Origin of the sequence: Gluconobacter aidae (assembly GCF_009547075.1) — a bacterium.
Lineage (GTDB): Bacteria > Pseudomonadota > Alphaproteobacteria > Acetobacterales > Acetobacteraceae > Gluconobacter > Gluconobacter aidae.
The window spans coordinates 1-42,676 of the sequence record NZ_WIPH01000022.1 but is presented as its reverse complement, the minus strand read 5'-3'; the positions used below and the strand labels follow the sequence as shown (position 1 = coordinate 42,676).

General features: G+C 61.3%; 49 protein-coding genes. 14 read left to right on the top strand and 35 right to left on the bottom strand.

The genetic code is table 11. The annotated features are described in order from the left end of the window. The first annotated feature begins 8 nt into the window (after positions 1 to 8). Together GFJ39_RS14530 and GFJ39_RS09965 are read left to right on the top strand one after the other, a co-directional pair. Complete coding sequence (locus GFJ39_RS14530) at positions 9 to 89, top strand: Fic family protein (protein WP_407645885.1); 81 nt, start codon at positions 9 to 11, stop codon at positions 87 to 89. Continuing rightward, on the top strand, positions 83 to 538 hold the full coding sequence (locus GFJ39_RS09965) for a hypothetical protein (RefSeq protein ID WP_194285342.1): 456 nt from the start codon (positions 83 to 85) through the stop codon (positions 536 to 538). The genes GFJ39_RS14530 and GFJ39_RS09965 overlap by 7 nt, the downstream gene beginning before the upstream one ends. A gap of 158 nt (positions 539 to 696) precedes the next feature. Here GFJ39_RS09965 and GFJ39_RS09960 read toward each other — a convergent pair whose 3' ends face one another. The 3 genes from GFJ39_RS09960 to GFJ39_RS09950 all read right to left on the bottom strand — a co-directional run bounded on the left by GFJ39_RS09960 (position 697) and on the right by GFJ39_RS09950 (position 1,928). Then, the gene (locus GFJ39_RS09960; RefSeq protein ID WP_325062911.1) at positions 697 to 1,059 is read right to left on the bottom strand and encodes a RidA family protein; all 363 of its coding nucleotides are present in this window, start codon (positions 1,057 to 1,059) and stop codon (positions 697 to 699) included. Positions 1,060 to 1,082: 23 nt separating this feature from the next. Continuing rightward, on the bottom strand, positions 1,083 to 1,334 hold the full coding sequence (locus GFJ39_RS09955; RefSeq protein ID WP_153431185.1) for a DUF1150 family protein: 252 nt from the start codon (positions 1,332 to 1,334) through the stop codon (positions 1,083 to 1,085). Positions 1,335 to 1,415: 81 nt separating this feature from the next. Next, positions 1,416 to 1,928, bottom strand: a complete 513-nt coding sequence (locus tag GFJ39_RS09950) for an Hsp20 family protein (RefSeq protein ID WP_041112093.1) — start codon at positions 1,926 to 1,928, stop codon at positions 1,416 to 1,418. Between the two features lie 191 nt (positions 1,929 to 2,119). Between GFJ39_RS09950 and def the strand changes: the two genes are divergently transcribed. From def to truA, 3 genes are read left to right on the top strand one after another with little or no spacing between them, the layout of a single operon-like run. Beyond that, complete coding sequence (def, locus tag GFJ39_RS09945) at positions 2,120 to 2,674, top strand: peptide deformylase (RefSeq protein WP_153431184.1); 555 nt, start codon at positions 2,120 to 2,122, stop codon at positions 2,672 to 2,674. Between the two features lie 7 nt (positions 2,675 to 2,681). Beyond that, positions 2,682 to 3,596, top strand: coding sequence for a methionyl-tRNA formyltransferase (gene fmt / locus GFJ39_RS09940; RefSeq protein WP_153431183.1), 915 nt, complete (start codon positions 2,682 to 2,684; stop codon positions 3,594 to 3,596). Then, the gene (gene truA, locus GFJ39_RS09935; RefSeq protein ID WP_194285341.1) at positions 3,589 to 4,416 is read left to right on the top strand and encodes a tRNA pseudouridine(38-40) synthase TruA; all 828 of its coding nucleotides are present in this window, start codon (positions 3,589 to 3,591) and stop codon (positions 4,414 to 4,416) included. Before fmt ends, truA begins: the two co-directional genes overlap by 8 nt. On the opposite strand, the gene GFJ39_RS09930 is transcribed toward truA, so the two are convergent. Genes GFJ39_RS09930 through dapD form a run of 3 tightly spaced genes read right to left on the bottom strand, consistent with a single transcriptional unit; the run spans position 4,413 to position 7,013 of the window. Beyond that, positions 4,413 to 4,994, bottom strand: a complete 582-nt coding sequence (locus tag GFJ39_RS09930) for a hypothetical protein (protein WP_153431182.1) — start codon at positions 4,992 to 4,994, stop codon at positions 4,413 to 4,415. The genes truA and GFJ39_RS09930 overlap by 4 nt on opposite strands. A 38-nt stretch (positions 4,995 to 5,032) precedes the next feature. Continuing rightward, positions 5,033 to 6,178, bottom strand: a complete 1,146-nt coding sequence (gene dapE / locus GFJ39_RS09925; RefSeq protein ID WP_325062910.1) for a succinyl-diaminopimelate desuccinylase — start codon at positions 6,176 to 6,178, stop codon at positions 5,033 to 5,035. Positions 6,179 to 6,182: 4 nt separating this feature from the next. Continuing rightward, positions 6,183 to 7,013 carry a 2,3,4,5-tetrahydropyridine-2,6-dicarboxylate N-succinyltransferase gene (gene dapD / locus GFJ39_RS09920; RefSeq protein ID WP_153431181.1) on the bottom strand — a complete coding sequence of 277 codons (831 nt, stop codon included), beginning with the start codon at positions 7,011 to 7,013 and terminating at the stop codon, positions 6,183 to 6,185. 280 nt (positions 7,014 to 7,293) lie between these two features. On the opposite strand from dapD, the gene GFJ39_RS09915 reads away from it, so the two are divergent. Next, positions 7,294 to 8,607, top strand: a complete 1,314-nt coding sequence (locus GFJ39_RS09915; protein ID WP_228391890.1) for a sensor domain-containing diguanylate cyclase — start codon at positions 7,294 to 7,296, stop codon at positions 8,605 to 8,607. A gap of 27 nt (positions 8,608 to 8,634) precedes the next feature. Here GFJ39_RS09915 and argB read toward each other — a convergent pair whose 3' ends face one another. From argB to rpmH, 6 genes are all read right to left on the bottom strand, one after another. Next, positions 8,635 to 9,582: an acetylglutamate kinase gene (gene argB, locus GFJ39_RS09910; protein ID WP_153431179.1), complete on the bottom strand. Its 948-nt coding sequence runs from the start codon at positions 9,580 to 9,582 to the stop codon at positions 8,635 to 8,637. Further along, a complete protein-coding gene (gene yihA / locus GFJ39_RS09905; protein ID WP_153431192.1) occupies positions 9,579 to 10,259 on the bottom strand; it encodes a ribosome biogenesis GTP-binding protein YihA/YsxC in 681 nt (226 codons plus the stop codon). The genes argB and yihA overlap by 4 nt, the downstream gene beginning before the upstream one ends. Positions 10,260 to 10,276: 17 nt before the next feature. Further along, complete coding sequence (gene yidC / locus GFJ39_RS09900) at positions 10,277 to 12,004, bottom strand: membrane protein insertase YidC (RefSeq protein WP_153431191.1); 1,728 nt, start codon at positions 12,002 to 12,004, stop codon at positions 10,277 to 10,279. A gap of 90 nt (positions 12,005 to 12,094) precedes the next feature. Continuing rightward, a complete protein-coding gene (gene yidD / locus GFJ39_RS09895; RefSeq protein ID WP_153431178.1) occupies positions 12,095 to 12,346 on the bottom strand; it encodes a membrane protein insertion efficiency factor YidD in 252 nt (83 codons plus the stop codon). Further along, the gene (gene rnpA / locus GFJ39_RS09890) at positions 12,343 to 12,717 is read right to left on the bottom strand and encodes a ribonuclease P protein component (protein WP_153431177.1); all 375 of its coding nucleotides are present in this window, start codon (positions 12,715 to 12,717) and stop codon (positions 12,343 to 12,345) included. Before rnpA ends, yidD begins: the two co-directional genes overlap by 4 nt. 49 nt (positions 12,718 to 12,766) lie before the next feature. Beyond that, positions 12,767 to 12,901, bottom strand: a complete 135-nt coding sequence (gene rpmH, locus GFJ39_RS09885) for a 50S ribosomal protein L34 (protein WP_062110587.1) — start codon at positions 12,899 to 12,901, stop codon at positions 12,767 to 12,769. Between the two features lie 146 nt (positions 12,902 to 13,047). Here rpmH and GFJ39_RS09880 point away from each other — a divergent pair, with 146 nt between their 5' ends. Next, entirely contained in the window at positions 13,048 to 13,284 is a 237-nt protein-coding gene (locus tag GFJ39_RS09880) for a hypothetical protein (RefSeq protein WP_228391889.1), read from the top strand. On the opposite strand, the gene gloA is transcribed toward GFJ39_RS09880, so the two are convergent. The 19 genes from gloA to rpoZ form a co-directional block, all read right to left on the bottom strand. After that, the gene (gene gloA / locus GFJ39_RS09875) at positions 13,268 to 13,657 is read right to left on the bottom strand and encodes a lactoylglutathione lyase (RefSeq protein ID WP_153431175.1); all 390 of its coding nucleotides are present in this window, start codon (positions 13,655 to 13,657) and stop codon (positions 13,268 to 13,270) included. The genes GFJ39_RS09880 and gloA overlap by 17 nt on opposite strands. Next, entirely contained in the window at positions 13,657 to 14,499 is an 843-nt protein-coding gene (locus tag GFJ39_RS09870) for an LpxI family protein (RefSeq protein WP_325062909.1), read from the bottom strand. The genes gloA and GFJ39_RS09870 overlap by 1 nt, the downstream gene beginning before the upstream one ends. A 2-nt stretch (positions 14,500 to 14,501) precedes the next feature. Continuing rightward, on the bottom strand, positions 14,502 to 15,359 hold the full coding sequence (lpxA, locus tag GFJ39_RS09865; RefSeq protein ID WP_153431190.1) for an acyl-ACP--UDP-N-acetylglucosamine O-acyltransferase: 858 nt from the start codon (positions 15,357 to 15,359) through the stop codon (positions 14,502 to 14,504). A gap of 5 nt (positions 15,360 to 15,364) precedes the next feature. Continuing rightward, complete coding sequence (gene fabZ / locus GFJ39_RS09860) at positions 15,365 to 15,874, bottom strand: 3-hydroxyacyl-ACP dehydratase FabZ (RefSeq protein ID WP_011253341.1); 510 nt, start codon at positions 15,872 to 15,874, stop codon at positions 15,365 to 15,367. 112 nt (positions 15,875 to 15,986) lie between these two features. Next, the gene (lpxD, locus tag GFJ39_RS09855) at positions 15,987 to 17,036 is read right to left on the bottom strand and encodes a UDP-3-O-(3-hydroxymyristoyl)glucosamine N-acyltransferase (protein WP_153431189.1); all 1,050 of its coding nucleotides are present in this window, start codon (positions 17,034 to 17,036) and stop codon (positions 15,987 to 15,989) included. A gap of 20 nt (positions 17,037 to 17,056) precedes the next feature. Next, the gene (locus GFJ39_RS09850) at positions 17,057 to 17,971 is read right to left on the bottom strand and encodes an OmpH family outer membrane protein (RefSeq protein ID WP_153431173.1); all 915 of its coding nucleotides are present in this window, start codon (positions 17,969 to 17,971) and stop codon (positions 17,057 to 17,059) included. Positions 17,972 to 18,023: 52 nt separating this feature from the next. Then, on the bottom strand, positions 18,024 to 20,492 hold the full coding sequence (gene bamA, locus GFJ39_RS09845; RefSeq protein WP_153431172.1) for an outer membrane protein assembly factor BamA: 2,469 nt from the start codon (positions 20,490 to 20,492) through the stop codon (positions 18,024 to 18,026). A 132-nt stretch (positions 20,493 to 20,624) separates the two neighbouring features. Beyond that, the gene (rseP, locus tag GFJ39_RS09840; protein WP_153431171.1) at positions 20,625 to 21,725 is read right to left on the bottom strand and encodes an RIP metalloprotease RseP; all 1,101 of its coding nucleotides are present in this window, start codon (positions 21,723 to 21,725) and stop codon (positions 20,625 to 20,627) included. Then, positions 21,718 to 22,944, bottom strand: coding sequence for a 1-deoxy-D-xylulose-5-phosphate reductoisomerase (gene dxr, locus GFJ39_RS09835; protein WP_153431170.1), 1,227 nt, complete (start codon positions 22,942 to 22,944; stop codon positions 21,718 to 21,720). The genes rseP and dxr overlap by 8 nt, the downstream gene beginning before the upstream one ends. After that, positions 22,937 to 23,785 (bottom strand): phosphatidate cytidylyltransferase, encoded by an 849-nt coding sequence (locus GFJ39_RS09830; protein WP_153431169.1) that lies wholly within the window; start codon positions 23,783 to 23,785, stop codon positions 22,937 to 22,939. The genes dxr and GFJ39_RS09830 overlap by 8 nt, the downstream gene beginning before the upstream one ends. Continuing rightward, entirely contained in the window at positions 23,782 to 24,462 is a 681-nt protein-coding gene (gene uppS, locus GFJ39_RS09825) for a polyprenyl diphosphate synthase (RefSeq protein ID WP_233736040.1), read from the bottom strand. The genes GFJ39_RS09830 and uppS overlap by 4 nt, the downstream gene beginning before the upstream one ends. Positions 24,463 to 24,557: 95 nt before the next feature. Next, positions 24,558 to 25,124, bottom strand: coding sequence for a ribosome recycling factor (frr, locus tag GFJ39_RS09820; protein ID WP_153431167.1), 567 nt, complete (start codon positions 25,122 to 25,124; stop codon positions 24,558 to 24,560). A gap of 68 nt (positions 25,125 to 25,192) precedes the next feature. Beyond that, complete coding sequence (gene pyrH, locus GFJ39_RS09815) at positions 25,193 to 25,933, bottom strand: UMP kinase (RefSeq protein ID WP_407645883.1); 741 nt, start codon at positions 25,931 to 25,933, stop codon at positions 25,193 to 25,195. Between the two features lie 111 nt (positions 25,934 to 26,044). Next, on the bottom strand, positions 26,045 to 26,932 hold the full coding sequence (era, locus tag GFJ39_RS09810; RefSeq protein WP_153431166.1) for a GTPase Era: 888 nt from the start codon (positions 26,930 to 26,932) through the stop codon (positions 26,045 to 26,047). A 25-nt stretch (positions 26,933 to 26,957) separates the two neighbouring features. After that, on the bottom strand, positions 26,958 to 27,692 hold the full coding sequence (gene rnc, locus GFJ39_RS09805) for a ribonuclease III (protein ID WP_153431165.1): 735 nt from the start codon (positions 27,690 to 27,692) through the stop codon (positions 26,958 to 26,960). Further along, complete coding sequence (gene lepB, locus GFJ39_RS09800) at positions 27,689 to 28,504, bottom strand: signal peptidase I (RefSeq protein WP_153431164.1); 816 nt, start codon at positions 28,502 to 28,504, stop codon at positions 27,689 to 27,691. The genes rnc and lepB overlap by 4 nt, the downstream gene beginning before the upstream one ends. A 9-nt stretch (positions 28,505 to 28,513) precedes the next feature. Then, positions 28,514 to 28,987 carry a holo-ACP synthase gene (gene acpS, locus GFJ39_RS09795; protein ID WP_153431163.1) on the bottom strand — a complete coding sequence of 158 codons (474 nt, stop codon included), beginning with the start codon at positions 28,985 to 28,987 and terminating at the stop codon, positions 28,514 to 28,516. A 4-nt stretch (positions 28,988 to 28,991) separates the two neighbouring features. After that, on the bottom strand, positions 28,992 to 31,289 hold the full coding sequence (locus GFJ39_RS09790; RefSeq protein WP_153431162.1) for a RelA/SpoT family protein: 2,298 nt from the start codon (positions 31,287 to 31,289) through the stop codon (positions 28,992 to 28,994). A gap of 36 nt (positions 31,290 to 31,325) precedes the next feature. Next, on the bottom strand, positions 31,326 to 31,721 hold the full coding sequence (gene rpoZ, locus GFJ39_RS09785) for a DNA-directed RNA polymerase subunit omega (RefSeq protein WP_153431161.1): 396 nt from the start codon (positions 31,719 to 31,721) through the stop codon (positions 31,326 to 31,328). Positions 31,722 to 31,936: 215 nt separating this feature from the next. Between rpoZ and GFJ39_RS09780 the strand changes: the two genes are divergently transcribed. Further along, positions 31,937 to 32,545 (top strand): LabA-like NYN domain-containing protein, encoded by a 609-nt coding sequence (locus GFJ39_RS09780; protein ID WP_153431160.1) that lies wholly within the window; start codon positions 31,937 to 31,939, stop codon positions 32,543 to 32,545. 95 nt (positions 32,546 to 32,640) lie between these two features. Next, positions 32,641 to 33,105 (top strand): uracil-DNA glycosylase family protein, encoded by a 465-nt coding sequence (locus tag GFJ39_RS09775; RefSeq protein WP_228391888.1) that lies wholly within the window; start codon positions 32,641 to 32,643, stop codon positions 33,103 to 33,105. A 20-nt stretch (positions 33,106 to 33,125) separates the two neighbouring features. Here the strand turns inward: GFJ39_RS09775 and msrQ are convergent, their stop codons facing one another. Continuing rightward, positions 33,126 to 33,752, bottom strand: a complete 627-nt coding sequence (gene msrQ / locus GFJ39_RS09770; protein WP_153431158.1) for a protein-methionine-sulfoxide reductase heme-binding subunit MsrQ — start codon at positions 33,750 to 33,752, stop codon at positions 33,126 to 33,128. Further along, complete coding sequence (gene msrP, locus GFJ39_RS09765) at positions 33,752 to 34,690, bottom strand: protein-methionine-sulfoxide reductase catalytic subunit MsrP (RefSeq protein WP_153431157.1); 939 nt, start codon at positions 34,688 to 34,690, stop codon at positions 33,752 to 33,754. The genes msrQ and msrP overlap by 1 nt, the downstream gene beginning before the upstream one ends. Positions 34,691 to 34,770: 80 nt before the next feature. Between msrP and GFJ39_RS09760 the strand changes: the two genes are divergently transcribed. Together GFJ39_RS09760 and GFJ39_RS09755 are read left to right on the top strand one after the other, a co-directional pair. Then, positions 34,771 to 35,643, top strand: coding sequence for an NAD(P)-dependent oxidoreductase (locus GFJ39_RS09760; protein WP_011253321.1), 873 nt, complete (start codon positions 34,771 to 34,773; stop codon positions 35,641 to 35,643). 68 nt (positions 35,644 to 35,711) lie between these two features. After that, the gene (locus tag GFJ39_RS09755; protein WP_011253320.1) at positions 35,712 to 36,320 is read left to right on the top strand and encodes a superoxide dismutase; all 609 of its coding nucleotides are present in this window, start codon (positions 35,712 to 35,714) and stop codon (positions 36,318 to 36,320) included. Positions 36,321 to 36,409: 89 nt separating this feature from the next. On the opposite strand, the gene yajC is transcribed toward GFJ39_RS09755, so the two are convergent. After that, on the bottom strand, positions 36,410 to 36,754 hold the full coding sequence (gene yajC / locus GFJ39_RS09750; RefSeq protein WP_153431156.1) for a preprotein translocase subunit YajC: 345 nt from the start codon (positions 36,752 to 36,754) through the stop codon (positions 36,410 to 36,412). A 119-nt stretch (positions 36,755 to 36,873) separates the two neighbouring features. Here yajC and GFJ39_RS09745 point away from each other — a divergent pair, with 119 nt between their 5' ends. Continuing rightward, entirely contained in the window at positions 36,874 to 37,743 is an 870-nt protein-coding gene (locus GFJ39_RS09745) for an ATP-binding protein (protein ID WP_153431155.1), read from the top strand. A 63-nt stretch (positions 37,744 to 37,806) separates the two neighbouring features. Here the strand turns inward: GFJ39_RS09745 and GFJ39_RS09740 are convergent, their stop codons facing one another. After that, a complete protein-coding gene (locus GFJ39_RS09740) occupies positions 37,807 to 40,245 on the bottom strand; it encodes a TonB-dependent receptor (protein WP_325062905.1) in 2,439 nt (812 codons plus the stop codon). A gap of 254 nt (positions 40,246 to 40,499) precedes the next feature. Between GFJ39_RS09740 and GFJ39_RS09735 the strand changes: the two genes are divergently transcribed. Both GFJ39_RS09735 and GFJ39_RS09730 read left to right on the top strand, forming a co-directional pair. Beyond that, complete coding sequence (locus GFJ39_RS09735) at positions 40,500 to 41,672, top strand: aromatic ring-hydroxylating oxygenase subunit alpha (RefSeq protein ID WP_153431154.1); 1,173 nt, start codon at positions 40,500 to 40,502, stop codon at positions 41,670 to 41,672. A 1-nt stretch (position 41,673) separates the two neighbouring features. Then, on the top strand, positions 41,674 to 42,676 hold a 1,003-nt coding region (locus tag GFJ39_RS09730), incomplete at its 3' end, for a bifunctional GNAT family N-acetyltransferase/(deoxy)nucleoside triphosphate pyrophosphohydrolase (RefSeq protein ID WP_153431153.1).

The window sequence follows — 42,676 nt, the reverse complement described above, 5'->3', positions numbered from 1 at the left end:
CTTCGTTAATTTTTGGTTTGGTAAATGACCACCCATTCCATGATGCCAATAAAAGAACGGCTTTTCTAAGATCAGTTTTTTTATGTTAGAAAATGGATACGTCCCTTCAGTAGATATACAGGTAGTCGAAGACTTTACCGTAGAAATTGCCGAATTTCACTCAAAGAATAATCGGCACATGCGGATAGATGAAATATCGCCAAAATTCAAATCAATGTTTCGAAAAAAGGATGCAAGAATATACTATGTTATAACATTTAATGAACTCCAAGTAATTCTATCTAACCATGGGTGTTCCTTAAGAAATCCTCATAGAAATTATATCGACGTTTACAATGGAGAAAATAAAGTATCCCAGATAGGTTTCCCTGGCTGGAAAAATGAAGTAACACGCAATGCCATATCAACAGTCAGAAAAACAACGGGTCTAACTGCTGATAATGGATATGATGCTCAAGTCTTTTTCAAAGATGCTGATCCATTAAATAGACTAATTGGCGAGTATGAAGAACCGTTACGGAGACTTGCCGATAGATAATATCCAAAATCAATAAATGCCTGTTAAAGATTTTTTTTGGAAACCCAACTAAATAATAGCCTCTTATTTATGCAGCGAATAAGAATCTAATCATACTCTACTTTTTATGGAAAGGCCGTTTTCCCTAACGGAAAGACGGCCTTTTTATTCATAAAAACCTACTTCAACGCGGCAATTACCGTCATCTCAACGCGCCATTCCGGCACAGCCAGCTTCGCCTCGACCGTCGCCCGGGCCGGCTTGTTTGCCGTATCCAGCCAGGCATCCCAGGCACGGTTCATCGCACCAATCTCACCGATATCCGTCAGGAAGATCTGAACCGACAGGATCCGGCTCTTATCCGTCCCCAGAGAGGCCAGAAGCGCGTCGATCTGGCGCAGGATGTCGACCGTCTGGCCTTCCGTATCGAGGCTGGCGTCATCTGCCACCTGACCGGCCAGATAGGCCAGCCCGTTATGGACCACCACGCCCGCAAGGCGCTCTTCTTCGAGGTGACGGGTAATATCGGCGTTTTTACTCACGGGCGTGGACCTTCTGGCTGGGATTACTGAAGCAGGGTCGGGATCATCTCATGCTCGAGGATCGCATCAAGCGCGCTTTCCTCGTCTTCCGCGACCGCCATGGGCGTGCCGTCGGCGGCATGGATGGCCACGACCAGTTCCCCGTCATGCATGACGGATTTGACATAGGCGAGGTGGGACATGCCCAGCGTCAGGAGCTGCGGCCCCGTGATGCGCCGCAGATCCACGGGGAGTTTGTCGTCCGAACGATCACCGTTTTCGAAGGGATTGTTCAAGTCAGGTTCCTTCTGAAGCCGGGGCGATATCGCGCCCAGCCTTGAGTTCAGTCTGTAAAAAATGTGACCGCGCAACCGGCCTTATTCGTCGTCGATATCGCGGGCCGGACGCGTCGTACGCCGCGTTTTCACAACGGGCGGCACCACTTCGTGATGAACCGTCGGTCCCGGTGCCGGGCTGCGCCGTCCCTGCGAAATCGCAATCCGCTTGACCCGCACTTCCGGCTCCGGACGCAGAAGATCAATGTGCAGCAGGCCGTTATCAAGCCACGCCCCACCAATTTCGATGCCTTCCGCCAGCACGAATGCCTTGTGGAACTGCCGTGCGGCAATCCCGCGATGCAGGAAAATCCGCCCCTGACTGTCATCCGCCTGACGCCCGCGGATCACGAGCTGGTTGTCTTCCTGCGTGATCTGCAGATCGTCCATCACGAAGCCCGCGACAGCCAGCGTAATCCGCAGGGCCGTGGCGCTGAGCTGCTCGATATTATAAGGGGGATACCCGTCGGACGTCGATTTGGCGGCACGCTCAAGCATCTGCTCGAGGTGATCGAAACCGAGGAACATCGGGGACGTGAACAGGCGACCGGACATAGGGCTAAAGCCTCCTCCATGAGCGAGACATAAACAGGGCCGGTCCCATCATGCGGCAACCGGCTGACCCTACGATATGGTGTCCACCCGCACGGATGCAAGTTCTACCCTTACAGGACGCAACGCAAAACCTGCACTCAAACCTGATCTTGCACTGGCATTTGGCGCCCGCGCTCGCTACATCGCAGGACATGAGCGAATTCGATTTCCTGTCCGGCATCGACGCGGTGCCGCCCACCCCGATCCTGATCGCCCCCCAGCCCGTGCTGCGGGAGGTCACCCGCGACGTGCGCCCCGAGGACATTGCCTTCATCCGCGAACAGCTTCCGGGTATGTTTTCCGCCATGTACAAGGCGCCGGGCATCGGCCTCGCCGCCCCGCAGGTCGGTCTGGGCATGCGTTTCGCTCTGGTGGACGTGGCCGAGGAAGATGCACCCCGTGAGCCCATGCTGCTGATCAACCCGGAAATCATTTCTGATTCCGATCAGCTTGCCGCGCGTGAGGAAGGCTGCCTTTCCCTGCCGAACCAGTATGCCGAAGTCGTCCGCCCCGAATCGATCCGCGTGCGCTACCGCAACCTTGCGGGCGAGACGATCGAGCACGATGCATCCGGCCTGCTCGCCACCTGCATCCAGCACGAAATGGACCATCTCGACGGCATCCTGTTCGTCGATCACCTCTCGACGCTCAAGCGCAACATGATCATGCGTCGCCTCGCCAAAGAGCAGAAACTCGGAAGGCGCTGATACCCTGATGCGGCTGATTTTCATGGGAACGCCGGACTTTTCGGTCCCGGCACTGCACGCCCTGCTCAATGCGGGTCACGAGGTGGTCGCGGTCTACACGCAGCCCCCCCGCCCGGCAGGGCGCGGCAAGGCGCTCCGTCGCTCGCCGGTTCATGAAGCCGCCGAAGCCGCCGGGATCGAGGTGCGTACGCCCGCACGCGTCCGCCGGGACACGGCAGAACACGAAGCCTTCGCCGCCCTTAACGCCGATGCCGCCGTGGTCGCCGCCTATGGCCTCATTCTGCCGAAAGCGATGCTGGATGCCCCGCGTCTGGGCTGCCTGAACATTCATGCAAGCCTCCTGCCCCGCTGGCGTGGCGCCTCGCCCATCCAGTCCGCCATCGTCGCAGGCGACACCCGGAGTGGCGTCTCCATCATGCAGATGGATGAAGGCCTCGACACCGGCGCGGTCTTGCTGGAAGAGGCCACCCCCATCAGCGCGACCGACACTGCCAGCACGCTGCACGACCGCCTGTCCGAAATCGGCGGCCGTCTGGTCGTCCGTGCGCTGGCCGAACAGCCCACACCCGTGCCGCAGCCCGAAGACGGCGTCACCTACGCCGAGCGCCTGACCCGCGATCATGGCCGTATCGACTGGACGTGCAGCGCCACCGAGATCGACCGCCAGATCCGTGGCCTGACGCCTTGGCCCGGCGCGTTCACCACGCTCGATGATGTCGTCGTCAAGATCGGTGCAGCCACCCCGCTGCCTGCCGAGAGCCATAGCGCCGCCTCCGGCATCACGCTTGATGACAGCCTCACCATCGCCTGCGGCACCGGTGCCCTGCGCATCGACCGTCTGCAGAAGCCCGGTCGCAGCATGATGTCCGCTTCCGACTTCCTGCGCGGCCAGCCCGTGCCGAAAGGCACCCGCCTTGTCTGACACGCAGGTTGCGGAGCCTCTCGCTGAACCCGCCGCCGAGCCCACGGGTCTGAACCGCTGGGCCCTGCGGATCGAATATGACGGCACCGGCTATCTCGGCTGGCAGAAGCAGAACGACGGCATCTCCATTCAGGGCCTGATCGAAGCCGCCGCCTCAAAACTGGTTCGCAACCGCCCCGTCCCCAGCATCACCGCCGGCCGCACGGATGCCGGCGTGCATGCGGCAGGTATGGTCATCCATCTTGATTTCCCGGATGACGCCCCGATCGACGCCCGACAGATCCGCGACGGCATGGGATACCACCTCAAACCCCACCGCGTCGTCGTGCTGGAAACGGCGAAAGTCGGCCCGGAATGGAACGCACGTTTCTCCGCGACCTGGCGCAGCTACCGCTACACCATCCTCAACCGGCCAGCCCGTCCGGGGCTGATGGAAAACCGCGTCTGGCACATCAAGCGCCCGCTGGACGTCGACCTCATGCAGCAGGCCGCGAACCATCTCCTCGGCCCGCATGATTTCACATCCTTCCGCGCCGTCGCCTGTCAGGCCAGAAGCCCCATCCGCACGCTGGACGTCCTGAACATCCACCGCGATGGTGAACTGGTCATGATCGACACGAAGGCGCGTTCCTTCCTGCACCATCAGGTCCGGAACATGGCCGGCACCCTGATGATGATCGGCTCACGTCAGTGGCCGGTCGAAAAGATCATTGAAATTCTGGAAGCAAAAGACCGCTGCGCGGCCGGGCAGACAGCCCCTCCCGAGGGGCTCTGCCTGATGGATGTCGGCTATCCCGACGATCCCTTCAACCGCTCCTAGGACGACAGCCCAAGCAGATCGACAACCGCATTGTAATGCGGCGGCAGCAGCCACAGGGCCCAGAGCAGTCCCCCCACCGGCAGGGTCTGCAGGACTGTCATGACAAAAGCCTGCCAGCCGGTCGTCACAAGCCCGACTTTCGTCACATACCAGGTCAGCCACAGCGTATAGAGCTGTGCCCCGAAAGCGAGGCCGCCCAACGCCTGGCTGGACGCCGCAGCCCCCGGCAGCACGAGATGCAGCACGCCCTGCGCCATGATCAGCATGACCAGTGGCAGCCACCCGCACCAGAGCGACGCCGTGGCATAACGCGTCCACAGACCCTTGCGGCTCAGGACGCCCGCATAAAGCTCCGACACCACAAGCTGCAACAGCGTGCAGACCAGCGGCACCACAGCCCGCACCAGCCCCATGATCCGCTCGGCGGGTGGGAGCATGAACGCCATCCACACACCAATGACCGCCAGCGCAACCGTCGGTGCCAGAGCCGCGAACAGGGCTCCCGCTCCGGGTGCGAAACAGTTGATCCCTTCGGACCGCCCCCGCCCCAGAAGCCACACACCCAGAGGAATGGCCATATTCCCGGTAGGTGGGAACGGACCCGGCCGTCCGGAAGTCACAGCCCGTATCCTTCCATGAACGCGAGATAAATCCGTGTCAGATCCTCCAGCGCCCCAAGCTCCACGTTTTCGTCACGCTTGTGCATGGTCGCGCCGACAAGGCCGAACTCCGCCACCTCGCAGTAGTGCGAAATAAACCGCGCATCCGACGTCCCGCCGCTGGTATCGAGCCGGGGTGTCCGTCCCGTGACACTGCGCACAGCCTCGGACAGGCACGTTACGGCATCCCCTGGCTGCGTCAGAAACGCCTCGCCGCTGATGGACACCTGCACGTCCGCCTGAGGCGCGTGATGCCGCACCACGTCCTCGATCCACGCCGTCAGAGCGGCCCCGGTGTGCAGATCATTGAACCGGATATTCAGCCGGCCGACAGCACTTCCCGGAATGATATTGGTCGCCCCGTTTCCAACATCGATGCTCGTGACCTGAAGGGACGACGGATCGAACCACTCGCTCCCCGCATCCAGTTCCCGCGCCGTCAGTTCGGAAAACGCTGCCAGAAGACGATGAACCGGATTATCCGCCAGATGCGGATAGGCCACATGCCCCTGCGTCCCATGCACGGTCACGACAGCATTCATGCTGCCCCGACGTCCGATCTTGATGACATCCCCGAGTGCCTGCGGGTTGGTAGGCTCGCCCAGAACGCAGAAATCCGGCAGTTCACCCCGTTCCGCCAGCCATTCAATGACCGGCTTCGTCCCGAAATGCGCCGGACCTTCCTCGTCTCCCGTAATCAGCAGCGATACGGAACCCTTGAGCGGCCCCTGTTCCAGACGCCGCGCAACGGCTGCAACGAAACAGGCCACCCCGCCCTTCATGTCCGCGATCCCGCGTCCATAAAGCCGGTCACCCTCGATAACCGCCGCAAACGGATCATGCGCCCAGCCTTCACCCGGCGGCACGACATCCGTATGCCCCGCAAAGCAAAGCGCGGGATGCCCTTTCCCCAGCCGGGCATAAAGATTGGGCGTCGGCGCGTCAGCAGGACCGAAAGGGAGATGGAACGTCTCGAACCCCATCCCTTCCAGCACACCTGCCAGAAGCGCCTGAGCCCCCCCATCGGCCGGCGTGACCGACTGGCAGCGCAGCAGATCCCGGGCCAGCGCCACGGGATCCGTCGGAAAGGTTGACCCCGTCACAGGATCAGTCGCGCAGAAGATCGTTGATGGAGGTCTTGGAGCGCGTCCGCTCGTCCACACGCTTGACGATCACCGCACAAGCCAGCGACGGCATACCCGGCTCCTTCGGCGGCAGCGTGCCCGGCACGACGACGGAATAGGCCGGAACACGGCCCATGAAGATTTCGCCCGTCGCACGGTCCACGATCTTGGTGGAGGCACCCAGGAACACGCCCATAGACAGAACGGAGCCCTTCTCGACGATCACGCCCTCGGCCACTTCCGAACGCGCCCCGATGAAGCAGTCGTCTTCAATGATGACCGGAGCAGCCTGCAACGGCTCCAGAACGCCACCAATGCCCGCACCACCGCTGATATGGCAGTTCCTGCCGATCTGGGCGCAGGACCCGACCGTCGCCCAGGTATCGATCATCGTGCCACTGTCGACGCGCGCGCCGACATTCACGAAGCTCGGCATCAGCACCACATTCGGCGCAATGAACGCGGAGCGACGCACGATCGCACCCGGAACCGCACGGAAACCAGCCTCGGCGAAACGGAACTGGTCCCAGCCATCGAATTTCAGCGGGACCTTGTCGAATGCCGGCTCACCTCCGCAACCGCGCTCCATGACCCGGCTGTCATTCAGACGGAACGACAGCAGAACCGCCTTCTTCAGCCATTCATGAACGATCCAGCCATCTGCGGACGGCTCAGCGACACGCAGCGTCCCGGCATCCAGCGCGGACAGGACTTTTTCCACGACATCGCGGTCTTCGCCTTCCGTACGGGCGCTGAGCGTCGCACGACGCTCCCACAGAGCTTCAATGACGGTACGAAGGGGTGCATTCGGCATCGGGTCGGTCCGGTAAAAAAGAAGCAGAAATCCGCCGGACCATGCGTTTCCCGGGGTTTCATGTCAACGGGATCTTTACTCCTGACGGCCGCTCTGTTCGCGCCCTGATATTGTTAATGGCTTCTTAACCAATCACGCTTATGAAAACCGGGGGCTTTGACTGGCTGGCCCGACCGAGAGCTCTCCGCGGGATATGTCACCCTTGCCTGATATGCGTTCCTTGTTCTCCCAGTTCCTGAATAATCCGTCACCGGACAGGACCCCGCAGGACCTGCGGAACATGCTGGCGTCAACCCTGGAAAGCCGAGAACGCTGGCGCTCCCTGCTCTATCAGGCGGTGGATCTGGTCTTCGAGACCGACAGCCGGGGCCGGATCATCCTGATTTCCCCCGAAACATGGCTGGGACAGCCCACGACGCCCCTGATCGGCCGCCCGTTCAGCGCACTGTGCGACACCGTGAACGTCCTTCAGCCCCATACCGGCACGCCCGTCCAGATCACGAACCCGCAGGGCGAGCCCCTGACCGTCATCCTCTCCTCCTGCCCTTTCCAGGACAGCGAAGGCCGGGTCACCGGAACACGCGGCACCCTCAAGACGGTCTCACAGACGCTGCCCGGAACTGTCGCCACCCTGGGAACTGAAAACAATTCCACTCTTCACCCTGTAAGTCGCAACCTTCCCGTCAGCACCGTCGGGGTCGCGATCCTCGCCGCCACCATTACGGCGCTCCGCAAGGCCATCGTCCCCAGACTGGCCTCTGCCGCCGCGATGGACGCCCTTCTCGCACCCTTCGCAGCGGAAGGCGCGCTGCTGGACACCGCATTTCCGAAAACATTTCTTTTCACATCATCCGCCCTGCCTGCGGATATCCAGCCCATCCTGTCGACGCCCACGCCCCAGGCTGGCACGGAGCTGTTCAGGACCGGCGGCAGCCATGTCATGATCTGCCGCGAAAACATCCGCAGCCTCAGACAGCTCTGCCTCGTCGTCTGGCGCTCCGAGCCCTGGTCTGCACAGGACCGGCAGGTCTGCGAGACAGTCTGCTCCCTGCTGGCCGGATTCTGGGAACTGGACAGCATCCATCGCCAGATCCTGACGGATTCCGACTACGACATCGCGTCGAATCTGCTGAACTGGAACGGCCTGAAATCAGAAATCGAGCGCCGCAGCCGCCGGCTGGATCAGGAAGCGATGGCCGCAACCCTGATCATCGCCCGCGTGCCCGGCCTGACAGAGCTTTCAAAGACGCGCGGTTTCGAGGCCGGCGAAGAGGCCCTGCGTCAGTGCGTGGCTCTTCTGCGACAAGCCATCCGCCCGACGGATGCCATCGGCCGCATCAGCAACAACACGTTCGGGCTCTGGATGGATGGCGGGGACCGCTTCGCCGCAGCCGAACGCGCCGAGCGCATGACGGCCCACGGCATTCCCATCCTGATCGATCCGCCGGTCCACCTGCCGCTTCAGCTGGGGCTTGTCTCCCGCGAAACCAATGCCGAAGAAACCCCCGAGAGCCTGCTCGAACGTGGCGTGCAGGCCCTTCAGGAAGGAGTGGCCGAAAACAGAAAATGGCGCTTCTCACACGAAGCGCCATAATTCCGGTCCAGTCCTGCTGACAGTCGGTTATGCCTTGATAAGCGTTCCCGGCCCGGCCCGTGTGAACAGCTCCAGAAGACAGCTATGCGGCACGCGCCCGTCCAGAATGACGGCGGCTTTCGCCCCCTTGCGAACTGCCTCTAGGCAGGTCTCGACCTTCGGGATCATGCCGCCCGAAATCGACCCGTCCGCAATCCGGCGCATGGCCTCTTCCGCGCTCAGCTCTTCGATGAGCTTGCCGTTCTCGTCCAGCACACCCGGAACATCCGTCAGCATCAGCAGCCGCGACGCATGAACCGCACCGGCAATCGCGCCAGCCGCAGTGTCAGCGTTGATGTTGTAGGTCTCCCCATCCTCGCCGACACCCACGGGGGCGATCACGGGGATCAGCCCGGCGCCGAGCAGCGCATACAGCACTCGCGGATCGATCTTTTCCGGCTGTCCGACAAATCCCAGATCAATAACCTTCTCAATCTCACTGTCCGGATCACGCTTGGTGCGCGTCAGACGACGTGCCTGGATCAGCCCGCCATCCTTGCCGGAAATGCCGACGGCCAATGCTCCGGCCCGGTTGATCAGCTGCGCCACCTGCTTGTTGACGCTGCCCGACAGAACCATCTCGATCACATCGACCATGGACTTGTCCGTCACGCGCAGCCCGTCGATGAACTCCGAACGGATCTTCAGTCGGTCCAGCATGGCGCTGATCTGGGGCCCACCGCCATGCACCACGATCGGATTGATCCCGACGAGCTTGAGCAGCGCGATGTCATAACCGAACGCATGCGCCAGCTTGCCCTCACCCATGGCATGACCGCCATATTTGACGACAATCGTATCCCCGGCATAACGCCGCAGAAACGGCAGCGCGCTGGACAGGATGGCCGCCTGCTGCTGGGCTTCCTCGACGTTGGCGACGGGCGGCACCTCGGGCAGCTTGTCGCTGTGAGTGCTCTTGGAGGTCTTACTGGTCATGATCCGGACTGTCCTTCCCCTGACGTCTGGAGTGGCACGGCAAAACGGGCGATTTCCGCCCGCAGATCCTCGATCCCGAAACCGGTCTCGCTGCTGGTGGCAATGATGCGCGGATAGGCAGCGGCATGTTTGAGCGCCAGCGCCTCGACTTCCACAATTTTTGCCGCCAGTGCCTTTGGCTTCACCTGGTCGCACTTGGTCAGCACGATCTGGAACACCACGGCCGCACGATCCAGCAGTTCCATGACATCCTTGTCCGATGCCTTGAGCTCGATCCGCGCATCCAGAAGCAGGATGACCCGCTCCAGCGTCGTCCGACCGCGAAGATAGGCGAACATCATGTCCTGCCAGTCTTCCTTGACCGATTTCGCCGCCTTGGCGAACCCGTAGCCCGGCATGTCCACGAGAGACAGCCGGTCAGCCAGATTGAAGAAGTTGAGCTGCTTGGTTCGTCCTGGCTCGGAAGAGGCCCGCGCAAGCGCACGACGCCCCGTCAGCGCATTGATGATACTGGACTTGCCAACATTGGACCGGCCGGCAAACGCCACTTCCGGCCGGCCGACAGGCGGAAGCTGGTCGATCTTCTGCGAGCCGAAGAAGAACTCGCATTCTCCCGCGAACAGAAGCCGCCCGTCCTCGATCTGGGCCTCGGTTGGCGGCCCCGGGATTTCTTTCATCATGCCTCTGCCGGGCCTCAGGTCCGCGATACCGGAACGGGCAGACCCGTCCGACGCTGGATGAACATCTGCTGCGCAACCGTCAGCAGGTTGTTCCAGGTGTAATAGACCAGAAGACTGGCCGGGAAGCCGGACATGAAGAACACATAGACCAGCGGCATGAATTGCATCATCCGCGCCTGCGCCGGATCGAGACTCGCCGTCGAGCTGGTCTGGCGCTGAAGCAGCCAGAACGTCAGGCCAAGGGCCGTGCCCCAGATGCTGACATGCAGGAACGACGAGTAATGCGTCGGATCGAACGGCAGCAACCCGAACAGATTGAACACGTTCGTCGGGTCCGGCATCGACAGATCATGGATCCAGCCGAAGAACGGCGCATGACGCGCATCGATACTGATGTTCAGGATCTTGTAGAGGCAGAAGAAGATCGGCGCCTGGATCAGCATCGGCAGACAGCCGCTCGCCGGGCTCACCTTCTCTTCACGATACAGCGCCATGACCTTCTGGTTCATGGCCATCGGATCGTCCTTGTTCTTTTCCCGGATCTCCTTGACCTTCGGCGCCAGCAGACGCATCCGTGCCGAGGACTGGGCGGCCTTGGAAGCCAGCGGGAAGAGAACGATCTTGACAATCAGCGTCAGCGCCATCAGCGCCAGACCGAAATTGCCCAGATGTAGATACAGCCAGTGCAGCAGCGTGAGCAGCGGACGGGTCAGGAAGCTGAACCAGCCAAAGTCGATCGCCTTGTCCAGATCGGGAATGCCGAGCTGTTTGCTATAGCCCTGAAGCAGGCTGACGACCTTCGCGCCGGCAAAGACATGGCTCTTCTCGGTGATGGAGCCGTTCGGCATGATCTGCTGGGCGTTCTGGGTGGACATCCCCACCTGATACGACCCCGGCGTTCCCGGCACGTAAGCAAAGCTCGCCGCAACCGGCGTGCCATCCGCAGGAGCCACGGCCGTCAGCCAGAACTTGTCGCTGATGCCGTCCCAGCCATTCGTACCCGTGGACGACCAGGAGACGTGATCCGGATGGTCAGCCCCCTTGCGCAGGTTCTTGTAGCTCTCATCCTGCATCCGGCCACCGATGACGGCGATCGGCCCCTCATGCGCCGTGAAAGCCCCTTCCGGCGCATCATAGTCACGCTGCACACGCTCGAACGGCACCAGAGCCACCGGCTGACCCGAATGGTTCTCAACCGTCTGGCTCACAGCAAACATGTAGTGCTCGTCCAGGCTAATCTGGATGGAGAACACCAGCCCCTGCCCGTTATCCCAGTGCAGCGTCACCGGATGATCCGGCGTCAGCGTCTCATCGGAACTCTCCCAGACCGTATTCAGGTCCGGCAGGCGGGCACTGGAGCCCGGAGCATTCGTCCAGCCGATCACGACGAACGTGGGATGCGCGCTCCCTGCCTTGTCCAGCAGCCGCACAAGCGGGCTGTCCTTGGCCAGGGTCTCGCGATATTTCGTGAGGATCAGATCATCCAGCACCGCGCCCTTCAGGTTGAGGGAGCCCTGCACGTCCGGCCCCGTCACCGGAATGCGCCGCGCAGTCGCCTGCGTTTCGGCGGCAGCCTCGGCAGGTGGCGCAGCCGTGGTCGGCGCACTGTTCTGAACCTGTGCCGCAGGCGCATATGTGACGGGATGGGGATCGTCCTGATGGGGCTTCGGCATGAAATAGTCGAAACCGATCAGGATAAGGGCCGAGAGAAGTGTGGCCGCAATAATGCGTTTGATGTCCATCGGGCGGATGCCGGTCTTTCGTCTCACTGAATAGGGCTTGCGCCTCAAGTGGCCGAAAACCGCATTCAAAACAATAGGCGGAGGGCTTTTTTAATGCCGGTGTGGCTTCGGAGGCAGGTCTATACCCCCTTCTGACCAGGGATGACAGCGCCCGATCCTGCGCAGCGCAAGCCACCCCCCATGTACAGGTCCATGCTCACGAATGACCGTCAGCGCATAGGAACTGCATGTCGGATCGAACCGGCAGTTCCTGCCAATGAACGGGCTGATGAAAAGCCTGTAGGCGTCAATGAGCGACAGCATCAGGGCCGTAACGGCTTTCCTGATAACGGACGCGATCATTTCGCCCGGTCCCGGCCTTTGCCGGACGGCCCGCGGGGGCTTTCCCGGAAATTGACATCCAGCCCCTTGCGAAGGGCCTGACGCAGATCATCCTTGAGAAGGGAAAAATCGCGCCCCCGGGTCTTGTCCCGTCCGATAAGGACGAAATCGCCGGTAGGCAGGCCGTCTTCCCGCGCAACGAGACGCAGGGCCTCGCGGAGGCGACGGCGGGTGCGGTTACGGATGACAGAATTACCGACTTTTTTCGTGACCGTGAAACCGACGCGGGTTGCGGTCGCTGTGTCATCCGGCAGAATCTGCACGACCATACCAGGAGTGGCGACCTTGCGCCCCTTCCCGGCCACACGCAGAAACTGCGGCCGCTTTTTCAAACGAACCGGTGTGTGGCCTGTTATATGGATCGTGCCGATCGGGTCAAACTCAGGCAGAGAGCTTCTTGCGGCCCTTGGCGCGACGGTTGGCCAGTACTCGGCGACCGCCGACGGTTTCGCTACGCGTACGGAAACCGTGACGACGCTTGCGAACCAGCTTGGAGGGTTGATACGTGCGCTTCATGACGTTGATCCTTAAAAACCAGGCGGACGCCTCAACTGCTGGACATCCGCGTCGATCGGGCGCACGAAACGCCCGGTGATTGAGACCCGGGCTTGTAAGCACGCAGGCCCTGCATGTCAATGCCAGACCTAAAGGAACTTCAGCCCATGCCCGAGTCCAGCAACAGCCCCACAGCAGTTTCAGCCACGGCTCCCGCCCGCAGGCGCCCCCAGGACAGTAGTAACTTCCGTCACGACCTGCGAAATGCCCTGGCCCCGGCCCTGCTCTGCGCTGATATCCTCAGCACTCACAGCGACGAAGCCGTTCAGCAGAACGCCCAGACCATTATCGACGCGCTGGAAAACGCCCTGAAACTGCTGAAGAACTCTACTTCTTCTCGATAAGCTCAATCTTGTAGCCGTCCGGGTCTTCTACGAACGCGATGATGATCGTCCCGAACTTCAGCGGACCGGCCTCGCGCGTCACCTTGCCACCACCCGTACGGACGGTCTCCACGAGTGCCGCCACATCCGGCACGCCGATCGCAAAATGCCCGAACCCGGTGCCGACTTCGTAGTCGGTTTCCTGGTCCCAGTTATAGGTCAGCTCAATCTCGGCCTGTCCGTGTTCGTTGTCATCGAATCCGATGAAAACCAGCGTATAACGTCCTTCGCGCACTTCCTTGCGGCGAAGTTCTTTCATCCCGAGCAGCTTGTAGAATGCTAGACTCCGGTCGATATCCCGGATTCTCACCATCGTATGCAGAAACGTACTCATCACTTGTCCTTCAGATCTTCCGGCGTCAGCCCATACAGGAACAGCCCATAACGATCCGCTAGCTTCACGCAGCCAGCGGGGTCCGTCATGAGGGTCACTCCGGGCTGGAACGCCACACCCCGCAATCCGTTCCGGGCCGCATTCTCCAGCGTCTCCGGACCGATCGTCGGCATGTCCGCCCGGAGGTCCTGCCCCGTTTTGGGCATCTTCACCAGAACGCCGCCACTTCCCGCCTGCATGAGCCGCCCACAGCGCCCCAGCATCGCGTCAGTCCCTTCCAGTGCCTCGACCGCCAGCACAAGACCGTTCTGGACAACACATCCCTGACCGATATCCAAGGCTGCCATCACCTTCAGGACCTCGACACCGCGGGCGATATCCTGCTTGGCCTGGGCGTCAGGAAGAACGCGGCCGAGGGTTCCGGAGCGGCCTGTGGCATGTTCGAGGAACTCGTGGGCGCCACGGACATGAAAGCCCTCCTCACCAAGGACACGGACGACGGCTCCGAGCAGTCCGTCATCGCCCGAGAAGATGGCGCGACCCAGCCTGGCCAGGATACGCGCCCCTTCAGCATCGGGACGCAGGTCACGCCAGGCGGGACGACGCACCGGCCCGATCAGAACCAGTTCGCGGCAATTGTTCCGTTTGAGGGCACCGAGAATGTCACCGGCAGCGGCAAGACGGATGATTTCATGCGGATAGGGTTCGAGAAGCACACGATCGGCGAAGTCCCGGAACCCGATGACGAAAACCTTGCGCCCCTTGGCGATGGCTGCGGCGGCGACCTGCGCGGGAAGCGGCCCCGAGCCTGCCAGAATGCCGATGCAGCCACGATCCCCCACGATCAGGCGCCTTCGGTTTCGGACTGTCCTTCCTGACGCGCAACGCGGGTCAGGCCTCGACGGCTGGGGGCTTCCATGAAGTCCAGCATCTCGGCGATGCGGGGGAGATGCCCGTATTCCTGACGGACTTCGGCAATCCGGGTTTCCAGAACGGACTCCGTCGCACCATGGCGCGGATAAAGCGTCCGGAAGGCGCGTCGCATGGCCTGCATTTCCTCCGGACCAACGCCGGAGCGCTTCAGGCCGATCCAGTTCAGTCCGACCAGACGGGCACGATTCCCCAGAACGCTTCCGTAAGGAATGACATCCATTTCCACACCGCAGACCCCGCCGACAACGGCACCACGGCCGATCCGGACGAACTGGTGCAACGCGGCCGAGCCCATGATCTTGGCGTCATCGTCAATCTCGACATGGCCACCCATGACGACATTGTTGACGATGATGACACGGTCACCGAGGACGCAGTCATGGGCGACGTGCGAATTGGCCATAATCAGGCAGTTCGCGCCAATCCGCGTCAGGGCATGCCCCTGCGCGGTGCCGCGGTGAATCGTCACGTTTTCACGGATGACGGTATTGGCCCCGACCTCGCACAACGTCGGCTCACCGGCGTATTTGAGATCCTGCGGCGCCAGACCAATCGTCACGAACGGATAGACTTCCACGCCTTCACGCAGGGTCGTGTAGCCATCCACGAGAACGGACGCATGCAGACAGACCCCGTCACCGATCGTGACATTGGGGCCGACCAGGCACCAGGGGCCAATACGCACGTTTTCGCCAATGCGCGCACGCGGGTCGACGATGGCGGTCGCATGGACTTCGGCGGTTTCGGGGCGCTTGCCTGCCATCTGCATCCGGGTCAACCCATGATCATCGCACTGAAGGTCGCTTCGGCAACAGCAACATCGTCCACACGCGCCACACCCTTGAACTTCCAGACATTGGCGCGGGAGCGTTCCTTGTCGACATGAATCCGGAGCTGATCACCGGGGCCGACCGGACGGCGGAATTTCGCATTTTCGATTGTCATGAAATAGACCAGCTTGCCTTCGAATGCCTTGCCCAGCGTCATGACCACCAGCGTCGCTGCCGTCTGGGCCATGGCCTCAACGATCAGGACGCCGGGCATGACGGGGTGAGACGGAAAATGCCCCTGGAAGAACGGCTCGTTAACCGTCACGTTCTTGATGCCGATGGCGGACTGCCCGGCATGGATCTCGACCATCTTGTCGATCAGCAGAAACGGATAGCGATGCGGGATCGACTGCATGATCTTCAGGATGTCGATGCTCTGCGGAACCTGATGGCTGTCAGCAGCGGCGTCTGTCGCGGGAGTCATCTGTTCGGCTGGAGCGTCCACTCGGTCCATCGTTTCACCATGCCCTTCAAGCGGTGTTGTCTGTCAGTCGCTGCCCTGTAGCAGCACGAATGGCTTCCCTTAGCAAACCTGCGGGGGAGTTACCATCCGCGCCGCAGGACTGCTAGTCCCCGCTTTTACGCGAGAGTTTCCGCAAGGTGGCAACATTACGAAAAAATTCGCGGAACGGCATCGCGGGGCTGCCGATGACGTCGGCGCCGGCATCCACATCCGACATGACGCCACACTGGGCACCGATCCGGGCCTTCGCGCCAATCTTGATATGCCCGATCAGACCGGCCTGTGCAGCGATGGTGACGAAATCACCCAGTTCCGTAGAGCCGGAAATCCCGGCCTGCGAGACGACAATGCAGCAGCGTCCCAGACGGGCATTGTGGCCGATCTGCACGAGATTATCGATCCGGGTTCCAGCTCCGATCAGGGTGTCACGCATGGAACCACGGTCGATGGTGGAGTTCGCCCCCACTTCCACACCGTCTTCCAGCACGACAAGCCCGAGCTGGGGCACCGTTTCGAAGCCTTCGGGGCCGACGGCGAACCCGAAACCATCCTGCCCGATACGCACACCGGGATAGAGCGTGACGCGATCACCGATCCGGGCATGGGAGATGGCGGCATGCGCGCCGACCCGGCAACGCTCGCCGATCTCGACGCTCTGGCCGATGCTGGCGTGGCTTGCGACAATGCTGTCACGACCAATACGGACACCGCTGCCAATGACGGCGAAAGGACCGATCTCGACGTTTTCGCCAATTTCGGCGTCTTCCGCAATCCAGGCGGTCGGATGGCGAACCCCTGTGGAAGCGGGAGCCGGATGGAACAGGCTGGCAACACGCGCCCAGGCCAGATAAGGCGCCTTGCAGGCCAGCCCCGCCGTATCGGGCGGCAGTTTGTCGGTAAAGGCCGGAGAGAGAATGACCGCGCCGGCCTTCGTTTCCGCCAGAAGCGGCAGGTAGCGGCGGTTGTCGAGGAAGCTGATTTCATCCGGTCCTGCAACATGCAGGGGCGCAACGCCACGAAACTCGGATAGCCCCTTCCCCGATGCGGCCGGAATGATGTCACTGCCCGAGACCTCTGCCAGCCGTTCCAGACCGAAAGGTCCGGAACGCTGGAAGAAGCGGCTGTCGCCCGGGCGGCTTTCGCTTGCTGTCATGTCAGACACGGCCCGTCGCCTCAGTGATGCTGACGCAGAACCGACTCGCTCGGTGCGGACGCCGGAGCCTGCTGGGGTCCGGGAGCCTGCGATCCCTGGGACTGCCGCTGTTCGTCAGCCGTGGTGGGCATTTTGCCGGACCGGGCGAGCTGCTCGGGGTCCACACCATCATCAGGGATGAAGACATGCGGCAGCGTCTTGTTAAGTTGCGTGCCGACTTCCTCGGTGATGTCCTGACCGCCGACATGAAGCACGACCTGTTCCGCATGCAGGATCAGGTTCATGTTATGGGCAGCGGCGACGGCGGCGATGATGCCGTTCGGCTCTTCCAGCTCACGCTCGATCTGGTGCATGGCGACCTGTGCCGCTTCCTGGATGATGCGGGCCTGATTGCCGAAATCGTGCTGATCCTTGGCACGACGTTCCTGCAGGTGACGCTCGCGCAGCTGGATCTGGTCGGACGTCAGGCTGCGGGCCTGGGCCTGAAGCTTCTGCTGCTCGCCACGCCAGGCAGCTTCCTCACGCTGCACGGCCTGAGCCAGACGGTCACGACGGGCACCGAGAACCTGCTGGATTTCCTGCCAGGCGCTGGAAATCTGCATGACGGCCTGGACGTTGATCACGCCAATGACAGCAGCAGGCGGAGGCGAGGCCTTCGCGACGGTCGGCGGAGCCGGAATAGGCGGAAGAGGCAGAATCGGGGGCGCCTGCTGCTGTTCGACGGGGGCGGATTCCTCATCTTCGCTAGGTGCCGCGACCGGAACACGGCGCTGAACGGGGCGTGCAGGCGCCGCGTTAGGATGAGCGGCCTTGGGAACGAACCAGCCACCATTGCCGCCGGTAGCCTGGGCATGCGCGCCCGGAGCGGAGACGAGAATCGTCGCTGCCAGAAGCGCGCCGGCCGAAGCCGTGCGCATCAGGGAATTGAGGGTCATGACCACCTCTGGGCAAGGGGTTGAGAAACAGGACGGCAAGGTCTCGAACAGTTCAGAACTGCTGGCCAAAACCGAAACGCAGCGGATAGAGACGGTCACCATGTTCCTTGCGGATCGGCACGGCGCCATCAATGTTGACGAGACCGAACGGACTCTTCCAGGACACGCCAAGGCCGCCGGAAACACGCGGGATCAGGTTGTCACCGGTGATCGGGGTGTAGTTGTCGCCGTCATTCGTGCGGTTCGTATAGAGATGCTTGACGCGCACGCCCGCGAGACTGCCGGCATCGATGAAACCACGGCCCGAAATCCCGAGATCGTCCCCCATGGGCAGCGGGAAGTTGAGCTGTGCGGATGCCGTATACATGAAGCGCCCGCCAAGCAGATCCTCCTGACCCTGGGCCGGGATATAGACACCGTTGATCTTGAGATGGCCTGAACGCGGACCGACACCACCCTGGAGGAAGCCGCGCAAATTTTGGCCACCGAGATAGAAGTTATCGATGATGTTGCGGTTTCCGCTCGAACTCCAGTCCCCCATGTAGCCGACGCCACCCTTGAACTGGAACGTCCAGTCATGGTTTCCGGTCAGGTCATCGAGCGGCAGGTAATAGGCGCCATCCGCTTTTACACGGGCATATTTCGAGTTACCGCCGAGACCTGCAAAGTCGCCACCGACCTTGAACATGTAACCCGAATGGGGTTTCATGCGGCGGTCACGACGGTCATAGGTCACTGACGTGCTGATCTGCGAGAGCAGCGACCAGCCGGCGGACTGCTGGACGTAAATTGACGGTACCCACTGGATCAGGCTCGGATCTTCGGCGACGGCAGCAGCGTCGTAGAAGTTGCCAACCTGACGGTCAACGAGCGTATAGTTCCAGGACTGGGACAGGTATCGGTTATAGGCATAACCCAGTCGCAGGCTCATGCCGTACTGGGATTCCTTATAGCTTTGATATGTCTGATAGTTGTTCTGGATGAAATAGAAGTCCGCGCCCGCCACAAGGTTACGGTTCAGGAAGTACGGGTCGGTAATGGAGATGTCGGCCTGCTTTTCATAGTAGGCGACCGTTCCGGAAATACCGGCATCCACACCGGTTCCGAGCAGGTTATGCTGCTTGATCGAGGCGTTGCCGAGGACGCCGACGTCCGTCGAGTAGCCGCCCCCCAGGGAGAACTCGCCGGTGGGCTTTTCGACCACGTTCGCGGAGACGTTCACACGATCAGGCGCAGAGCCCTGAGTCTGGTCGACGGAGACCGAACTGAAATATCCGAGATCCTGAAGACCAAGCTTGGAATACTTGCGGTCGAACGGGGTGTACGGGTCCCCTTCCGCCATCGGAAGATTCCGACGGATCACGTCATCATGGGTGATGGTGTTGCCGTTGATGTCGATACGCTCGACATAGACATGTGGACCTTCTGTGACGTCGAACAGCAGGTCAACGATATGCTTTTCGGGGTTCCGGGCGATTTCCGAACGGACCATGGCGAAGGGATGACCCGATGCCTGGAGCCATTCCTGCATGTTTTTCGTGTTGTTCTGGATCGCCGTGCCATCATAGATCTGATGCGGAAACAGTTCGACATGCGGGCGCAGCATCTCGGGTGTCACATGACGCACGCTTGAGCGCACATCCATTTTCCCCAGACGATAGCGGTCGCCCTCGTGCACGGTGAAGGTGATGTAGAACGATTTGTGGTCGGGAGCCAACTCACCCGTGGCATCCACCATGTGGAAATCGACGAAGCCGTTATGCAGGTAGAAGCGACGCAGCAGTTCTGCATCGTATTTCACGCGCTCGGGGTTGTATTCATCCGAAGACGAGAAGAAGCGATACCAGATCGACTCCTTGGAGGAGATGACTTGCGCGAGGCGTGCTTCGCTGAAAGCATGGTTACCGACGAAGACGATCTTCTTGATGAGCGTCTGCTGGGCTTCGTTGATATTGAAGACCACGTCCACGCGGTTGTGGGACAGCTTGACGATCTGCGGGGTGACGGTCGCGCCGAAGCGGGCCTTTGCGGCGTACTGGTTCAGGATTTTCTGGCGGTCGGCGGCTGTGGTTTCGGCCGAGAACACCGCGCGGGGACGCAGGCTGATTTCCTTGCGGAGATCCTCGTCCTTCAGCGCATGGTTGCCCTCGAACACGATGCGGTTGACGATCGGATTCTCCACCAGATCGACCTGAAGCGTGTTGCCGTCGCGGTGCAGCGTCACGTCCTTGAACAGACCCGTGGCGTATAGTGTCTTCAGAGAGCGGTCGAGGTCATCCTGATTGAACGTGTCACCAGGCTGGGCGACCATGTAGGACAGCACCGTGCTCGTCTCGATACGGGTGTTTCCCTTGACCGAGATGGCCTGAATGATGTTTCCACCGGGGGCTGATGCCGGGGCCTGATGACGAACGGAACGCGCCTGAGCCGTTCCGAGGACGACGGGCAGCAGACAGGCTGATGCGAGAAGCACCAGACGCTTGTTCGAAGACCGGGAACCTCTTGACCGTGATCCTGACAAACCGGCTTTCCTTGTAACATATTTTTTGCAGGCGACTGACACGTTACGCCATTGGCGGAGGTATCCGATAAACCCCGTCCCGCGCAAGATGCCCTGACGTGTTCAACTGTATCACAAGTCTTTTCAGAATATTTAGCTTACTGCGTGAAAGAGCCAGTGGAACAGTCCGATGTTGGTCAGATCGTTGACCGTTGAGAAGAGGAAAAGAGCGCCGATCAGAGCCATTCCGACCTGCATGCTCACCTCCTGCACCCTGCGCGAAACCGGGCGGCCGCGGATTGCCTCGCAGACGTAGAATACGAGGCGCCCCCCATCAAGCACGGGAATTGGGAAAAGATTGATCAGGCCAAGATTGATCGAAAGCAGGGCCATGAAGGAAATGATGCTGGCCAGACCGTAGCTGGCGACCTGCCCGGAGAGCTGCGCGATGCGAATCGTCCCCCCCAGTTCCTTCGCACTCCGCTGTCCGCTGAGGATCTGCCAGACGCCCTGAAGCGTCATGACCGATTTGTCCCAGGTCTCCTGCATCCCCATGATAAAAGCGGAAGGCAGGGAGACGGGACGTCCCCTCGATATGGCGAATGCGACGCCGAGGCTACCCATGTCGTGGCCACCATTCTTCAGGGTATCGAGCGTGACCGGCAGGCTGAGGTCTTCCGTGCCGCGATGAATGCCCAGAACAGTCTGCTGGCCGGGATGGGACGCGACGGTCGCCATGACATCCTCGGCACCAAGGATATGCGTATTGCCAATCCGGGTAATCACGTCACCGGGCTTTACGCCCGCACGATCCGCAGGACTGCCGGCGATGACCTGTGAGATGTCTTCGCGGATCTCGGGCTTGCCCACTACCGCGAACAGCACGGTGAAAGCCAGGATCGCGAAGATGAAATTGAAGACCGGCCCCATAAGGATAACGATGGCACGGGAGCCTACGGGCTTGTCATGGAAAGTCCGGCCCGGAATCCAGGTGGCTTTCTGTTCGTCGGTTGCATCTTCCGGGCCTTCGAAACCGTGCGGCTTGACGAACCCGCCCAGAGGAATGGCACTGATGCGCCATTCCGTGCCCGAGCGATCGTGCCAGCGATGCAAAGCAGGCCCGAAACCGATGGAAAAGGTCTCGACCTTCACCCCACGCCAGCGCGCGGCGAGGTAATGCCCGAGTTCATGGATGAAAACGAGGATCCCCAGAATCAGGACATAGGCCAGTATGGTCCGCAGAAGATCATGCATTCAGGGCGTTCTCGCTCACATCGTTTCGCTGACTCCCATTCTGCCGCAGGATATGGGCTTCGGCGAGGGCCCTGCCCCGCGCATCCCAGTGCAGCACGTCATCGAGGGTCCTGAGTTCCGGATTTTCATCCATGGCCTGTAGCGCGGCATCGATTGTCTCGCCGATACCAAGGAAGCCGATGCGCCGGTTGAGGAACGCATCCACAGCAACCTCGTTCGCGGCGGAGAAGACGGCCGGAGCCGCACCCCCGGCCCGGAGAACCTGACGGGCAAGACGCAGAGGCGCGAAGCGGACTTCATCCGGCGCTTCGAACTCCAGACGGCCATAGGCGGCGAGATCGAGGCGTTCGCAGGGTGTCACCATGCGCTTCGGCCAGGCGAGTGTGTGGGCGATGGGAATACGCATATCGGCCGACCCCATCTGGGAGACAAGGCTGCCGTCGCGGAACTGCACCAGTCCGTGTACGACCGACTGCGGGTGAACCAGAACATCGATCCGGTCTTCGGTCAGGCCGAAGAGACGAGCCGCTTCAATGACTTCCAGCCCCTTGTTCGCCATGGACGCGGAATCGATCGTGATCTTCGCTCCCATCGTCCAGGTCGGGTGTTTCAGGGCCTTTTCCGGCGTGGCGGCACGCATCTCCTCGATCGAGGATTTGCGGAACGGACCGCCGGAAGCCGTCAGGATGATCTTCTCGACGCTCTCCATGTCACAGCTGCCAAGCGACTGGGCGATGGCGTTATGTTCCGAATCGACCGGCAGGAGCGTCGCACCGGCTTCAGCGACAGCGCGCAGCATGACATCGCCGGCGCAGACAAGCGCTTCCTTGTTCGCAAGCGCCACGGCATGACCATTGCGGGCGGCAGCGAGCGTAGGTTCGAGACCCGCGGCGCCCGTAATGGCCGCCATGGTCCAGTCGGCTTCCATGGCCCCGGCCTCGATGACAGCCTGACGGCCGGCCGCGGTGCGGATACCTGTTCCGGCAAGGCAGGATTTCAGCTCTGCGTGACGGCTTTCGTCATGAATGACGGCGACTTCGGCGTTCAGGCGACGGGCCTGTTCAGCCAGCAGGACGGCGTTGCATCCGCCAACGAGGGCCCGCACCTCGATCTCATCCGGAATCCGGGCAAGCAGGTCGACCGTTGAGGTTCCGATACTGCCGGTGCTGCCGAGCACCGTGATGCGGCGGCGTGTTGGGCGCGCAGAACCGTCAGTCATGAGAAGAACTCCCCTGAAGAATGGATGGATGTGCAGAACTGCCAGTCAGATCTGCAGGCAGGATGGACCAGAAAGGCTGCGCGGTAACCGCGAGCGAAAGCAGGGCTGCGGCAGGTGCCGCCGCGAGAAGACCGTCAAAGCGGTCCAGAAGACCACCATGTCCTGGAATCATACGGCCTGAATCCTTGACGCCGAGACGACGCTTGGCCGCGCTCTCCAGAAGGTCTCCGCTCTGGGAAAACACACTCAGGACAGCGCCGCAGACCAGGCCGTCAAGCTGCGTACCCGGCACAGCCAGCCAGGCGACCAGACCACCGGCCAGCGCCGAACCAACAAGACCGCCCATTGCGCCGGAGCGGGTCTTGCCCGGTGAAATTGAAGGAGCCAACTTTGGGCCACCGAAAATACGACCCGCCAGATAGGCGAAACTGTCGCTCGCGACCACGACGGAGATGACGAACAGAACGGACGCCATTCCGAACGGCAGATGCCGCAGCCACAGGAGGGACAGGCCCCCGATGATGGCAACAACGACAGGCACGCTGGCCGGGAAACCGAAGATCAGCGTGGGCCAGATCATCCAGAAGGCCGCGCTCCACTCCCCTTTCAGGGCGGCAAGGCCGGCGATGACAGGCCATGCCAGCAGGAGACAGCCGCGCCATGTCTTCAGCGGCTGGCAGATGAGGGTTTCGCCTTCCCAGGCCAGACCGAACATCGCCAGCAGGATCAGGGCGTCATAGACCGCCCCCCCCTGCCAGATGCAGAACGCCGCAACCGGGATCAGAACCGCGGCAGACAGCAGACGCAGGCGCAGATCAGACCATCTGGAGGAAGCACTCATGCGGGGCGGCCGCCGAACCTGCGCTGACGGCTTGCGAAATGCGAAAGGGCTTCGAGAAACTCGACTTCCCCAAAATCGGGCCAGAGCACATCCATGAAGACCAGCTCCGCATAGGCGCTCTGCCAGAGCAGGAAATTGGACAGGCGACACTCGCCGCTGGTGCGGATGACCAGATCGGGATCAGGCATGTCGGAGGTCTGAAGCGCGTCGCCAAGCATGGCCTCGCTGATGCTTTCAGCGGCGATCTTGCCAGCAACGGCGTCTTCGGCCAGTCGGCGGGCCGCCTGCACGATATCCGCGCGACCACCATAAGACAGCGCGAGCGTGAGGGTCAGGGTCGTGTTGTGAAGCGTCAGGGCCTCGGCACGACGCAGTTCCTCACGCAGGGAACCCTCGAAACGCCCTGGATCGCCGATGATCCGCAGACGCACGCCCTGCGCACGAAGCTCATTGATCTTGTGGCGCAGATAAAAACGCAGAAGGGACGTCAGATCCCCGACCTCTTCCGCCGAACGACGCCAGTTTTCCGAAGAGAACGCATAAAGCGTCAGATAGCGCACGCCCAGCCGGATGGCCGTGCGGACGCATTGCTGTACGGATTCCACACCCTGACGGTGCCCTGCCGCGACCGGCAGTTTGCGCGCGCGAGCCCAACGACCGTTCCCGTCCATGATCATGGCGACATGGATGGGGACGACGCTCACGTCGCCGCCGGAGGAAGACGAGACGACACGATCGGGACGGGGAAAAGATCCTACAGACAAATGAGCAATCAGACCTGTTTGATTTCGCGTTCTTTGTCTGCGAAAATATCGTCCACTTTCTTGATATACTGGTCCGTCAGCTTCTGGATGGCATCGGTCCAGGTCTTCATGTCGTCCTGACTGATGTCGCTCTTCTTTTCCAGAGCCTTGGTCTGCTCCATGCCATCACGACGCACGCCACGCACGGAAATCTTGCCGTTCTCGGCATAACGGCTGGCAGCGCGGGCCAGTTCATTGCGGCGCTCTTCGGTCAGAGCCGGGATGGGAACGCGGACCGTCTGACCGTCCGTGGACGGATTGAGACCAAGGCCGCTGTCCCGGATGGCACGCTCGACAGCACCGACAACCGTGCGGTCCCAGACGGACACCGTCAGCATGCGGGCTTCGGGAACGGCGATGGAACCGACCTGCGACAGCGGAACTTCCGAGCCATAGGCTTCGACGCGCACCGGCTCCAGAAGGTTCGGGCTGGCCCGGCCCGAACGCAGGCCGGAAAGGTCCCGACGCAGGCTTTCGATCGCACCGTCCATACGGCGGGTCAGATCGGCGAGAAGGTCATTCAGGGCAGCGGGCATGAACTGTTCCTTTCAGTTCGACGTGGCTTTCAGGAGAGAGCCTGACGATTTCGTTGAAAATGCGGAGATCAGTCCGCTTCGATAATCCTGGTGAAGAGCCCTTCTCCACGCATCACGGCTCCGAAGGAGCCGGGAGCATGCATGTTGAAGACCACGATGGGCAATCTGTTTTCACGCGCCAGGCTAATGGCCGCGGCATCCATGACGTTCAGATCACGAGCCAGAACCTCAAGATAGGTCAACTGGTCATAACGCTGGGCGTCCGGGTTGCGGCGCGGGTCGGCTGAATAGACACCGTCCACCTGCGTGCCCTTGAAAAGCGCATCGCACTCCATCTCGTTGGCGCGCAGGGCAGCGGCAGTATCCGTCGTAAAGAACGGATTGCCGGTGCCGGCTGCGAAAATGACAACGCGGCCCTTTTCCATGTGTCGCACGGCGCGGCGACGGATATAGGGCTCGGCAATGGCGGCCATCTGGATCGCGGTCATGACGCGCGTTTCCATGCCGCGACGCTCAAGCGCGTTCTGCAGCATCAGCGCGTTGATGACAGTGGCCAGCATGCCGGCATAGTCACCCTGCGCACGGTCCATGCCCTTGGCTGCGGCCGCAAGGCCGCGGAAAATGTTGCCACCGCCGACGACGAGACAGACTTCCACTCCGGAAGCCACCACATCGGCGATGTCGGCGGCAACCATGTCCACCATTACGGGGTCTACCCCTGACGGTCCGTCGCCCATGAGTGCCTCACCGGACACCTTGAGCAGGACGCGTTTGTAGGAGGGGCTCCGTTCTCGATTTTCGGTCATCATGCCCGTCTCTGGCTGGATGTGTCTTGACGTGCGCCTGTCATACAGACGTGGCGGGATTGGAACAAGCGATGTCAGGATGACGGATTTCAAACGCTCCGGCACCTGTCTTTTTCAGTCGTCCAGGCCAATGGCGCGCAGCCGGGCCTTTTCCTCGTCCCATCCCGCCCGCTCCTTGACGTTCAGGAACAGATGGCACTTGCGATCCAGAAGCTCCTGAAGCTCCATCCGCGCCCGTGCGCCGAGGGACTTGATCTTGTGGCCGCCCTCGCCGATCAGGATGGCCTTGTGCCCGGGACGGGAGACATAGATCGTCACCTCGATCCGCACCGATCCGTCCGGACGCTCCTTGAAGCTCTCGGTCTCGACGGTGGCCTGATAGGGGATTTCCTCGTGCGTCTGCATGAAAATCTGTTCGCGGACCAGTTCGGCGGCGAGCAACCGGTCGGGCAGGTCCGTCAGGTCGTCTTCGGGATAGAGGAAAGGACCTTCGGGCAGTTCGGCGGCCAGACGGGCCATCAGATCGCTCACACCTTCGCCCGAACGGGCGCTCAGCATGAAGACATGCTCGACATTGATGAGCCCGCTGATTTCCTGCGTCAGGGGCAGGAGTTCACCGCGCTCGACGAGGTCCGTCTTGTTCAGAACGAGCCAGATGCGGTTCCTGCTTTCGGCCAGCTTGGCGATGATCTCGCGGACGTCCTCGCGCAGGCCGGATTTTGCATCCACCAGCAGCAGGGTCAGATCCGCATCCTGGGAGCCGGACCAGGCCGCGTTGACCATCGCCCGGTCGAGGCGGCGGCGCGGCTTGAAGATGCCGGGCAGGTCCACGAGAATGATCTGGGCATTGTCCTGCATGACGATGCCGAGCGTCCTGAAACGGGTCGTCTGGGCCTTGGGGCTGACGATGGACAGCTTGGCTCCGGCAATCCGGTTGAGCAGGGTGGATTTCCCCGCGTTCGGGGCGCCGACGAGAGCCACGAAACCGCAGCGCGTGGTCATGTTCTGATCCTTTGTTGATGACATCTCAGGACGCCACATTCTGACCGAGGTGTTTCAGCAGGGCGGTTGCCGCTGCGCTTTCTGCCAGCCTCTTGCTGCCGGCTTCTCCCGTTCCCGTATGCCCCATGGTCGTGACGCTGACGCGAAAGACCGGCGCATGTGACGGACCGTCCGAAGACAGGAGTTCGTAATGCGGAAGCGGCAGCCCCTGCGAGAGCATGTATTCCTGCAGCAGCGTCTTGGGCTCCTTGTGAGGGCGGTCGGCGCTTTCGATGCGGGACTGCCAGTACTGGTGCACCACACGGCGGGCCGGTTCCAGACCGCCATCGAGATACAGCGCGCCAAGAAGGGCTTCCATCGCATCCGCACGAATGCTGGACAGACGCCGGATACCGGCATCTTCCTCATGCGGGGAAATCTGGAGCGAGGCCGAAAGACCGACCTGATCGGCAATCTCGGCCAGCACGGTCCGTGATACCAGATGGGCGTGACGGGGACCGAGCGCGCCTTCCTGCTCGTCCGGATACCGCTCCAGCAGCCATTCGGCCATCAGCAGGCCGAGGACGCGATCGCCAATGAATTCGAGGCGCTCGTTCGATCCGCTACCTTTGGGGCGCTGGTTCCGGCGGGCACGACGGGGATCGCGCCCCGACACGGCGGAACGATGCGTCAGCGCCTCACTCAGCAGTTCGGGCTTCTTGAAATTATGCCTCAGGGCGACCTGCATCGAGGCAAGGGCTTCTGTGTGGGAAAGTTTCATCTGACGAAATGCAGGAAACGGTTCCAGCGGATCTCGGTCGGCCAGTACCAGAACTGCCAGGCAGGATGACGCATATCCATGGAGAACAGGACAATGGGCGCGCGACCGACAAGGTTCTGCATCGGGACAAAGCCGAGATCATCCGGACCATCGCCCTGAAAGCGGCTGTCGGCACTGTCGTCACGATCATCGCCCATGGCGAAGAAAGAGCCCTCCGGCACGACATATTCGGGCGTGTCGTTGGCAAATCCCTCATCCGTCAGTTTGAGGATGTCATGTTCGACGGCGGGACGGCCCGCACTTCCCGGAAGGCTCTCGCGATAGCGCTCACCGCTGAGAAGACGGTTGTTCTCGTCCAGCACTTCGTAGTGACCGAGCGCCGTGCGGGGGACTTCGATACCATTGAGGATCAGCTTGCCGCCTGTGACCTGAATGTGGTCGCCGGGCAGGCCGATGATGCGCTTGATATAGTCCACGGACGTATCACGCGTGAAACGGAAGACCGCAACGTCGCCGCGATGAGGCTCGGAGCCGAAAATCCGGCCGCTGAAGATATTTAGCGAGAACGGGAACGAGAAGCGCGAATAGCCGTAGCTGAACTTCGAAACCAGAACGAAATCGCCGATCTGAAGCGTCGGGATCATCGAGCCGGACGGGATGTTGAAAGGTTCCACCACGAGGGATCGCACGGCAAATACGGCCAGCAGCAACACGCAGAAATAGCGGATGCTCTCGCCAAGCGTCTCTTCGCGGCGCGCGGGCTTGTCGCCGGCACTTTCTGAACCCTGCACGGGCCTGTTCTCCTTGGTCATGAGACGCTCTTAACGCAGCTTGGCGGTATTGGCGAGCGGTTCAATCCGGACGGATGCTCGCGGGGCAGACTGTACGCCCGTCAGGGGGATGGATTGTATGATGACCTGCGCAAGGGCAAAGGGCGGATCATCGCTCATACTGACGAGAAGCTGGACTCCCTGCCCTGGCGGGGTCAGGCGCTTCAGGGCTTCTCCCGCCCCGCCTGAAAGCAGGAGTTCCGGCGCTCCGGCCGGACCATTGCAGACTCCGATATCCTGAAGCATGACCCCGTTCGCGAAGCCTGTGCCCAGAGCCTTGGCGCAGGCTTCCTTGGCCGCCCAGCGCTTGGCGTAGCTTCCCATGCGCGCGGCCCCCGTAAAGCGGTCGACATAGGCGCGCTCGGCTTCGGTAAAAACGCGATTCAGGAAACGGTCCCCAAAGCGTTCGACGCTTTTTTCAATGCGCGAAATCATGCACAGGTCCGCCCCCATGCCGAGGATCATGACGTCATCCCTTGGCCCGCTCGACCTGCATGACGCCCACCGCCGTCCGGAACGCCGCGATCATGGACGAGAGATGACGCAGATCCTTCACTTCAAGATCGACCAGAATTTCCATGAAATCGAGCTGACGGTTCACGATCTTGAGGTTGATGACACTACCATTGTGCTTGGCGGCCACGTTGGTGAGGGTGGCAAGAACCTCAGGTTCATTGGCGGCCACGACCGACAGCCGGGCCGTATAGGGTTCGGCGCCCTGACGGCGGCCGAGGGCCTCGTAGTCCCAGTCCACTTCCAGGAAACGCTCGGGCGTATCGGCGAAACCGGACAGATTCTGGCAGCCACGACGATGGATCGTGACTCCTTTGCCCTGAGCGATGATCCCGACGATCGGATCACCCGGCAGCGGACGGCAGCAGCCGGCAAAGCTGATGGCGATGCCCGAGCCGATTCCCTTGATCGTACTGCCCGAATGGGTCGTGGCAGTCTTGGATCCGGCATGCCCGGCGCCGAGCATGAGGGACTGGCCGAAACGGGGCGACAGACCGGGCACCATTCTCGGCGCACGGACGCTCTGACGCAGTTCCGGATAGGCCGTATTGACCACATCCTTCGGACCAAGCTGACCGTTTCCGACCGAAACATACAGGTCTTCCACAGAGGCCTGACGTAGGTCCTTGAGGATGCCGTCAAGGACTTTTTCAGACCCGTCCACCCCTTCCTGGCGGAATGCCTTGGCGATGGCCGCACGGCCGTTGTCCAGATGACCCTGCCGCTGCTGCTGCGCCACGAAACGCCGGATACGGGCACGGGCCTTGCCGGTTGCGACGAACCGCTCCCAGGACGGGGACGGCGTGCCGCCACGGGCCGTCATGATCTCGACCTGATCGCCGTTCTGCAGCTCGTGCCGCAGCGGCATCAGGCGTCCATTGACCTTCGCACCCACACAGGTATCGCCAACCTGACTGTGCACGGCATAAGCAAAATCGACAGGCGTTGCGCCGCGCGGCAGGGAAATCAGCTGCCCCTTGGGGGTGAAGCAGAAAACCTGGTCCTGATAGAGTTCGAGCTTGGTGTTTTCGAGAAACTCGTCAGGCGCCTGACTGTCCTCAAGGATTTCCAGCAGATCCTGAACCCAGCGCAGCTTGCGGGTCGGCGCGCCGAACGCGGACGACAGGGCCGCGGCTTCGCGCTCGCTCGGCGTTGCATGTTCCTTATAGGCCCAGTGCGAGGCCACGCCGTTTTCAGCCAGATCGTGCATTTCGGCGGTCCGGATCTGGACCTCGATTTTCTGGTTGCGTGGATGACGCAGGGTCACGCCGGTATGAAGGCTCTGGTATCCGTTGGCCTTGGGCGTGGAAATGTAATCCTTGAAGCGTCCGGCGATCATCGGATAGGCGCCATGGATCGCACCAAGCGCCATGTAGCAGGCGTCGCGCGTGGGAACGAGCAGACGGAACGCCATGATGTCCGAAAGCTGCTCGAACGCCACATTCCGGCGCTGCATTTTTTCCCAGATCGAATAGGGCGATTTCTCCCGCCCCGTCACTTCGACCTTGTCGATCCCGGTTTCGGCGCACAGGGCCATCAGTTCCTGACGGACCTGCTCGATGACGTCCGCCCCCTGCCCCCGCAGGAAGTTCAGGCGGGCACGGATCGTCGCATCGGCTTCGGGCTCGAGCTGGGCGAAGGAAAGGTTCTGAAGCTCCGTCTTGACCCGATCCATGCCAATGCGCTCGGCCAGAGGCGCATAGATATCCATCGTCTCGCGGGCGATACGCTGCCGGCGGTCGGTCCGCTGCACGTAATGCAGCGTGCGCATGTTGTGCAGACGATCGGCCAGCTTGACGATGAGAACGCGGATATCCCGCGACATGGCCAGAACGAGCTTGCGAAAATTCTCGGCCTGTTTGGTACGGTCGGACTGGAGTTCAAGCCGGGTAAGTTTGGTTACGCCATCGACGAGGGCTGCGACGTCCTCGCCGAAACGGGCTTTCAGGGAGTCGCAGGAAACGCCCGTATCTTCAACGGTATCGTGAAGCAGACCCACCATGATCGAGGTCGCATCCATACGAAAACCGGCAAGGATGTTTGCAACCGCGATGGGATGGGTGATGTAGGCATCGCCATTGTCGCGGCGCTGCCCGTTATGGGCATTGGCAGCGACATCATAGGCGGCTTCAATCCGGGTCAGATCGGCGGACGGATCATAGCTTTCGATCCGTCGGAGCAGTCCGGCAATGGACGGCTTGAAGTCCCCGCTCGCTACGGGCGGGGGCGCAGTGGGGGAAGATGCATCAGGCATGAAGCATATCCCCCTTTCAGTGGACCTGGGCAGAAATCAGCGACGACCCCGGCCACCCAGTTCAGCTTCGATCGCGGCGGCCTCGTCAGCAGACATGTTCTCTGCCATGTGGGCGTGCTCCTCCTCGGCGGAGACATCCTGAAGACCGAAGATGTTCTGGTCAGTCGGGATGAGATCCAGCACTTCCTCATCGACGGGCTCCGGCTCCGGCGCACGGGCCAGAGAACGGATGATGCCCTCGCGCAGAGCCGGCAGACTTACCTTGTCTTCGGCAATTTCGCGCAGGGCAACGACCGTGTTCTTGTCGTTTTCACGATCCAGACGGATTTCCTCACCGCGCGACAGGCCACGCGCGCGCTGTGCGGCAAGCAGAACCAGTTCGAAACGGTTAGGAACCTTCTCGATGCAATCTTCGACGGTTACGCGCGCCATGCGACAGGCCCCCTTCGGGTAAGACTTTGGAATAAATTAAGAGAGAACGCTGGCAATAACATGCGGTTCATGCGATTGCAATCCGCACCTGCCGCGCCTCCGGAATTGAACCCGCCAGAACTGAACCCGAGTGCATCCAAGCTCGTTCGCAGCTGGACGGCAGCCTCTGCCCCTGTCGTACAGGGAAACATATTTTACATACCAGGATTACCATTATGCTTCTGCGCCAGAACGAACGCACAGCCCTTTTCATCGACGGCGCCAGCCTCCATCACGCAGCCCGCAATCTTGGGTTTGAAGTCGACTTCCGCAGCCTGCGCAACCTGTTTGAAAGCCAGTGCCTTTTCCAGCGTGCCTTCTATTACGCCGCAATGCCCGAGACGGACGACTATTCCCCCCTTCGCCCCCTGACCGACTGGCTGGCCTATAACGGCTATCACCTCGTACTGAAAAACGCCCGGGAGTTTACGGATCATTCAGGAAGACGGCGTATCAAGGGAAACATGGATGTCGAACTGACAGTAGATCTTCTGGAGCAGGCCGGCCGCCTCGATCATGCCGTGATCGTAAGCGGTGATTCCGACCTGCGGCGCGCCGTGGAAGCGGTACAGGCGCGCGGAGTCCGGGTCACGGTCATTTCCTCAATGCGCTCGACGCCCCCCATGATCGGGGACGACCTGCGCCGTCAGGCTGACCTGTTCGTTGAACTGGCCGACATTGCGCCTTCGTTCACGCGCCGGCAGGCGGAACCGCGCAATACCCCCAGACAGGGACCTGTCCGGCATCCCGCCGACATCAACAGTGACGAGACCAGCGATTCATGACACCTCGGGCTTCTACCGGACCGACCGCTTCCCCGCCGCCGCCTCTTCCCGCTTCGGAAGGGGGGCGGTCAGGGATTGGGCCACTTTCAGCCGAGATGCTGATCGTATGTCTCGATCCGGAAGACGCCGTGGTGACGCTGGCCTCCTTTCTGCGGGCCAACAATATCGTTTTCGATGCAGCGCCCGCATCGCCGGACGCGATTGTGGGGCGCATCACCACCGTGATGCAGCCCCTCTCTCCCCAGCCACTGGCACTCCCTTCCGAACTTGAGGAGTGCAGCGCGGCCCTGTGTACTGAACTGCAGAACATGCACAGGCTCAAACTGGTCCTGACGCTCGGAATCAGTGCACATATTGCCGTCCTTGGGGCGTGCGGAATTCCGCTTTCGCGGCTTGATTTCCGGCCCGGCGAAATCACCCATCTGCCGGACGGACTGCTCCTGGCGGATGGATGTCACTTCCCGACCCGTCCCATCCCGGCTGACATGCTGACGCAGCGGCGCTCTGCCCTGACGGAACTTTCCCCAAAAATCCGCGCGGCCCTGCGGCCAAGAGCCTGAGCGGACTGCCGGCCCTGTGACTAGATCCCGTCTCCTGTCTGTGAACGCGGCAGGAGACGGCTCAGCAGAATCAGGGCCATGGCTGCGAGATAAGGAGCGGACACACTGTTCAGGGTCTTGAAGGACATGAAAAAGTGGATGCCTGCCAGGATTGCTGCGGGATAGATCAGCCGGTGCAGAAATTTCCAGCGTCGCTTGAGCAGACGCATGGACAGGGTATTGGACGTGAGGGCAAGCGGAATGAGCAGGACGAGCGCACTCATTCCCAGAATGATGAAATAGCGGTGCGTCATGTCAGCCCACAGGACTAACCAGTCAAAGCCGTGATCAAGGCCGACATAGGCCAGCAGGTGCAGACTGGCATAGAAAAACGCCAGCAGGCCGGTCAGGCGCCGGTATCGGAGCAGGTTCAGGCCTGTGAAGCGCCTCAGCGGCGCAAGGGCGAGGCAGGCCAGCAGGAACCGGAACGCCCAGAGACCCAGTGAGCGTTCAAAAACATTGACCGGATCAGCGCCGAGCGCGCCGTGCTGCCCCTGCCAGACGAGCCACACTGCCGGAATCATGCCGACCGGATACAGAACCAGGCGCCAGTGCCGTTTCAGGACGCCGGGTATCTCTGGAACGGCAGGCATGGAGCGTGCCGGCATCAGAAGTTTTTCCGCAGATCCATGCCACGATAAAGATCCGCGACCTGCTCCCCGTAACCGTTGAACATCAGGGTCGGCTGCCGTTTGGCGCCAAACAGGGAATGCGCGCCGATGACCCGCTCGGTCGCCTGACTCCAGCGGGGATGATCGACCTGCGGATTGACGTTGGCGTAGAAGCCGTATTCGTCTGGAGCAAGCCTGTTCCACGTCGTCGGCGGCTCGTGGTCCAGCAGACGGATGCGCTGGATCGACTTGATCCCCTTGAACCCATATTTCCAAGGGACGACCAGACGCAGGGGCGCGCCGTTCTGGTTCGGCAGGGTTTCACCGTAAATGCCGAGCGCCAGCAGGGTCAGCGGGTTCATGGCCTCATCCAGACGCAGACCTTCGACATATGGCCACTGGATGCCGGACAGGGCTCCGGTCTGGCCGGGCATTTCGGAGGGCCGCAGGATACTTTCGAAGGCGACATGCGTGGCGCGGGGATCGGGATCGGCATCCTTCAGCAGCGTGGCGAGGGGGATACCGTCCCAGGGAATGACCATGGACCATGCCTCCACGCAGCGCATACGGTAGATTCGTTCCTCTATCGCCGGGGAGCGCAGTAGCTGCTCCACATCCAGCCGGACCGGCCTGCGAACGAGGCCGGTGATTTCGAGCGTCCACGGCAGAGGATGGAAAGCCTGCGACTGAGTCGCGGGGTCAGCCTTGCCCATGCCGAATTCATAGAAGTTGTTGTAATGCGTCACGTCTTCGTGTGGCGTAGGCGTGAGGTTCTCCGAATATGGCCCCACATGTGTCTGGAGTGTTGCGGCGTCAGCACTTGCGGAAACTGCGCCCAGCGCTGCCGCACCGCCGATGAGGCTGCGTCGCGAGAGATACATGTTCCTCGGCGTGATTTCGGATGGCAGGGGGCGAGGATAGCGAAAAAGCGCCATGATCAATTTCCGGACTCTGCGAAACTCTGGCACCTATGATGCGTGAGTCTGTTGCAACGCATCACAAGGAGCCAGTTTCCATGTCCAGTCCAAAGATCGGTTTTATCGGTTATGGCGCCATGGCCCAGCGTATGGGAGCCAATCTTCGGAAAGCCGGGTATCCGGTGGTGGCTTATGCTCCATCGGGCGGCAAGGACGAAACGGAAATGCTGCCCTCGCCCCGTGCGATTGCCGAAGCGGCCGAGATCATCATTTTCTGTGTGCCCAACGATGCGGCGGAAAACGAATCCCTGCATGGCGAGAACGGGGCGCTTGCGGCCCTGACACCCGGCAAGCTCGTTCTCGATACCTCCACCGTCTCCCCCGATCAGGCCGACGCCTTTGCCAGCCTTGCTGTCGAACATGGGTTTTCCCTGCTTGATGCCCCCATGTCCGGCAGCACGCCTGAAGCCGAGACCGGCGATCTGGTCATGCTCGTGGGCGGTGACGAGGCCGTGGTCAAGCGTGCGCAGCCGGTGCTGGACGTCATCGGCAAGCTGACGATCCATGCCGGGCCTGCCGGTTCGGCTGCACGGCTGAAGCTGGTTGTGAACGGCGTAATGGGCGCCACGCTCAACGTCATCGCCGAAGGCGTCTCTTACGGACTGGCCGCGGGACTGGATCGTGATGTCGTGTTCGACACGCTTCAGCAGGTGGCCGTGGTCAGCCCGCATCACAAGCGCAAGCTGAAGATGGGACAGAACCGGGAGTTTCCGTCCCAGTTCCCGACCCGTCTCATGTCCAAGGACATGGGGCTTCTGCTGGATGCCGGGCGCAAGGTCGGCGCTTTCATGCCTGGCATGGCGGTCGCCGATCAGGCGCTGGCCCTTTCGAACCGTCTGCATGCGAATGAGGACTACTCGGCCCTCATCGGTGCGATGGAACACAGCGTTGCCAATCTTCCCCATAAATGAGAACGATATGCGGGAGCGGTCGCCCCTGAAGGCGGTCACCTCGTCTTATTGTGCCAAGGAGTGACATCATGGCTTTCGAACTTCCCCCCCTGCCCTACGCGGAAAACGCTCTCGCCGGCGCTGGCATGTGCCAGGAAACGCTGGAACTGCACCACGACAAGCACCATCAGGCCTATGTCACGGCGCTGAACGGTTTCGTGGAAAGCAAGCCGGAACTGGCGGGCAAGACGCTTGAGGAGATCATCGCGTTCTCCTACGGCAAGCCCGAGATCGCTCCGGTCTTCAACAATGCAGGCCAGCACTGGAACCACATCCTGTTCTGGAAGAACCTGTCCCCCAAGGGCGGTCAGATCCCGACCGGTCTGGAAAAGAAGATCGCTGAAGACTTCGGTTCCGTCGAAGAGTTCAAGAAGCTCTTCAAGCAGGCTGCCACGACGCAGTTCGGTTCGGGCTGGGCCTGGCTGGTGCTGGACAAGTCCGGTAAGCTGGCTGTCACGAAGACGGCAAACGGCTCCAACCCGCTGGCTGAAGGTCAGGGCAAGGCGCTGCTGGGCCTCGACGTCTGGGAGCACGCCTATTACCTCGATTTCCGCAACCGTCGTCCGGACTACATCACGAACTATCTGGACAAGCTCGCCAACTACGAGTTTGCGGAAGCCGAGTTGAAGTCTGCCTGATCCCTTCCGGGTTCATCAAAATAAAAAAAACGCCCCGTCCGGCTTTCCGGGCGGGGCGTTTTTCATGAACGGGTCTTTTGAAAACCGGATCAGGAATCGTTGGTCGGCTTGTCGCGCGGCATGATGTTCGTGATCGTGCTGCGAACGACCTTCACGCGCACACCCTGGGCGATCTCGACGTCCACTTCATCGCTGTCATCGCGGGTCGCCTGCACGACGCCGACGATGCCGCCTGCCGTTACGATCCGGTCACCACGACGCAGGGAACCCTGTTCGTCACGCAGCTTGCGGGCACGCTGCTGCTGGGGACGAATGAGCAGGAAATAGAACACCACGAAGATGAAAATCATCGGGGCGAACTGAAGCACCTGCGGATTGGAAAGCAGACCGCCACCATCGGCGGCCTGGGCGGAAGAAATGAACAGACTGCTCATGGGTGTAAGGGTCCAGTCTTGAGTGAAGCTGGCGGGGACCATATCGTCCGGGGGCTGCCCGTCAAGCACGGCGCCGATGTCTTTTGATCTCAACCCCTTTCGTTCCGGGACCGTTTTCCATGACCGACCATGCCCTGCTCAGTGTTCTCGAACGTATTGCCGACAGTCTGGAGCGCATGAGCCCGCCCCCGCCAAGTGCGGACATCCTGCATAAACACGACGCCTTTCTGTGGCAGGCCGCTCTGGGCGTTCTGACACCGGTGGAGAAGGTTTCGGGTGTGCCGCTGTCACTGCTTCAGGGCGTGAAGCGGCAGATGGATCAGGTCATGACCAATACGCGGCATTTCGCCGAAGGCTTCAGCGCGAACAATGTCATGCTCTGGGGCGCGCGCGGGATGGGCAAGTCCTCACTGGTGAAGGCATCCGTCGCGGCCGTGAACGAGGAGCAGCGGGCGAAGGGCGGCGGGACACTCACGCTGATCGAGATCCAGCGTGACGAACTTTCGTCTCTGCCGAAACTGCTTGCCGTCCTGCGCACCACGAAACGCCGCTGCATCCTGTTCTGCGATGACCTGTCATTCGAGAGCCAGGACGCGGACTACAAGTCCCTCAAATCCGTGCTGGACGGAGGGATCGGCGGACGTCCCGAGAACGTCCTGATCTATGCGACATCGAACCGGCGTCATCTGATGCCGCGGGACATGATTGAGAACGAGACGGGCAGCGCGATCAACCCGTCCGAAGCCATTGAGGAAAAGGTCTCGCTTTCGGACCGGTTCGGTCTGTGGATCGGCCTGTATGGTGCGACGCAGGACGATTATCTGGCGATCGTCGAAGCGTATGCGGCTTATTACAAGCTGCCGGTTCCACGCGATGAACTCCGCCGGAAAGCGCTGCAATGGGCCATGGCGCGAGGCAGCCGCTCGGGTCGCGTGGCCTCGCAGTTCATCAGCGATCTGAGTGCCGAACTGGGTATCCCGCAAGGCTGAAAAACGGTTGGTTTGAAACAAAAAACGGCGGGCACAGACCCCGCCGTTTTTTGCTGGGCGCCTTCAGAACGACGCGCTGATGGTTCCGAAGAATTCGCGGACGGCGCCACGCTCCATGGACTGGTAATCGCCGACAGCGGGGTTGTCGTTCTCGCCCATCATGGAGATGTATTTAGTGTTGAACAGGTTATAGACGTTGAAGCTTGCCGTAACGTCCTTGAGGACGCTGAGCTTTCCGAAACGGTACTGCGCACCCGCATTGGCGAGCCAGTAGCCGCCGATCGAGGTGTCGTTCATGAAGCTGTAATAGCGGCGGCTGTAGTAGTTCGCATCGAAATGCACGGTCATGCCCTTCCAGCTATAGGCAATCGCTGCCTTGTACATCCAGGCCGGGTAGTTGACGATGTTCTTGCCAGCCAGAGCGTAATAACCGCCGACCGTGTCGACATTCCGGTCATACGTCCCCTTGTTGTAGCTCAGGTTGTTGCTGATGCTCAGGCCGTTGATCGGCGTGAGGGTGATGTCACCGTTCGCACCCGTCATGGAGATGTGGCCGAAATCGATGACCTGCGAGACCGGATTGGTCAGGGAGCCCACGGCCGCGGCCAGGATCGGGTGGATCAGGCTGGCATGATAGACGGTCGCGTTCGCCTGAAGATATTTCGACGTATAGCGATAGCCGCCGAGATAGACCCAGGCTTTTGAGGGCTCGAGAGACTTCTTCTGGGCTTCGAATGTCGCCTGATCCTGCACGGAATAGACCGAATTCGCCACGCCATACGCCGAGACCTCATAGGCACGCATGTTCTCGGCCACGTCCACATAGATCTCGTGGTGGCGGTTGATGTGCCAGTCCAGATTGACGTGTGGCAGGAAAGCCTGTGAGGCCGTCAGGGAGCCGTTCGGCAGGGCATCGGCGCCCGTCCATTCAGCATTGTTATACTGCGCGCCGCCGGACGTGGTGGCGGTCATGGACTTGAAGCCGGCATGCAGCGTCAGGCCCTGGGCAAGCTGGATGCTGTCCTGAAGGTGGAACTGCATGACGTTCGTGGTCCACTGGAAGTTATATCCTTCGAGGAAGGCAGGACCATAAACGTCATAGGGCCCAACGGCCTTGAGCGGCGCACCCTGTCCCAAAAGTGGCTGCTGGTAATTGAACAGCCCCGCCTGCTGGTTGTTGTTCTCGTACCAGACGCCGCCCTCGAAGGTATGGCGCCCCCATTTGTAGCGCAGGCTGGTGTCGAGGCCGTAACGCTCCTGACGGTTCTGCCAGACTTCTTCGGAAAACGGCGCGCCGTTCGGCGAAGGATCATCCGAGTCCGTATAGCTGTAATAGCCGGTCTGGCTGTGACCGTAGATCGTGGTGTTCCAGGTCAGGTGATCGGTCAGGGCGAGGTCAAAATGCAGCCCGCCCATGTAATTGGTTTCGGCCTGACCGCCGTCATACATTGCGATATTGGAGCCATCGATGCCCGGAACGCTATCGTAACCCGCCGGATAGGAGCGCGTACCGTTGGCGATACCGTAAGCCAGGGCGTAGTTCGGATACAGATGCGGCGTACGCCAGCCGAGGTTCTTCAGGATCCCGATGGATGTGTCCGGATAGTTCCACTGGGCCAGGCTGGACCAGTTGAAGAAGGCCGACATGCGGCTGCGTTCGTTGATCGGCTGGACGAGCTTGGCATCGACCTGCTGCATGAACTGGTCGCCGCTGCCCATCCACATGCCTTCATCGGTGCGGGCGTAGGACGTGTAGAACTTCGTACCGGTCGGGTTCAGCTTGCCGGAATCCAGGCGGACATAGGTCCGGTACGAGCCGTAGCTGCCGAAAGACTGGCTCACTTTGCCGCCGCGTTTGTCATCCGGGTCGGACGAACCGATCTGGATCGTGCCGCCGAGCGTGTTGGTCGAGGGTAGTTCGACCGAGCCCGCGCCCTGCGACATGCGCATGGACTGGATATCATCGGGGATGATGGCGGAGGCGAGGCTCATACCGCTGACGGACTGGTAGGTCTGGTCGTTCAGGGGAACGCCATCCACGGTCACGCCCATCTGGTTCATGAAGAAGCCGCGGACGTAGAGATTGGCGCCGAAGCTGTCGATTCCGAACGGATCGGTGGAGGTGAAGCTCACGCCCGGCGTACGGTCCAGCATCTTGTAAGCGCTGGTTCCCGGGACATACTGGCGCATGATGGCCCTGGAGACGGCCTGCTCGGCATCGCGGCCCGTCAGCTGACGTCCGGTAACAGCGACGCTTTCCATTGCACGGGATTCCAGCGCCTCGGCCCTATGGAGGGCAGGCGTGTTCCGGGTCGGCGTATTTTGGGCTCCCGCAGTCGGAGTGGCATTTACGGCATGGCGCGATGCCGCATGGGGGCGGGCATGGGCCGTGACCGGCGCCGCATCTTCGGCTGCCGGAAGAGGCTGGTGCCCCGCGGCCAGGGCTGACTGACGGACTGCAAACAGTGCGATGGAGGAAAAAAGCAGGGATCTGGTTCGCACCGTGGCCGAAACTCCGGAATCTGTGATTTATGAACTTTGGGAAGCGGTCTCCTAAACGTGCCGGCATCGCCCGAAAAGCGCCAGCATTGCCAGATGATGTTTCAATGACACGAAAAAGATGGTTTTTGTGCCGCATGTTGCGGGAAAGACGCGCTGCGTCCGTGAAGAATGATCTCTTCCTGTGGTGGGGCTTTGCCTGTTAGGCTGATGCCCAACAAGACGACGTCGCGGTTTCATCACGGATCAGGATACTCATGTCGCAGACTATTTCTGCCTCTTCTGCTGCTGCCGAAAGCACATCTCCGGACACGGATCGGGTCATTGCCCCGGATATCGGTGAATATTCTCCCGTGGAAGATGTGGTCCGCAAGACCGGGGATCTCCGGCGCGTTCTGTCCAACCCCGACTACTGGTACCCGGTCGCCTGGTCGCGCGAACTCAAGCGCGGCAAGACCATCGGTACACGCTATGCCGGGCAGCCTATCGCGCTCGTACGCCCCATGGACGGCAGCGTATTCGCACTGGAAGACCGCTGCGCGCACCGGCAGGTTCCGCTCAGCCTCGGCAAGGTCAGTGGTGAAGCGGTCCAGTGCTGCTACCACGGCTGGGCCTATGGCCGTTCGGGCCGCTGCATCGACGTGCCGTATCTGGGCAAGGGCAAGCTTCCCAACGGCGTGCGGACCTATCCGTGCCGTGAGGAAGGCGGGCTGATCTTCATCTTCCCGGGCGATCCGGCAAAGGCCGAGAGCACGCCGTTTCCGCGGTTGGGTTCGGTGGGCAACCCCGAATACAAGACCCGCCGTTTCGGTGAGACGGTCGCCTGCCATTACAGTTTCATGCATGAAAACCTGATGGATATGAACCATCAGTTCATGCACATGAAGCAGATGGGCCAGATGAAGCCGCGTTTCCTCGGCGGCAGGGACGAGCCCACGCTGGTCGAGGCGCGCTACAGCTTCGCCCGCACCGGTGGCAAGCAACCCTGGGGGGAGACGTTCATCTTCGGTGAGCGTCGCGACGCGAGCGAGAAATACGCACACAAGGACGTCATGACGATCCGGACGGAATATCCGTACCAGACGCTGCGCATCGCAACCGGTGACGAGCCGCCGGTCATGGATCTTTGGATCGTGTACGTGCCGCAGGATGCTGAAGAGAAGACCTGCCGCGTGTTCGGGCTGCTCTCGATCCGCCGCCCGAAGGCAAAGCTGGTTCTCGACATTGCCTGGCCGTTCCTCGTCGCGTTCACGGAGCGGATCTTTAAAGAGGACCGGGACATCGTGGAACTGGAACAGGCGGCCTGGAACGAACTGGGCGGCGACCACAACCAGGAAGTCTTCCCGGTCATCAACATGCTGCGCAGGCTTCTGGCCCGGTGTGGCGTTCCGACCGACAAGCCCGTGGGCGATCAGGTGTCTTCGTCTTGACATGACACCAGAACTCAAGGCAGGGAGACTCGTCCTGCGCTCCCTGCAGCCGGGTGACGCCCCGGCCATCCATCGTCTCATCAATGACTGGAGCGTCGTCCGGATGCTCAGTCGCCTGCCCTTCCCCTATCCCCGCGAACTGGCGGAACAGTGGATCGACTCCACCCGTCGCGACAGTGCGCAGGGCAGTGCGCATCATTTCGCCATTACCCGCGACGGAGCGCTTCTGGGCGCGATCGCGCTCGTGCTCTCCGATGACCGGCGTTCCGGCTCGCTCGGATACTGGCTGGCCCCCACGGAATGGGGCCAGGGCCTGACCACGCAGGCGGGTCAGCGCGTTGTGGAATGGGGGCTGACGGTTCTGCGTCTGGAAAAGATCACGGCCGATGCCGCACAGGACAATGTCGCGTCAGCGGCGGTTCTGGGAAAGCTCGGCTTTGTGAAAACGGGAACCTCCAGCCGACGGTTCGTCTCGCGTGGACAGGACTGCCCGATCGATCTGTTCGAACTGCCGCGCGCCATGTTCCTCACAAAGACGCAGGAACCAGTCGAGGTCCCCGCTCCGCCCCCGGCTGAGGTCACCCCTTTCGTCGCGGAACCGCCCAAACCCCGGACATTGCTGGTCGTGGCGGCCGCCCTGCTCGACGTGCAGGGGCGGATCCTTCTCGCCAGGCGTCCGGAAGGAAAGCGTCTTGCGGGACTTTGGGAGTTCCCCGGCGGCAAGGTCGAACGGGATGAGACGCCGGAACAGGCGCTGATCCGGGAAATGCGCGAGGAACTGGGACTGGATCTGTCCGGGGCCTGTCTGGCGCCCTTCACCTTCGTCAGCGAAAACGCCGGGCCGTTCCATCTGCTGATGCCGCTTTACGTGGTGCGCCGCTGGCGGGGTGTTCCCACCCCACGCGAAGGCCAGACGCTGGAATGGGTCGCGGCCGCCGATCTCGGCCGATACGCCATGCCCGATCCTGACCTTCCCCTGATCCCGCTTCTGCAGGAGCTTCTGG

What these genes read in the sequence shown, in the direction of transcription:
- GFJ39_RS09965 (WP_194285342.1), top strand. Translation starts at nt 83, where the DNA reads ATGTTAGAAAATGGATACGTCCCTTCAGTAGATATACAGGTAGTCGAA.
- GFJ39_RS09950 (WP_041112093.1), bottom strand. Translation starts at nt 1,928, where the DNA reads ATGTCCGGTCGCCTGTTCACGTCCCCGATGTTCCTCGGTTTCGATCAC.
- def (WP_153431184.1), top strand. Translation starts at nt 2,120, where the DNA reads ATGAGCGAATTCGATTTCCTGTCCGGCATCGACGCGGTGCCGCCCACC.
- fmt (WP_153431183.1), top strand. Translation starts at nt 2,682, where the DNA reads ATGCGGCTGATTTTCATGGGAACGCCGGACTTTTCGGTCCCGGCACTG.
- GFJ39_RS09930 (WP_153431182.1), bottom strand. Translation starts at nt 4,994, where the DNA reads ATGGCCATTCCTCTGGGTGTGTGGCTTCTGGGGCGGGGGCGGTCCGAA.
- dapD (WP_153431181.1), bottom strand. Translation starts at nt 7,013, where the DNA reads ATGCCGAATGCACCCCTTCGTACCGTCATTGAAGCTCTGTGGGAGCGT.
- GFJ39_RS09915 (WP_228391890.1), top strand. Translation starts at nt 7,294, where the DNA reads ATGCTGGCGTCAACCCTGGAAAGCCGAGAACGCTGGCGCTCCCTGCTC.
- argB (WP_153431179.1), bottom strand. Translation starts at nt 9,582, where the DNA reads ATGACCAGTAAGACCTCCAAGAGCACTCACAGCGACAAGCTGCCCGAG.
- yihA (WP_153431192.1), bottom strand. Translation starts at nt 10,259, where the DNA reads ATGAAAGAAATCCCGGGGCCGCCAACCGAGGCCCAGATCGAGGACGGG.
- yidC (WP_153431191.1), bottom strand. Translation starts at nt 12,004, where the DNA reads ATGGACATCAAACGCATTATTGCGGCCACACTTCTCTCGGCCCTTATC.
- yidD (WP_153431178.1), bottom strand. Translation starts at nt 12,346, where the DNA reads ATGATCGCGTCCGTTATCAGGAAAGCCGTTACGGCCCTGATGCTGTCG.
- rpmH (WP_062110587.1), bottom strand. Translation starts at nt 12,901, where the DNA reads ATGAAGCGCACGTATCAACCCTCCAAGCTGGTTCGCAAGCGTCGTCAC.
- GFJ39_RS09880 (WP_228391889.1), top strand. Translation starts at nt 13,048, where the DNA reads ATGCCCGAGTCCAGCAACAGCCCCACAGCAGTTTCAGCCACGGCTCCC.
- gloA (WP_153431175.1), bottom strand. Translation starts at nt 13,657, where the DNA reads ATGAGTACGTTTCTGCATACGATGGTGAGAATCCGGGATATCGACCGG.
- lpxA (WP_153431190.1), bottom strand. Translation starts at nt 15,359, where the DNA reads ATGCAGATGGCAGGCAAGCGCCCCGAAACCGCCGAAGTCCATGCGACC.
- fabZ (WP_011253341.1), bottom strand. Translation starts at nt 15,874, where the DNA reads ATGGACCGAGTGGACGCTCCAGCCGAACAGATGACTCCCGCGACAGAC.
- lpxD (WP_153431189.1), bottom strand. Translation starts at nt 17,036, where the DNA reads ATGACAGCAAGCGAAAGCCGCCCGGGCGACAGCCGCTTCTTCCAGCGT.
- GFJ39_RS09850 (WP_153431173.1), bottom strand. Translation starts at nt 17,971, where the DNA reads ATGACCCTCAATTCCCTGATGCGCACGGCTTCGGCCGGCGCGCTTCTG.
- rseP (WP_153431171.1), bottom strand. Translation starts at nt 21,725, where the DNA reads ATGCATGATCTTCTGCGGACCATACTGGCCTATGTCCTGATTCTGGGG.
- dxr (WP_153431170.1), bottom strand. Translation starts at nt 22,944, where the DNA reads ATGACTGACGGTTCTGCGCGCCCAACACGCCGCCGCATCACGGTGCTC.
- GFJ39_RS09830 (WP_153431169.1), bottom strand. Translation starts at nt 23,785, where the DNA reads ATGAGTGCTTCCTCCAGATGGTCTGATCTGCGCCTGCGTCTGCTGTCT.
- uppS (WP_233736040.1), bottom strand. Translation starts at nt 24,462, where the DNA reads ATGATCATGGACGGGAACGGTCGTTGGGCTCGCGCGCGCAAACTGCCG.
- frr (WP_153431167.1), bottom strand. Translation starts at nt 25,124, where the DNA reads ATGCCCGCTGCCCTGAATGACCTTCTCGCCGATCTGACCCGCCGTATG.
- pyrH (WP_407645883.1), bottom strand. Translation starts at nt 25,933, where the DNA reads ATGATGACCGAAAATCGAGAACGGAGCCCCTCCTACAAACGCGTCCTG.
- era (WP_153431166.1), bottom strand. Translation starts at nt 26,932, where the DNA reads ATGACCACGCGCTGCGGTTTCGTGGCTCTCGTCGGCGCCCCGAACGCG.
- rnc (WP_153431165.1), bottom strand. Translation starts at nt 27,692, where the DNA reads ATGAAACTTTCCCACACAGAAGCCCTTGCCTCGATGCAGGTCGCCCTG.
- lepB (WP_153431164.1), bottom strand. Translation starts at nt 28,504, where the DNA reads ATGACCAAGGAGAACAGGCCCGTGCAGGGTTCAGAAAGTGCCGGCGAC.
- acpS (WP_153431163.1), bottom strand. Translation starts at nt 28,987, where the DNA reads ATGATCCTCGGCATGGGGGCGGACCTGTGCATGATTTCGCGCATTGAA.
- GFJ39_RS09790 (WP_153431162.1), bottom strand. Translation starts at nt 31,289, where the DNA reads ATGCCTGATGCATCTTCCCCCACTGCGCCCCCGCCCGTAGCGAGCGGG.
- rpoZ (WP_153431161.1), bottom strand. Translation starts at nt 31,721, where the DNA reads ATGGCGCGCGTAACCGTCGAAGATTGCATCGAGAAGGTTCCTAACCGT.
- GFJ39_RS09780 (WP_153431160.1), top strand. Translation starts at nt 31,937, where the DNA reads ATGCTTCTGCGCCAGAACGAACGCACAGCCCTTTTCATCGACGGCGCC.
- GFJ39_RS09775 (WP_228391888.1), top strand. Translation starts at nt 32,641, where the DNA reads ATGCTGATCGTATGTCTCGATCCGGAAGACGCCGTGGTGACGCTGGCC.
- msrQ (WP_153431158.1), bottom strand. Translation starts at nt 33,752, where the DNA reads ATGCCGGCACGCTCCATGCCTGCCGTTCCAGAGATACCCGGCGTCCTG.
- msrP (WP_153431157.1), bottom strand. Translation starts at nt 34,690, where the DNA reads ATGGCGCTTTTTCGCTATCCTCGCCCCCTGCCATCCGAAATCACGCCG.
- GFJ39_RS09760 (WP_011253321.1), top strand. Translation starts at nt 34,771, where the DNA reads ATGTCCAGTCCAAAGATCGGTTTTATCGGTTATGGCGCCATGGCCCAG.
- GFJ39_RS09755 (WP_011253320.1), top strand. Translation starts at nt 35,712, where the DNA reads ATGGCTTTCGAACTTCCCCCCCTGCCCTACGCGGAAAACGCTCTCGCC.
- yajC (WP_153431156.1), bottom strand. Translation starts at nt 36,754, where the DNA reads ATGAGCAGTCTGTTCATTTCTTCCGCCCAGGCCGCCGATGGTGGCGGT.
- GFJ39_RS09745 (WP_153431155.1), top strand. Translation starts at nt 36,874, where the DNA reads ATGACCGACCATGCCCTGCTCAGTGTTCTCGAACGTATTGCCGACAGT.
- GFJ39_RS09735 (WP_153431154.1), top strand. Translation starts at nt 40,500, where the DNA reads ATGTCGCAGACTATTTCTGCCTCTTCTGCTGCTGCCGAAAGCACATCT.